General features: G+C 58.3%; 55 protein-coding genes and 1 pseudogene (2 of these 56 cut by a window edge). 43 read left to right on the top strand and 13 right to left on the bottom strand.

The genetic code is table 11. From position 1 onward, the window contains the following. Together purN and purM are read right to left on the bottom strand one after the other, a co-directional pair. Positions 1 to 456 carry the 5' portion of a phosphoribosylglycinamide formyltransferase gene (gene purN / locus KOSB73_RS22630; RefSeq protein ID WP_004136490.1) on the bottom strand. Its footprint begins 186 nt before the window's first position, so only the first 456 of its 642 coding nucleotides appear in the window; its start codon is at positions 454 to 456; its stop codon lies off the left edge, out of view. After that, on the bottom strand, positions 453 to 1490 hold the full coding sequence (gene purM, locus KOSB73_RS22625) for a phosphoribosylformylglycinamidine cyclo-ligase (protein ID WP_098141018.1): 1038 nt from the start codon (positions 1488 to 1490) through the stop codon (positions 453 to 455). The genes purN and purM overlap by 4 nt, the downstream gene beginning before the upstream one ends. 265 nt (positions 1491 to 1755) lie before the next feature. Between purM and bglK the strand changes: the two genes are divergently transcribed. The 5 genes from bglK (at position 1756) to KOSB73_RS22595 (ending at position 7081) form a co-directional block, all read left to right on the top strand. Then, positions 1756 to 2649 carry a beta-glucoside kinase BglK gene (gene bglK, locus KOSB73_RS22615; RefSeq protein WP_004136493.1) on the top strand — a complete coding sequence of 298 codons (894 nt, stop codon included), beginning with the start codon at positions 1756 to 1758 and terminating at the stop codon, positions 2647 to 2649. Positions 2650 to 2658: 9 nt separating this feature from the next. After that, the gene (locus KOSB73_RS22610; RefSeq protein WP_004136494.1) at positions 2659 to 4089 is read left to right on the top strand and encodes a 6-phospho-beta-glucosidase; all 1431 of its coding nucleotides are present in this window, start codon (positions 2659 to 2661) and stop codon (positions 4087 to 4089) included. A 183-nt stretch (positions 4090 to 4272) separates the two neighbouring features. After that, positions 4273 to 4899 carry a uracil phosphoribosyltransferase gene (gene upp, locus KOSB73_RS22605; RefSeq protein ID WP_004123492.1) on the top strand — a complete coding sequence of 209 codons (627 nt, stop codon included), beginning with the start codon at positions 4273 to 4275 and terminating at the stop codon, positions 4897 to 4899. Between the two features lie 95 nt (positions 4900 to 4994). Continuing rightward, positions 4995 to 6284 carry a uracil permease gene (gene uraA / locus KOSB73_RS22600; RefSeq protein WP_024359333.1) on the top strand — a complete coding sequence of 430 codons (1290 nt, stop codon included), beginning with the start codon at positions 4995 to 4997 and terminating at the stop codon, positions 6282 to 6284. 95 nt (positions 6285 to 6379) lie between these two features. Next, positions 6380 to 7081 carry a DnaA inactivator Hda gene (locus tag KOSB73_RS22595; RefSeq protein WP_212739160.1) on the top strand — a complete coding sequence of 234 codons (702 nt, stop codon included), beginning with the start codon at positions 6380 to 6382 and terminating at the stop codon, positions 7079 to 7081. A gap of 28 nt (positions 7082 to 7109) precedes the next feature. Here the strand turns inward: KOSB73_RS22595 and arsC are convergent, their stop codons facing one another. Continuing rightward, the gene (gene arsC, locus KOSB73_RS22590; RefSeq protein ID WP_004136504.1) at positions 7110 to 7469 is read right to left on the bottom strand and encodes an arsenate reductase (glutaredoxin); all 360 of its coding nucleotides are present in this window, start codon (positions 7467 to 7469) and stop codon (positions 7110 to 7112) included. A 9-nt stretch (positions 7470 to 7478) separates the two neighbouring features. Beyond that, positions 7479 to 8942 (bottom strand): beta-barrel assembly-enhancing protease, encoded by a 1464-nt coding sequence (gene bepA / locus KOSB73_RS22585; protein ID WP_004136506.1) that lies wholly within the window; start codon positions 8940 to 8942, stop codon positions 7479 to 7481. 229 nt (positions 8943 to 9171) lie between these two features. Between bepA and KOSB73_RS22580 the strand changes: the two genes are divergently transcribed. Beyond that, on the top strand, positions 9172 to 10239 hold the full coding sequence (locus KOSB73_RS22580) for an AI-2E family transporter (RefSeq protein ID WP_004123481.1): 1068 nt from the start codon (positions 9172 to 9174) through the stop codon (positions 10237 to 10239). Between the two features lie 78 nt (positions 10240 to 10317). On the opposite strand, the gene bcp is transcribed toward KOSB73_RS22580, so the two are convergent. Both bcp and KOSB73_RS22570 read right to left on the bottom strand, forming a co-directional pair. Next, on the bottom strand, positions 10318 to 10788 hold the full coding sequence (bcp, locus tag KOSB73_RS22575; RefSeq protein ID WP_004104423.1) for a thioredoxin-dependent thiol peroxidase: 471 nt from the start codon (positions 10786 to 10788) through the stop codon (positions 10318 to 10320). 3 nt (positions 10789 to 10791) lie between these two features. Further along, on the bottom strand, positions 10792 to 11361 hold the full coding sequence (locus KOSB73_RS22570) for a glycine cleavage system transcriptional repressor (protein WP_004123480.1): 570 nt from the start codon (positions 11359 to 11361) through the stop codon (positions 10792 to 10794). A 153-nt stretch (positions 11362 to 11514) separates the two neighbouring features. Between KOSB73_RS22570 and dapA the strand changes: the two genes are divergently transcribed. The 6 genes from dapA to ypfH all read left to right on the top strand — a co-directional run bounded on the left by dapA (position 11515) and on the right by ypfH (position 18045). Further along, positions 11515 to 12393: a 4-hydroxy-tetrahydrodipicolinate synthase gene (dapA, locus tag KOSB73_RS22565; protein ID WP_004136508.1), complete on the top strand. Its 879-nt coding sequence runs from the start codon at positions 11515 to 11517 to the stop codon at positions 12391 to 12393. Positions 12394 to 12409: 16 nt separating this feature from the next. Next, a complete protein-coding gene (bamC, locus tag KOSB73_RS22560) occupies positions 12410 to 13444 on the top strand; it encodes an outer membrane protein assembly factor BamC (RefSeq protein ID WP_004104418.1) in 1035 nt (344 codons plus the stop codon). Positions 13445 to 13552: 108 nt separating this feature from the next. Then, entirely contained in the window at positions 13553 to 14266 is a 714-nt protein-coding gene (gene purC, locus KOSB73_RS22555) for a phosphoribosylaminoimidazolesuccinocarboxamide synthase (protein ID WP_024359332.1), read from the top strand. Between the two features lie 120 nt (positions 14267 to 14386). Beyond that, positions 14387 to 15256, top strand: a complete 870-nt coding sequence (ypfJ, locus tag KOSB73_RS22550; RefSeq protein WP_024359331.1) for a KPN_02809 family neutral zinc metallopeptidase — start codon at positions 14387 to 14389, stop codon at positions 15254 to 15256. Positions 15257 to 15268: 12 nt separating this feature from the next. Continuing rightward, positions 15269 to 17269 carry a tRNA(Met) cytidine acetyltransferase TmcA gene (locus KOSB73_RS22545; RefSeq protein ID WP_098141016.1) on the top strand — a complete coding sequence of 667 codons (2001 nt, stop codon included), beginning with the start codon at positions 15269 to 15271 and terminating at the stop codon, positions 17267 to 17269. A 77-nt stretch (positions 17270 to 17346) separates the two neighbouring features. Then, on the top strand, positions 17347 to 18045 hold the full coding sequence (ypfH, locus tag KOSB73_RS22540) for an esterase (RefSeq protein WP_004136522.1): 699 nt from the start codon (positions 17347 to 17349) through the stop codon (positions 18043 to 18045). Positions 18046 to 18153: 108 nt separating this feature from the next. Here the strand turns inward: ypfH and KOSB73_RS22535 are convergent, their stop codons facing one another. From KOSB73_RS22535 to KOSB73_RS22525, 3 genes are read right to left on the bottom strand one after another with little or no spacing between them, the layout of a single operon-like run. Continuing rightward, positions 18154 to 18357, bottom strand: a complete 204-nt coding sequence (locus tag KOSB73_RS22535; RefSeq protein ID WP_004123464.1) for a YpfN family protein — start codon at positions 18355 to 18357, stop codon at positions 18154 to 18156. Positions 18358 to 18384: 27 nt separating this feature from the next. Next, positions 18385 to 19512: a succinyl-diaminopimelate desuccinylase gene (dapE, locus tag KOSB73_RS22530; RefSeq protein WP_004136523.1), complete on the bottom strand. Its 1128-nt coding sequence runs from the start codon at positions 19510 to 19512 to the stop codon at positions 18385 to 18387. A gap of 3 nt (positions 19513 to 19515) precedes the next feature. Beyond that, the gene (locus KOSB73_RS22525) at positions 19516 to 19869 is read right to left on the bottom strand and encodes an ArsC family reductase (protein WP_004136525.1); all 354 of its coding nucleotides are present in this window, start codon (positions 19867 to 19869) and stop codon (positions 19516 to 19518) included. A 385-nt stretch (positions 19870 to 20254) separates the two neighbouring features. Here KOSB73_RS22525 and ypfM point away from each other — a divergent pair, with 385 nt between their 5' ends. Next, positions 20255 to 20314 carry a protein YpfM gene (ypfM, locus tag KOSB73_RS30500; protein WP_100181659.1) on the top strand — a complete coding sequence of 20 codons (60 nt, stop codon included), beginning with the start codon at positions 20255 to 20257 and terminating at the stop codon, positions 20312 to 20314. Between the two features lie 137 nt (positions 20315 to 20451). On the opposite strand, the gene acrD is transcribed toward ypfM, so the two are convergent. Continuing rightward, complete coding sequence (gene acrD / locus KOSB73_RS22520) at positions 20452 to 23565, bottom strand: multidrug efflux RND transporter permease AcrD (RefSeq protein WP_024359328.1); 3114 nt, start codon at positions 23563 to 23565, stop codon at positions 20452 to 20454. A 372-nt stretch (positions 23566 to 23937) separates the two neighbouring features. Here acrD and aegA point away from each other — a divergent pair, with 372 nt between their 5' ends. The 3 genes and pseudogenes from aegA to KOSB73_RS22505 all read left to right on the top strand — a co-directional run bounded on the left by aegA (position 23938) and on the right by KOSB73_RS22505 (position 27691). Then, a complete protein-coding gene (gene aegA / locus KOSB73_RS22515) occupies positions 23938 to 25902 on the top strand; it encodes a formate-dependent uric acid utilization protein AegA (protein WP_098141014.1) in 1965 nt (654 codons plus the stop codon). Between the two features lie 58 nt (positions 25903 to 25960). Then, positions 25961 to 26558: pseudogene (gene nudK / locus KOSB73_RS22510) on the top strand (GDP-mannose pyrophosphatase NudK). Positions 26559 to 26623: 65 nt separating this feature from the next. Next, entirely contained in the window at positions 26624 to 27691 is a 1068-nt protein-coding gene (locus KOSB73_RS22505; RefSeq protein ID WP_098067330.1) for a DUF1176 domain-containing protein, read from the top strand. On the opposite strand, the gene tkt is transcribed toward KOSB73_RS22505, so the two are convergent. Continuing rightward, on the bottom strand, positions 27660 to 29654 hold the full coding sequence (tkt, locus tag KOSB73_RS22500; protein ID WP_004136533.1) for a transketolase: 1995 nt from the start codon (positions 29652 to 29654) through the stop codon (positions 27660 to 27662). The two genes, KOSB73_RS22505 and tkt, sit on opposite strands and share 32 nt — an antisense overlap. A gap of 289 nt (positions 29655 to 29943) precedes the next feature. On the opposite strand from tkt, the gene maeB reads away from it, so the two are divergent. The 18 genes from maeB (at position 29944) to eutR (ending at position 47226) form a co-directional block, all read left to right on the top strand. Further along, positions 29944 to 32223 carry an NADP-dependent oxaloacetate-decarboxylating malate dehydrogenase gene (gene maeB / locus KOSB73_RS22495; protein ID WP_004136534.1) on the top strand — a complete coding sequence of 760 codons (2280 nt, stop codon included), beginning with the start codon at positions 29944 to 29946 and terminating at the stop codon, positions 32221 to 32223. A gap of 159 nt (positions 32224 to 32382) precedes the next feature. Continuing rightward, complete coding sequence (gene eutS, locus KOSB73_RS22490; protein ID WP_004123425.1) at positions 32383 to 32718, top strand: ethanolamine utilization microcompartment protein EutS; 336 nt, start codon at positions 32383 to 32385, stop codon at positions 32716 to 32718. 12 nt (positions 32719 to 32730) lie between these two features. Continuing rightward, positions 32731 to 33210, top strand: coding sequence for an ethanolamine utilization acetate kinase EutP (gene eutP, locus KOSB73_RS22485; RefSeq protein WP_024359325.1), 480 nt, complete (start codon positions 32731 to 32733; stop codon positions 33208 to 33210). Then, the gene (gene eutQ, locus KOSB73_RS22480) at positions 33188 to 33880 is read left to right on the top strand and encodes an ethanolamine utilization acetate kinase EutQ (RefSeq protein ID WP_024359324.1); all 693 of its coding nucleotides are present in this window, start codon (positions 33188 to 33190) and stop codon (positions 33878 to 33880) included. Before eutP ends, eutQ begins: the two co-directional genes overlap by 23 nt. After that, positions 33877 to 34680 carry an ethanolamine utilization cob(I)yrinic acid a,c-diamide adenosyltransferase EutT gene (eutT, locus tag KOSB73_RS22475; RefSeq protein WP_004136537.1) on the top strand — a complete coding sequence of 268 codons (804 nt, stop codon included), beginning with the start codon at positions 33877 to 33879 and terminating at the stop codon, positions 34678 to 34680. Before eutQ ends, eutT begins: the two co-directional genes overlap by 4 nt. After that, positions 34677 to 35693 (top strand): phosphate acetyltransferase, encoded by a 1017-nt coding sequence (gene pta, locus KOSB73_RS22470; protein WP_024359322.1) that lies wholly within the window; start codon positions 34677 to 34679, stop codon positions 35691 to 35693. The genes eutT and pta overlap by 4 nt, the downstream gene beginning before the upstream one ends. 36 nt (positions 35694 to 35729) lie before the next feature. After that, positions 35730 to 36020: an ethanolamine utilization microcompartment protein EutM gene (gene eutM, locus KOSB73_RS22465; protein WP_000387720.1), complete on the top strand. Its 291-nt coding sequence runs from the start codon at positions 35730 to 35732 to the stop codon at positions 36018 to 36020. Positions 36021 to 36134: 114 nt separating this feature from the next. Next, positions 36135 to 36422 carry an ethanolamine utilization microcompartment protein EutN gene (gene eutN / locus KOSB73_RS22460; protein WP_004123418.1) on the top strand — a complete coding sequence of 96 codons (288 nt, stop codon included), beginning with the start codon at positions 36135 to 36137 and terminating at the stop codon, positions 36420 to 36422. 11 nt (positions 36423 to 36433) lie between these two features. Then, positions 36434 to 37837 (top strand): aldehyde dehydrogenase family protein, encoded by a 1404-nt coding sequence (locus tag KOSB73_RS22455; RefSeq protein WP_098141012.1) that lies wholly within the window; start codon positions 36434 to 36436, stop codon positions 37835 to 37837. Between the two features lie 10 nt (positions 37838 to 37847). After that, entirely contained in the window at positions 37848 to 38687 is an 840-nt protein-coding gene (gene eutJ / locus KOSB73_RS22450) for an ethanolamine utilization protein EutJ (protein WP_098141010.1), read from the top strand. After that, complete coding sequence (gene eutG, locus KOSB73_RS22445) at positions 38677 to 39864, top strand: ethanolamine utilization ethanol dehydrogenase EutG (protein ID WP_064343086.1); 1188 nt, start codon at positions 38677 to 38679, stop codon at positions 39862 to 39864. Before eutJ ends, eutG begins: the two co-directional genes overlap by 11 nt. 170 nt (positions 39865 to 40034) lie before the next feature. Continuing rightward, positions 40035 to 41267: an ethanolamine utilization protein EutH gene (eutH, locus tag KOSB73_RS22440; RefSeq protein WP_004123412.1), complete on the top strand. Its 1233-nt coding sequence runs from the start codon at positions 40035 to 40037 to the stop codon at positions 41265 to 41267. Next, on the top strand, positions 41264 to 42667 hold the full coding sequence (eutA, locus tag KOSB73_RS22435) for an ethanolamine ammonia-lyase reactivating factor EutA (RefSeq protein ID WP_049085972.1): 1404 nt from the start codon (positions 41264 to 41266) through the stop codon (positions 42665 to 42667). The genes eutH and eutA overlap by 4 nt, the downstream gene beginning before the upstream one ends. Positions 42668 to 42678: 11 nt before the next feature. Next, entirely contained in the window at positions 42679 to 44040 is a 1362-nt protein-coding gene (eutB, locus tag KOSB73_RS22430; protein WP_004870740.1) for an ethanolamine ammonia-lyase subunit alpha, read from the top strand. 20 nt (positions 44041 to 44060) lie between these two features. Then, entirely contained in the window at positions 44061 to 44954 is an 894-nt protein-coding gene (gene eutC, locus KOSB73_RS22425) for an ethanolamine ammonia-lyase subunit EutC (RefSeq protein ID WP_098141044.1), read from the top strand. A gap of 9 nt (positions 44955 to 44963) precedes the next feature. Next, the gene (gene eutL / locus KOSB73_RS22420) at positions 44964 to 45623 is read left to right on the top strand and encodes an ethanolamine utilization microcompartment protein EutL (protein WP_004123400.1); all 660 of its coding nucleotides are present in this window, start codon (positions 44964 to 44966) and stop codon (positions 45621 to 45623) included. 10 nt (positions 45624 to 45633) lie between these two features. Beyond that, a complete protein-coding gene (eutK, locus tag KOSB73_RS22415; RefSeq protein ID WP_064343083.1) occupies positions 45634 to 46125 on the top strand; it encodes an ethanolamine utilization microcompartment protein EutK in 492 nt (163 codons plus the stop codon). A gap of 48 nt (positions 46126 to 46173) precedes the next feature. Beyond that, positions 46174 to 47226 (top strand): HTH-type transcriptional regulator EutR, encoded by a 1053-nt coding sequence (gene eutR / locus KOSB73_RS22410; RefSeq protein WP_004870747.1) that lies wholly within the window; start codon positions 46174 to 46176, stop codon positions 47224 to 47226. Positions 47227 to 47359: 133 nt separating this feature from the next. Here the strand turns inward: eutR and hemF are convergent, their stop codons facing one another. Both hemF and amiA read right to left on the bottom strand, forming a co-directional pair. After that, positions 47360 to 48259, bottom strand: a complete 900-nt coding sequence (hemF, locus tag KOSB73_RS22405) for an oxygen-dependent coproporphyrinogen oxidase (protein ID WP_098141008.1) — start codon at positions 48257 to 48259, stop codon at positions 47360 to 47362. After that, entirely contained in the window at positions 48259 to 49134 is an 876-nt protein-coding gene (amiA, locus tag KOSB73_RS22400) for an N-acetylmuramoyl-L-alanine amidase AmiA (protein ID WP_004870750.1), read from the bottom strand. The genes hemF and amiA overlap by 1 nt, the downstream gene beginning before the upstream one ends. A gap of 211 nt (positions 49135 to 49345) precedes the next feature. On the opposite strand from amiA, the gene KOSB73_RS22390 reads away from it, so the two are divergent. The 9 genes from KOSB73_RS22390 to cysM all read left to right on the top strand — a co-directional run. After that, on the top strand, positions 49346 to 49771 hold the full coding sequence (locus KOSB73_RS22390; RefSeq protein WP_004853033.1) for a GNAT family acetyltransferase: 426 nt from the start codon (positions 49346 to 49348) through the stop codon (positions 49769 to 49771). Next, the gene (locus tag KOSB73_RS22385; RefSeq protein WP_004870752.1) at positions 49758 to 50207 is read left to right on the top strand and encodes a DUF2919 domain-containing protein; all 450 of its coding nucleotides are present in this window, start codon (positions 49758 to 49760) and stop codon (positions 50205 to 50207) included. The genes KOSB73_RS22390 and KOSB73_RS22385 overlap by 14 nt, the downstream gene beginning before the upstream one ends. A 63-nt stretch (positions 50208 to 50270) precedes the next feature. Next, complete coding sequence (locus KOSB73_RS22380) at positions 50271 to 50846, top strand: RpoE-regulated lipoprotein (protein ID WP_098141007.1); 576 nt, start codon at positions 50271 to 50273, stop codon at positions 50844 to 50846. Positions 50847 to 50942: 96 nt separating this feature from the next. After that, positions 50943 to 51842, top strand: a complete 900-nt coding sequence (locus KOSB73_RS22375; RefSeq protein WP_049088209.1) for a Dyp-type peroxidase — start codon at positions 50943 to 50945, stop codon at positions 51840 to 51842. Positions 51843 to 52061: 219 nt separating this feature from the next. Continuing rightward, on the top strand, positions 52062 to 53078 hold the full coding sequence (gene cysP, locus KOSB73_RS22370; protein ID WP_004870758.1) for a thiosulfate/sulfate ABC transporter substrate-binding protein CysP: 1017 nt from the start codon (positions 52062 to 52064) through the stop codon (positions 53076 to 53078). Then, complete coding sequence (cysT, locus tag KOSB73_RS22365) at positions 53078 to 53911, top strand: sulfate/thiosulfate ABC transporter permease CysT (RefSeq protein WP_004123378.1); 834 nt, start codon at positions 53078 to 53080, stop codon at positions 53909 to 53911. Before cysP ends, cysT begins: the two co-directional genes overlap by 1 nt. Further along, a complete protein-coding gene (cysW, locus tag KOSB73_RS22360) occupies positions 53911 to 54786 on the top strand; it encodes a sulfate/thiosulfate ABC transporter permease CysW (protein ID WP_004870763.1) in 876 nt (291 codons plus the stop codon). Before cysT ends, cysW begins: the two co-directional genes overlap by 1 nt. Beyond that, a complete protein-coding gene (gene cysA, locus KOSB73_RS22355; protein WP_004123374.1) occupies positions 54776 to 55870 on the top strand; it encodes a sulfate/thiosulfate ABC transporter ATP-binding protein CysA in 1095 nt (364 codons plus the stop codon). Before cysW ends, cysA begins: the two co-directional genes overlap by 11 nt. Positions 55871 to 55988: 118 nt before the next feature. After that, positions 55989 to 56883, top strand: partial view of a cysteine synthase CysM gene (gene cysM, locus KOSB73_RS22350; protein ID WP_098141006.1) — the 5' portion only. It continues 17 nt past the right edge of the window; 895 of the gene's 912 nt are visible here — the first part of the coding sequence; its start codon is at positions 55989 to 55991; its stop codon lies beyond the right edge, outside the window.

Below are 56883 nucleotides of genomic sequence, written 5' to 3'. Positions count from 1 at the left end.
CTGCAGAACCACCGGGCCTCCGTCCAGTTCGTCAGTGACGAAATGCACCGATGTTCCGTGCTCTTCATCACCATTTTCCAGCGCCTGGCGATGGGTGTGCAGCCCCGGATACTTTGGCAGCAGGGAAGGGTGGATATTCAGCATACGCCCCTGATAGTGGGCGACAAAAGCCGGGCTAAGAATCCGCATGTAGCCGGCCAGCACCACCAGATCCGGCGCGTAAGCATCGATCTCGTGCATCAGCTCGCGGTCAAAGGCTTCCCGGTTGGCAAACTGGCTGGCGGCGAGCGCGTGAGCCGGAATATTGGCCACGCGCGCGCGCTCAAGGCCGAACGCGTCGGCCTTGTTGCTGAAGACTGCACGCAGGGTGCCGTTGATTTTCTTCCGGGCGCAGGCGTCAATGATCGCCTGCAGGTTGCTACCGTTACCGGAAATCAGCACCACGATGTTTTTCATTCAATGACCACACGCTGTTCGGAATCAGAGGCTTTGATATACCCTATTTTCCACGCGCTTTCACCTTTGTCGTTCAGGAAGGCAACGGCTTTATCCGCCGCTTCCGCCGGCAGCGCGATAACCATGCCAACGCCGCAGTTAAAGGTGCGATACATTTCGTGGCTGCTGACGTTACCGGCGGTTTGCAGCCAGTTGAACACGTCCGGCCACTGCCAGGAGGATTCATCGATGACTGCCTGAGTGTTGTCCGGCAGGACGCGCGGGATGTTTTCCCAGAAGCCGCCGCCGGTCAGGTGGGCGATGGCGTGCACGTCGAGGTTGGCAATCAGGTCGAGTACGGATTTCACATAAATGCGGGTCGGCGCCAGCAGATGGTCGGCCAGCGGTTTACCGTTGAGATCGGTGGTTTGCGGGTCAACGCCGCTGACTTCGATAATTTTGCGCACCAGAGAGTAGCCGTTCGAGTGCGGGCCGCTGGAAGCCAGCGCCACCAGCACGTCGCCGTCGGCCACTTTGCTACCGTCGATAATTTCTGATTTTTCTACTACGCCGACGCAGAAACCAGCCACATCATAGTCTTCGCCGTGGTACATGCCCGGCATTTCCGCCGTCTCGCCGCCCACCAGCGCGCAGCCTGACTGCAGGCAGCCTTCAGCGATGCCGCTGATTACGCTCGCCGCGGTATCGACATCCAGTTTGCCGGTGGCGTAGTAATCCAGGAAGAACAGCGGCTCTGCGCCCTGAACCACAAGGTCGTTTACGCACATGGCGACCAGGTCGATACCGATAGTGTCGTGACGCTTCAGGTCCATCGCCAGACGCAGCTTGGTGCCGACGCCGTCGGTGCCGGAGACCAGAACCGGTTCGCGATACTTCTGCGGCAGCGCGCACAGCGCGCCGAATCCGCCCAGTCCACCCATCACTTCCGGGCGACGGGTTTTCTTCACCACGCCCTTAATACGGTCGACGAGAGCGTTGCCTGCATCAATATCCACGCCGGCATCTTTATAGCTGAGAGAGGTTTTATCGGTCACTGCGAAGTCTCCACGCGTTTGCGGTAGCAATAAAAAACGGCGCAATTCTAACAGGGATAGCAAACGTTTGCGAGCCTGCTTTGCAGTCGACGTAAAACGGCCGTTAAGTGCGCAAATTTGATACTGTTCACGAAAATGAAACCGGGTACAGTCTTCTGCTTGCCAGCGTTGCCGGGAATAATCATCATGCCACTGAAACCGGTTTCTTTTGTGCTGCAAGCAGAGAGAAACCGTGAATTTGATGGATTCTGGAGGAAAGCTGAGGATGAAAATTGCCGCATTTGATATCGGTGGCACGGCGTTAAAAATGGGGGTAATGACGCGCGAAGGCACGCTGCTGGAGAAAGGAAAGCAGACCATCATCGACAGCGACGGCGACCAGATCCTGCAGGCGATGCTGGTGTGGATCGCCGCGCACCCGGCGTGCGAAGGGGTGGCCATCAGCGCGCCCGGCTACGTTAACCCTCATACCGGCTTTATCGAAATGGGCGGCGCCATCCGTAAATTCGATAACTTCGCCATCAAGGACTGGCTTGAGCAGCAGGTGCGCCTGCCCGTGGCCATTGAGAACGATGCTAACTGCGTACTGCTGGCCGAGCGCTGGCGGGGTAAAGCCGCCGACATGAGCAACTTTCTGGTCCTGACCATCGGCACCGGCATCGGCGGGGCGATTTTCTGTAATAACCAGCTGGTCCACGGCGCGCGCTTCCGCGCCGGCGAGTTCGGCTATATGCAAACCGCGCGTCCGGGTACCCGCGATGTGCGGCGCTATTCGATGAATGAAAACTGCACGCTGCGCGTGCTGCGCCATCGCTACGCTGAGCATATCGGCAAGGCGCTGGATGACGTCACTGGCGAAGAGATTTTTGACCGCTACGATGCGGGCGACGCCATCTGTCGACGTCTGGTCGCGGAATTCTTTAACGGCCTGGGCACCGGACTATATAACCTCGTTAACTTATTCGACCCGCAAACGATTTTGATCGGCGGCGGGATTGTGGAACGGCCGGGCTTTCTGGCGCTGCTGCGCGAACATCTGGCCTGGTTTGGCATTGCGGAATATATCGACACCGTTAGCCACGGCAACGATGCCGGGCTGGTAGGCGCGGTTTACCATTTCAATCAGCAATACCGGTCGCATAGCGGCGACTGCGCATAGGGAGAGAACATGTCTGGATTTAAAGAAGGTTTTCTGTGGGGCGGCGCGGTGGCGGCGCATCAGTTGGAAGGCGGCTGGAAAGAGGGCGGTAAAGGGGTTAGCGTCGCCGACGTGATGACCGCAGGCGCGCACGGCGTACCGCGCGAAATCACCGATGGCGTGTTGCCGGGGAAAAACTACCCCAACCACGAGGCGATCGATTTTTATCATCGCTATAAAGACGACATTCAGCTGTTTGCCGAAATGGGCTTCAAGTGCTTCCGTACCTCCATTGCCTGGACGCGCATCTTTCCGCTGGGCGATGAGCAAGAGCCTAACGAAGCCGGGCTGCAGTTTTACGACGACCTGTTCGATGAGTGCCGCAAGCACGGCATCGAGCCGGTGATTACGCTCTCCCACTTCGAAATGCCGTACCATCTGGTGACGGAGTACGGCGGCTGGCGTAACCGTAAACTGATTGATTTCTTCGTCCGCTTTGCCCAGGTGGTGTTTACCCGCTACCAGCATAAAGTGAAGTACTGGATGACCTTCAATGAGATCAATAACCAGGCCAACTTCCACGAGGATTTTGCGCCGTTTACCAACTCCGGACTGAAATATCTGCCGGGAGAGGACCGCGAGCCGGTTATGTATCAGGCGGCGCACTATGAACTGGTCGCCAGCGCGCTGGCGGTTAAAGCCGCTCGCGAAATTAACCCGTCATTGTGGGTTGGCTGCATGATCGCCATGTGCCCGATTTACCCGCTGAGCTGCGCGCCCAACGACATGATGATGGCGATGAACGCCATGCACCGCCGCTACTGGTTTACCGATGTTCACGTCCGCGGCCGCTACCCGCAGCATCTGCTGAACTACTTCGAGCGCCGCGGATTTGCGCTGGATATCACCGAAGAAGACCGCGTGGCGCTGACCCAGGGCTGCGTCGACTATATCGGCTTTAGCTACTATATGTCGTTCGCCACGAAAGCAACGGATGACAACCCGCAGCTGGATTATGATGAAAGCAAGAGCCTGGTCTCTAACCCGTACGTGCAGAAGTCAGATTGGGGCTGGCAGATTGATCCGGTCGGGCTGCGCTACTCCCTGAACTGGTTCTGGGATCACTATCAGCTGCCGCTGTTTATCGTCGAGAACGGCTTCGGCGCCATTGATGTTCGCGAAGCGGACGGTTCGGTAGATGACCAGTATCGAATCGACTATCTCTCTGCCCATATCGCCGAGATGAAAAAAGCGGTCGTTGAGGATGGCGTGGACCTGATGGGCTACACCCCATGGGGCTGTATCGACCTGGTCTCCGCGGGAACCGGTGAGATGAAAAAACGCTACGGCTTTATCTATGTAGATAAGGACAATGAGGGCAACGGCACGCTGGCGCGTAGCCGCAAGAAATCTTTTGCCTGGTATCAGCAGGTTATCGGCAGCAACGGCGACAAGCTATAAAACTGCCGTAAAGCCCCATCCAGCCCCGCCTTCGCGGGGTTTTTTTATTTTGTCTTATACTGGCTCAGGCAGCGTAAAGCATTTTGGTTGATCCCGGTCAAACATATCGGCTATGGCGTAAAAGGTAAAAGGCGGTATAATCCGGCGATTTTTTTTGTGGCTGCCCCTCAGAGGAGAAAGAGAATGAAGATCGTGGAAGTGAAACACCCACTCGTCAAACACAAGCTGGGCCTGATGCGTGAGCACGACATCAGCACCAAACGCTTCCGTGAACTCGCCTCAGAAGTTGGCAGCTTACTGACTTATGAAGCAACTTCCGATCTGGCGACTGAAAAAGTCACCATCGAAGGCTGGAACGGCCCGGTAGAAATTGAGCAGATCAAAGGCAAGAAAATTACCGTTGTGCCGATTCTGCGCGCGGGTCTGGGAATGATGGAAGGCGTGCTTGAGCACGTACCCAGCGCGCGCATCAGCGTGGTGGGCATCTACCGTAACGAAGAGACCCTTGAGCCGGTTCCTTACTTCCAGAAGCTGGTATCTAATATCGACGAACGCATGGCGCTGGTGGTTGACCCGATGCTGGCAACCGGCGGTTCAATGATCGCCACCATCGACCTGCTGAAAAAAGCGGGCTGCAGCAGCATTAAGGTGCTGGTTCTGGTGGCGGCCCCGGAAGGCATCGCCGCGCTGGAAAAAGCGCATCCGGACGTTGAGCTGTACACCGCGTCCATTGACCAGGGCCTGAACGAGCACGGATACATTATTCCGGGGCTCGGCGACGCCGGCGATAAGATTTTTGGTACGAAATAATTGATGAAGTAGAAAAAGCCGACTTTGAGAGTCGGCTTTTTTTTGAATAAAACACACCAACAGCAATCAACAAACGACTCTCAGAGGAAAATGCCATGACGCGCCGTGCTATCGGGGTGAGTGAAAGACCGCCGCTTTTACAGACAATCCCGCTTAGTTTGCAACATCTGTTCGCCATGTTTGGCGCAACGGTACTGGTGCCCGTTCTGTTCCATATCAACCCGGCTACGGTACTGCTGTTTAACGGCATCGGAACGCTGTTATATCTTTTCATCTGCAAAGGCAAAATTCCGGCTTATCTTGGATCGAGCTTTGCGTTTATCTCTCCGGTGCTGCTTTTGCTGCCGCTAGGTTACGAAGTCGCTCTCGGCGGATTCATCATGTGCGGCGTGCTGTTTTGCATCGTCTCCTTTATCGTCAAAAAAGCTGGAACCGGCTGGCTGGACGTGATGTTCCCGCCGGCGGCGATGGGGGCGATTGTCGCGGTTATCGGCCTGGAGCTGGCGGGCGTCGCGGCGAACATGGCCGGTTTGCTGCCCGCTGACGGGCAATCGCCGGACAGCAAAACCATCATTATTTCGATGGTGACGCTGGCGGTGACGGTTTTCGGTTCGGTGCTGTTCCGCGGTTTCCTGGCGATTATCCCGATTTTAATCGGCGTGCTGGTCGGCTACGCGCTCTCCTTCGTGATGGGCGTCGTCGATACCACGCCCATCGCCGATGCCCACTGGTTCGCGCTGCCGACCTTCTACACCCCGCGCTTTGAATGGTTTGCGATTTTCACCATTCTGCCCGCCGCGCTGGTGGTGATCGCCGAACACGTTGGACATCTGGTGGTGACGGCCAATATCGTCAAAAAAGATCTGATCCGCGATCCGGGCCTGCATCGTTCAATGTTTGCCAACGGCCTGTCTACGGTGATCTCCGGCTTCTTTGGCTCAACGCCAAACACCACCTACGGTGAGAACATTGGCGTGATGGCGATCACCCGCGTCTACAGCACCTGGGTTATCGGCGGCGCGGCGATCATCGCGATTCTGCTCTCCTGCGTCGGCAAGCTGGCGGCGGCGATCCAGATTATCCCGCTGCCGGTAATGGGCGGCGTTTCGCTGCTGCTGTACGGGGTCATCGGCGCATCCGGGATTCGCGTGCTGATCGAATCTAAAGTCGATTACAACAAGGCGCAGAACCTGATTCTGACCTCCGTTATCCTGATCATCGGCGTCAGCGGCGCGAAAGTGCATATCGGCGCCGCTGAGCTGAAAGGCATGGCGCTGGCGACCATTGTCGGCATCGGCCTGAGCCTGATCTTCAAGCTGATAAGCGTGCTGCGTCCGGAAGAGGTGGTCCTCGACGCTGTGGATAGCGAAGAAGCAAAACATTGATCCCTATACCGGGCGGCGATCCCGCCCGGTTCTCTCCTTGCCTATTTCTGTGCTAAACTCTCCGCGTTTTTCTGCAAGCCTATGTTGAGGTCCATCTGAACGCACCGGCACAGCTCTCTTTGCCACTGTATCTTCCCGATGATGAAACTTTCGCGAGTTTCTGGCCGGGTGATAACCCTTCTCTTCTTGCTGCCCTTCAGAACGTGCTGCGGCAGGATCATAGCGGATACATCTATATCTGGTCACGGGAAGGGGCGGGGCGCAGCCATCTCCTGCACGCGGCCTGCGCGGAACTCTCCCAGCGCGGCGATGCGGTGGGCTACGTTCCGCTGGATAAACGGACGTGGTTCGTTCCTGAAGTGCTGGATGGAATGGAACAGCTGTCGCTGGTTTGCATCGATAATATTGAATGCGTGGCGGGCGATGAACTGTGGGAAATGGCGATTTTCGACCTCTACAACCGCATCCTCGAGTCTGGTAAAACCCGGCTGCTGATCACCGGCGATCGACCGCCGCGCCAGCTTAATCTCGGGTTGCCGGATCTGGCCTCGCGTCTCGACTGGGGGCAAATCTACAAGCTGCAGCCGCTGTCGGATGAAGATAAGCTCCAGGCGCTTCAGCTGCGCGCCAGGCTGCGCGGTTTCGAAATGCCGGAAGACGTCTGCCGCTTCCTGCTCAAGCGCCTGGATCGCGAAATGCGTTCGCTATTTATGACCCTCGATCAGCTCGATCGCGCTTCGATTACCGCCCAGCGCAAGCTGACCATTCCTTTTGTAAAAGAGATCCTCAAGCTTTAGCAGAGCTGCGGCTTGAGGCTCCTCCTGTTTAGTTGACGATCTCCAGTACCTGCTCCGGCGGACGACCGATACGGGCCTCGCCGTGGCTGACGACGATAGGCCGCTCAATCAGCTTTGGATTATCGATCATTGCCTGGATCAGCGCCTCTTCGCTGAGCTGCGGATTAGCGAGATCGAGGGATTTATAGAGATCTTCTTTCTGGCGCATTAAGTCGCGCGCGCTGGCCATTCCCAGCATCTTCAGCAGCTGGCGCAGCGTGGCGGCATCCGGCGGCGTCTCCAGATAGAGCACCACTTCAGGGTCGATGCCGTTAGCCTTCAGCAGGCTCAGGGTGTCGCGACTCTTGGAGCAGCGCGGATTGTGATAGATTTTGACCGTATCGGACATGAGATCTCCTTACATTTTCTGGTACGGTTTGAAGCGTTCCTGCAGCTGACGCAGCTGATCGATACGCGCATCGTAGCGGGCCTGCTGCAGGCTGCCTAATTTCACCTGTGAGCTGGCGCTGCTGAGCAGGGTAATGGCCTGATCGAGTCGGCCTACCAGCGCCATGCCTTCCGCGCGCGCTGCCAGCTCCTGATCGCGATTTCCCAGCTTAGCTTCCGCTTGCGCCAGCAAATCCCAACCATTGACGTCATCTTTATTGTTAAAGGTATAGCGGTTAAGGATCGTCGCCGCTTCCCCCGGCTGCCCGCCTTCCAGCAGGGCGTTGGCGAGGTTGAGCTGTAGTACCGGGTTAGTACGCAGTTCCCGGGCGCCCTTCAGGCGGTTAATCGCGTCTGTGGCTCGCTTTTGTCCGAGATCGATATCGGTCGCCAGGTCAAGGTACCAGGCATTTTGCGGTTCGGCGCTCAGCAGCGGCTGTAGCGTTTTGCGCGCCAGATCGTAATTGTTGCTGCCCATCGCCAGCAGCGCGCGGCCGTACTGGGCGGCGTGCTGTTCGCGAATATTGCCTTTTTCCCAGTTGCTCAGCAGGTCGTTGCCCAGCTTATTGTCGCCGGAGGTGTACATTCCGAGCGTTCTGGCTTTCGCCAGGTAGAAGTCAGGCGAGGATTGCACGACCACCGGGCGCATCTGGTTCGCACGGTTGCGGGCGTCGGCGAGACGGCTTTCCGGTAAGGGGTGGGTCAGCAGCATTTCCGGCGGCCGGGTCGAGTAACGCGACTCGTCAAGCAGCTTGCCCATAAACGCCGGCATCGCCTGCGGATCGAAACCTGAACGTTGAAGGACCTGAATACCAATGCGGTCGGCCTCTTCCTCGTTTTGGCGGGTAAAGCTGATCAGCCCCTGCTGGCTGCCCGCCAGGGTGCCGGTCAGCGCGGCCATGCCGGCCTGCGGGCTGGCCATCGCCAGCAGAATCGACCCCAGCGCGCCAACCCAGGTCAGCGGAGCGTTGCGCTTTTGGTCTTCCATCGCGCGGGCAAGGTGGCGCTGGGTGACGTGAGAAATTTCGTGCGCCATGACCGACGCCAGCTCGCTTTCATTATCCGAGTAGCGGAACAGCGCCGAGTGCAGTACGACGTTACCGCCGAAGAAAGCAAAGGCGTTTATTTGATCGTTATTAATCAGATAAAAGTGGAACGGAGTGCGCACCGAATTGGCGTGCGCCACCAGGCGCATGCCTAAACCGTTGATATATTGCACCAGCAGCGGATCGTTAATTAACGGCGCGCTGCCGCGCAGCTGGCGCACGTAATAATCTCCCATCTGCATTTCCTGGCCAATGGAGAGCGTGCTTCCTGCGGAGGTGCCCATGTCCGGCAGAGTGTCTGCGGTATCGGCAAAAGCAGGTAATATTGAACCCAGCGTCAGCGACGCTATGACGGTCGCCACCAGCGTTTTCTTCAACTGCCTGAACATAACCTCTGTCCTGTAATGTAGGTGTGCCAGTTTGACCGATTGTGCGGCGTAATGTTCCCTGACCGCAAGCAGGTTCAGCGAGTTTAGCCGTCGTTCGCGGCGTTGCAAATATGATATTCACCCGGTCATTAATGTTTGTGGTTTTACCCATAAAAAGCGAAGTCTTTTTTGTGACATTTCGATACAATTCCCGAGATTGTTACAGCTCCGCTCTTCAGGGAAGGGTTTTATGCTTCAGATGTTAATGCAGTGGTACCGTCGTCGGTTCAGCGATCCGGAGGCGATAGCGCTGCTGGTCATTTTGCTGGCTGGGTTCGGCATTATGTTTTTCTTCAGCGGCCTGCTGGCACCTCTACTGGTATCTATTGTTCTGGCCTATTTGCTGGAGTGGCCCACCGTCAGGCTGGAGCGTATCGGTTTTTCACGTACCTGGGCCACCTCGGTCGTTCTGATTTTGTTCGTTGGCATCCTGCTGTTGATGGCGTTTGTGGTGATGCCGGTTGCCTGGCAGCAGGGCATTTATCTGATCCGCGATATGCCGGGAATGCTGAATAAACTTTCCGATTTCGCCGCGACGGTGCCGCGCCGTTATCCGGCCTTAATGGATGCCGGCATTATCGACGCGATGGCGGAGAATATGCGCAGCCGCATGTTAACCGTAGGCGATTCGGTAGTGAAGTATTCGCTGGCCTCGCTGGTCGGGCTGCTGACCCTGGCGGTCTATCTGGTGCTGGTGCCGCTGATGGTTTTCTTTCTGCTGAAGGATAAAGAGCAGATGCTTAACGCCGTACGCCGGGTGCTGCCGCGCAACCGCGGGCTGGCCGGGCAGGTGTGGAAAGAGATGAACCAGCAAATTACCAACTATATCCGCGGCAAGGTGCTGGAGATGATCGTCGTCGGCGTGGCGACGTGGATTGGCTTTATCCTATTTGGCCTCAACTATTCGCTGCTGCTGGCGGTGCTGGTGGGGTTCTCGGTATTAATCCCCTATATCGGCGCGTTTGTGGTCACCATTCCGGTGGTGGGCGTGGCGCTGTTCCAGTTTGGCGCAGGAACCGAGTTCTGGAGCCTGTTTGCGGTGTACCTGATTATTCAGGCGCTGGATGGCAACCTGCTGGTGCCGGTACTGTTCTCGGAAGCCGTTAACCTGCATCCGCTGGTGATTATTCTGTCGGTGGTGATTTTCGGTGGTCTGTGGGGATTCTGGGGCGTATTCTTCGCGATTCCGCTGGCGACGCTCATCAAAGCGGTGGTGCACGCCTGGCCGGATGGCCTGATCGTGGAAGACGAGCATTAGCGCGAAGCCGCAAGGAATGCCCTAAAAAAAGACGCCGGGTGGTTGAGAACGACCCGGCGTCTTGCGTTTGTCTTAGCGTCAGGCGTTTTCTTTCAGCCAGTTCAGCACCACGTCGTGGTGATTGCTGGTTTTGAAATCATCAAACACATGTTCGATTTTGCCGTTGGCGTCGATGAGGAAGCTAATACGATGGATACCGTCGTAGGTTTTCCCCATAAAGGTTTTTTCACCCCAGATACCAAACTGCTCGCATACCTGATGATCTTCATCAGACAGGAGAGTGAAGTTCAGCAGCTCTTTTTCGGCGAAACGGGAGAGTTTTTCTGGTTTATCCGTACTGATACCCAGTACTTCAACGCCTGCTTTTTTCAGGTCGTCCATATTATCGCGTAAACCGCACGCCTGTACGGTGCAGCCCGGGGTCATGGCTTTCGGATAAAAATAAACCAGAACACGCTGTCCCTGGAAGTCGGTCAAATTTACTTCCTCGCCGTCCTGGTCCGGTAAGCTAAATTTCGGTGCAATATCACCGGCTTTCAGTGGGTTCATCACTCAAACTCCATCCTGTTCATCATGCTGTGAATAATTAACAATGTTAATACTGCCTTGTGCATTCAGTTCTGTACATAGGGCTTTGAACGCTTGTTCGATATTTGATGCATTTTGCGTAGTCGGGCTGTGGGCGGTGATCTGGATAAAAAGCTGTGCTGACTCGTCGTTTGCACCGGGCTGAGTGCGGGAAACCAGCTCGGCAATGTTCATTTTCCACGTATCGCACAGCGCCGTAAATCGCTCAATGATATGCGGCGAATCCGGCACCTCAACCTGAACCCAGACGGTGTTCTGCATCGCCTGAGGCGGCCTCGCGGTTGTACGCTTCATCACGATAAGCAGATCCAGCTCGGCGCCTTTCAGCGGCAGAGTTGACTCAATCAGGTTAATTGCATTCCACGAGCCGGAAAGCAGCATGATAAACGTAAACTCATCGCCAAGCATGGCCAGCCGACTGTCTTCGATATTACAGCCGCAGCTGCTGACGTGACGAGTGATCGTATTCACGATGCCTGGGCGGTCAGCACCCAACGCGGTAATAACCAGATAGTGTTGTAATGAGGCTGTCAAACCTGTTCTTCCTTTAAAAAGGTGAGGTAACGTTAGGAAAGCATAAAAAAAACCGGCATACAACATCCCTGATGGCATCGGGTCTCTTGCTTTTATTGCGACTCCAAACGTAACATTGAGAATCTTGTCCCACTTATGCTCTGAGGATGGCCCATGTTTACGGGAAGTATTGTAGCGCTTGTCACGCCGATGGATGAAAACGGCAACGTCTGCCGGTCAAGCCTGAAAAAACTGATTGATTATCATGTCGCCAGCGGCACCTCGGCGATCGTTTCGGTAGGAACTACCGGAGAGTCCGCAACATTGAGCCATGAAGAGCATGGTGACGTGGTCATGCAGACGCTGGAACTGGCCGACGGGCGTATTCCGGTTATTGCCGGCACCGGTGCCAATGCAACCGCAGAGGCGATTAGCCTGACCAAACGATTTAACGATAGCGGCGTGGTTGGCTGCCTGACGGTCACGCCGTATTACAACCGTCCGACCCAGGAAGGGCTGTTCCAACACTTTAAAGCTATCGCAGAGCATACTGACCTGCCGCAAATCCTGTATAATGTGCCGTCCCGTACCGGTTGCGATATGCTGCCTGAAACCGTTGGCCGTCTGGCGGAAATTAAAAATATTATCGGTATTAAGGAAGCGACGGGGAACTTAAGCCGCGTTCATCAGATCAAAGAGCTGGTTTCAGATGACTTTATTCTGCTGAGCGGCGATGACGCGACCGGAATGGACTTTATGCAGCTAGGCGGCCATGGCGTGATTTCCGTAACGACAAACGTTGCGGCGCGTGAAATGGCCGAGATGTGCCGACTGGCGCTAGCAGGTCAATTTGCCGAAGCTCGTGCGATTAACCAGCGTCTGATGCCATTGCATACCAAATTATTTGTCGAACCCAACCCTATCCCGGTCAAGTGGGCCTGTAAGGCGTTGGGTCTTGTGGCGACCGATACGTTACGCCTGCCGATGACCCCGATTACCGAAAACGGTACTAAGGTCGTTACCGCAGCGCTGAAGCATGCCGGTTTGCTGTAAAGTTTAGGGAGATTTGATGGCTTACTCAGTACAGAAGTCGCGCCTGGCGAAGGTTGCGGGTGTTTCGCTGGTTCTACTCCTCGCGGCCTGTAGTTCTGACTCGCGCTATAAGCGTCAGGTGAGCGGCGACGAGGCCTATTTGCAGGCAACGCCGCTTAGTGAACTTCACGCGCCAGCAGGGATGATCCTGCCGGTTCAGGTGGGTGATTATAATATTCCGGTTGCAACCAGCACCGGTAACACAGGCAAAGCCCTGGACATCCGTCCGCCGGCCCAGCCTCTGGCGCTGGTCAGCGGCGCGCGTACGCAGTTTAACGGCGATACCGCGACGCTGATGGTGGAAAACGGTCGCAGCGGTTCGCTGTGGGCGCAGGTGGCAAGCATCGTGCAGTCGAAAAACTACACTATCGCTAAACGCGACGATGCCAGCCAGACGCTGAATACCGACTGGGTCGAATGGAATCGCCTCGATGAAGACCAGCAGTACCGTGGTCGCTATCAAATCTCAGTTAAGCAGCAGGGCTATCAGCAGGCGGTGATCGTGAAGCTGGTGAATCTGGAGCAGGCGGGTAAACCTGTTGCCGATCCGGCTTCGCTGCAGCGCTACAGTACCGCCATGCTGAACGTCATTTCCGAAGGTCTGGATCTGAACGCCACCAGCGCGCAGAACGCCGCGCAGAAAAATGCCGGGGCGACCTTCGACGTGCAGAGCGGCGCTGATGATACCGGCCTGCCGATGCTGATCGTTCGCGCGCCGTTTAACCTGGTGTGGCAACGCCTGCCGGGCGCGCTGGAAAAAGTGGGTATGAAGGTCACCGATAGCTCTCGCTCTCAGGGTAACTTGTCCGTGACCTATAAACCGCTTTCCGACAGCGGCTGGACCGATCTGGGCGCTCGCGACCCGCAGCTGGTGTCCGGCGATTATAAACTGCAGGTCGGGGACCTCGATAACCGCAGCAGTCTGCAGTTCATCGACCCGAAAGGTCATACTCTGACGCAGTCGCAAAACGATGCCCTGGTTGCCGTATTCCAGGCCGCATTAAGTAAGTAATTAACAGGGCTGGAGCAATCCGGCCCTTTTTAATGTATAGTGACGCAAACGTGTGCGTCGGCAGAAAAGCACAAATTTTTATCGTTAATCATCACTGGAGTGACAAAGATGCAAAAGCAAGCTGAGTTGTATCGTGGTAAAGCGAAGACGGTATACAGCACCGAAAACCCGGATCTGTTGATACTCGAATTCCGTAACGATACGTCAGCAGGGGACGGCGCTCGCATTGAGCAGTTCGATCGTAAAGGCATGGTGAACAACAAGTTTAACCATTTCATTATGAGCAAGCTGGCGGAAGCGGGTATCCCGACCCAGATGGAAGCGCTGTTGTCCGATACCGAGTGTCTGGTTAAAAAGCTGGATATGGTGCCGGTGGAGTGCGTGGTGCGCAACCGCGCCGCCGGGTCGCTGGTGAAACGCTTAGGGATTGAAGAAGGCATTGAGCTGAATCCGCCGCTGTTCGATCTGTTCCTGAAGAACGACGCCATGCACGATCCGATGGTCAACGAATCCTATTGCGAAACCTTTGGCTGGGTGAGCAAAGAGAACCTGGCGCGGATGCAGGAGCTGACCTTCAAAGCTAACGATGTGCTGAAAAAGCTGTTTGACGACGCGGGCCTGATCCTTGTGGACTTCAAGCTGGAGTTTGGTCTGTTCAAAGGCGAAGTGGTGCTGGGAGACGAATTCTCTCCGGACGGCAGTCGTCTGTGGGATAAAAAAACCATGGATAAAATGGACAAAGACCGCTTCCGCCAGAGCCTCGGCGGCCTGATTGAAGCCTACGAAGAAGTCGCCCATCGCCTGGGCGTGAAGCTCGACTAATCCCCAGACGCCAGAAGAAGTTTTCTTCTTCTGGCGCTCTTCTTGCTGTTTCCTGTGGTAATCCTTCGCTGAACCGCCTACGATCTTATTCATTGGTTAATATGATGAATTGAGGTGCTTATGCGCTGGCAAGGACGTCGCGAAAGCGACAATGTGGAAGATCGTCGTGGTCAATCTGGTTCACCAATGGGCGGCGGAGGCGGTTTTCGTCTCCCCAGCGGCAAAGGCGGCATCGTGCTGCTGATTATTGTCCTGGTGGCGGGCTATTACGGCGTAGATTTAACCGGCATGCTGACCGGCGAACCGGTAACACAACAGCAAACCACCACTCAACGCTCCATCAGCCCGCAGGATGAAGAGGCCGCGAAATTCACGAAGGTGATTCTGGCGGACACGGAAGATACCTGGGGCGCGATTTTTAAAGATATGGGCCGCCAGTACGCGCAGCCGAAGCTGGTGATGTATCGCGGCGCGACGCGGACCGCCTGCGGCACCGGCCAATCGGTGATGGGGCCTTTTTACTGCCCTGCGGACAGCACGGTGTATATCGACCTGTCATTCTACGATGAGATGCAAAGCAAGCTCGGCGCCGGCGGCGACTTCGCGCAGGGCTACGTTATCGCCCACGAGGTTGGCCATCACGTTCAAAAGCTGCTGGGTATTGAATCGAAAGTGCGCCAGCTGCAGCAAAACGCTTCGCAGGCGGAAGCGAATCGCCTGTCGGTGAAAATGGAGCTACAGGCGGACTGCTTCGCGGGCGTCTGGGGCTACAATATGCAGAAGCAGGACTATATGGAGACCGGCGATCTGCAGGAGGCGCTGAACGCCGCAGAGGCGATTGGCGACGATCGCCTGCAGCAGCAGAGCCAGGGGCGCGTGGTGCCGGACAGCTTTACCCACGGGACGTCGCAGCAGCGCTATACCTGGTTTAAACGCGGCTTTGATAGCGGCGACCCGGCGCAGTGCAACACCTTCGGCAACGCGCTGTAATGCTCTCCGGCCATGGATGAACTGCGTCACCTGACGGCGCAGATGGCGCGCGAAGGTATTCGTCGTCTGCTGGTTCTCAGCGGCGACGATGCCTGGACCCTGCGTCAGGCGCAAACAGTACGTACGGAGCTGGCCGCAGACGGACTGTGGGTCGGTCCGCGGCCGATGCCTGAACCGTACGCCTCGCCTGCTGCCCTGAAATCGCTACTGGGCCGCGAATTTCAGCACGCCTTTTTCGATGCCCGCGAGGGTTTTGACGTCGCGGCGTTTGCCGCGTTAGCCGGTACGCTGCGCGCCGGGAGCTGGCTGGTATTACTCACGCCCGACTTCGCGCAATGGCCGGCTCGTCCTGATGCGGATTCTCTGCGCTGGAGCGACGCTCCCGACCCCATCTCCACGCCGAATTTTGTTTATCGTTTTTGCCAACAGAGTAGTGCGGATAACGCGTCCATTCTCTGGCGGCAGGGCGAGGAGTGCGTAGTGCCGGCGTTTGCCGCGCGTCCGCGATGGCGTCCCGCCGATGGTCATCCGCTGGCGGAGCAGGCCGCCGTGCTTGCCGAACTGTCCGGTTCCCCTCCTGGTATTGCGGCGCTGACCGCCGAACGCGGACGAGGAAAGTCCGCTCTCGCGGGAATGCTTATTCGCCAGCTGGCAGGCGATGCCATCGTCACGGCACCGGCGCGCGCGGCGACGGAGGTCATGGCGGCTTTCGCCGGTGAGGATTTCCGCTTTATGGCCCCCGACGCATTGCTGGCTTCCGGCTGTAGCGCCGGATGGCTGATTGTTGACGAGGCCGCCGCTATCCCCGGGCCGCTGCTGCGCCAGCTTGTCTCCCGCTTCCCGAGGACGCTATTGACCACCACCGTGCAGGGGTACGAAGGGACCGGGCGCGGCTTTTTGCTTAAGTTTTGCGCCAGCTTTGCGCATCTGCGGCAGTTTAGCCTGACGGCGCCCATCCGTTGGGCGAGCGGCTGTCCGCTGGAGGCGGCGATTGCGCGGCTGCTGCTGTTCAACGACGAGACCTTTCAGCACGCGCCAGGCGGCGATATCGCGCTGGAAAGCGTCAGCCAGCAGAGCTGGCGGCGACAGCCTGCGTTACCAGAAGCGATGTATCAGCTGCTCTCCGGCGCCCACTATCGCACGTCGCCGCTGGATCTGCGGCGCATGATGGATGCGCCGGGGCAGCATTTTACCTGCGCCCGCAGCGGCAACCGCATCGCCGGGGCGCTGTGGCTGGTGGAGGAGGGCGGTCTTGAGCCATCCCTTAGCCAGGCGGTGTGGGCCGGCTACCGCCGTCCGCGCGGTAATCTGGTGGCGCAGTCGCTGGCGGCGCACGGCGGCAGCCCGCTAGCGGCCACGCTGACAGGGCTGCGTATCAGCCGTATTGCCGTGCATCCGGCTCGCCAGCGCGAAGGGCTGGGGCAGCGGCTGGTGGCCCAGGCGGCGTCGCAGGCTGCGGAGCGGGATTATCTGTCGGTGAGTTTCGGCTACACGCCTGAGCTGTGGCGCTTCTGGCAACGCTGCGGTTTTACGCTGGTGCGGCTGGGCACCCATCGGGAAGCCAGCAGCGGCTGTTATACCGCGATGGCGCTCTATCCTCTCAGCGAAGCGGGCCAGCGGCTGGCAAGCGAAGAGTCCGCGCGTCTGCTGCGCGATGAGTTCTGGCTGCGCGACTGGCGAGATGAGCCTTCGCCGTTGCCGGAGCGGAAAGCGACTATTCTTAGTGAAGAGGACTGGCTGGAAGTGGCGGGTTTTGCTTTTGCCCATCGTCCGCTGCTGACCTCGGCGGGTAGCCTCAATCGCCTGCTTATACGGGTGGATCTGCCGCTTCCGGCGCTGCGGGCCCGCCTGCAGCAGCAGGATGAGACCACGGTTTGCCGAACGCTAGGTTTATCCGGACGGAAAGCGCTTCTGGTCAGGCTGCGCGAAGAAGCGGCGCAGGCGCTATCAGGCGTGAATGCGGATCGTGCCAACGACCTGCGCCAGCAGGTTCAAATGCTGCAATTTTTTTAACTAACTCCTTCAGCTAAATGGCATGGTCATATTTCGCCTGCGGCGTAAACTTCCTTGCAGACATTAAGGAGACAGCCATGAAACACGATCATTTTATTGTTCAAAGTCCCGCGACACCTGCACAGCAACTGCTGCTGCTGTTTCATGGCGTCGGCGATAACCCGGTGGCAATGGGGCAAATCGGCAGCTGGTTTGCGCCGCTCTTTCCCGAAGCGCTGATCGTCAGCATCGGCGGCGCGGAGCCGTGCGGCCCGCCTCCGGGGCGCCAGTGGTTCTCCGTGCAGGGCGTCAGCGAAGAAAACCGCCAGCAGCGCGTGGATGCGATCATGCCGACCTTCATTGAAACGGTTCGCTACTGGCAACAGAAGAGCGGCGTCAGCCCGCAGGCGACGGCGCTGATCGGCTTCTCGCAGGGGGCGATTATGTCGCTGGAGAGCATTAAAGCCGAGCCGGGTTTGGCATCGCGGGTGATCGCCTTTAACGGCCGCTATGCGACGCTGCCGGAGACGGCGACGACCGCGACCACCGTGCACCTGATCCACGGCGGCGAAGATCGGGTGATCGATCTGGCGTGGGCGGTGGCGGGGCAGGAGGCGCTGCAGCAGGCCGGCGGTGACGTGACGCTGGATATTGTTGAAGATTTGGGGCACGCGATTGACGATCGCAGTATGCAGTTTGCCCTCGATCATCTGCGCTTTACCGTACCGAAGCACTATTTCGACGAAGCGCTCAGCGGTAGCACGCCAAAAGACAGCGATATTATTGAACTGCTGTAAATAAAAATCCCGGAGGCGATGCTGCGCATCTGTCCTGGCTACCGGTCCCGCAGGCGGAAGCGTTGCGTGGACCGGGCGATGTCTTTGCTGCAATCTGAAATAAATTGCTTACTTCTTCTTCGACGGGTCGTTCTTCGGCCAGTCGTCGTCATCGTCCCACTTGTCGTTGAAGTCGCGATGCGGCGGCAGGTCCGGCTTATTGTTGAGGAATTTTTTGTGGTCAACGCGGGTCAGATCTTTAATCACGTTAATCATCACGCCCACCAAAAATACCAACACCAGAACCCACCAGTATTTCGTTAGCCAATCCATGCGCTTACCTCTTCTCTATTGATGCCGTCAGGCGACCAGCTGTTCCATGATGCGCTGGTACATCCGCGCTAGCAGCTGGAGGTCGGCGGCATTCACACACTCGTTTATTTTATGAATGGTGGCGTTCACTGGCCCCAGTTCAACCACCTGCGCCCCCATACGCGCGATAAAACGCCCATCGGAGGTGCCGCCGTTAGTCAGCAGCTGCGGTTTTATTTCATTATAGTGCTCAATGGCGTTAACCACCGCATCAACCAGCTTACCGCGGCTGGTCAGGAACGGCTGACCCGAGAGCCACCAGTCAACGCTGTAGCGCAGCGCGTATTTCTCCAGCAGCGCCACGACGCGCGCTTTAATCATTTCGTCGGTCAGCTCGGTACTAAAGCGGAAGTTGAACTGGACGAACATATCGCCGGGAATCACGTTGTTGCTGCCGGTCCCGGACTGCACGTTGGCGATTTGCATACTGGTCGGCGGAAAAAATTCGTTGCCCTTATCCCACTCGATAGTCACCAGCTCCGCCAGCATCGGCGCGGCGCGGTGAACCGGGTTATCGGCGAGGTGCGGATAGGCCACGTGCCCCTGCACGCCGTGAATGGTCAGGTTGCAGGTCAGCGAGCCGCGACGGCCGTTTTTCACCACATCGCCGACGACTTCGGTGCTTGAGGGTTCACCGACCAGGCAGTAGTCCAGACGCTCGTTGCGCGCCATCAGCGCTTCCACAACCTTAACGGTGCCGTTTTTGGCGCTGGCCTCTTCATCCGAGGTGATCAGAAAGGCCAGACGGCCTTTATGGTCCGGATACTGGGCGACAAAGCGCTCGGCGGCAACCACCATCGCCGCAAGCGAGCCTTTCATATCGGCCGCGCCGCGGCCAAACAGCATGCCGTCGCGAATAGTCGGCTCAAAAGGGGGGTTAATCCAGCGATCGGCATCGCCCGACGGGACGACATCGGTATGACCGGCGAACGCCAGCGTTTCCCCGCGCCCGCGCCAGGCCCAGAAGTTTTGGGTATCCCCGAAATCCATCGGTTCAACGGTAAAGCCAATCGCACGCAGACGTTCAATCATTAACGCCTGGCATCCCGCATCATCGGGGCTGAGGGAAGGGCGGCGAATAAGCTGCTGAGCCAGCTCAATGACCGGGCAAGACATAGACTACACCTCGTTAAACTGCTGATAACTTGATTCACTGAAACCCAGCAGCATAGGCTGACCGGGCGCGCAGAGCAATGGGCGTTTAATGATTGCCGGCATTTCCAGCATCAGTTTCGCCGCTGCGTCGGCGTTATTGATACCGGCGCGGACCGTTTCGTCCAGCTTGCGCCACGTTGTCCCTCGGGTGTTAAGCAGCGCTTCCCAGCCGAGTTCAGCGATAAAGGTATCTAATAAACTGCGATCCAGACCGTCGACACGATAATCATGAAAACGATATTCTATCTGCTGGGCTTCCAGCCAGCGGCGGGCCTTTTTTATGGTGTCGCAGTTTTTTATCCCGTACATGGTGAGCATGATTAAACCTTTCCCGTTGAATTAAATGATTAGCTAAGATTCTTCCGAATATATAAGCCTTCAATAAATAATACGTGAATTGTTTTAATAAATATCATTTTTTCCCCCTGATATATATCCAGGTTTACACTCTGAACATTTTTTGCGCGCTGAACGGCGGCTACTGCTAGCGGCAGGGCGATCCTGGCACGATAGGCTGATGTGCAAATGTTGCTAAATGTTGCTGTTGGTCACATTAAATTGCTCAAATTAGGCTCATAGTACTTACGAATGAAAGGGGTATTCAGCAGGGGGGTAATGATAGTCATCAGAGCGATAGCGCAAACCATCTTTTAACCATCAATGAATTTGCATAAAATCACCCATAATAATAAGAGAGGCTATTATGATTGAACACGAACTGGGGAACTGGAAAGACTTTATCGAAGGCATGCTTCGTAAATAGTTTTCCGCAATAAAAGCATGGCGATTTCACAGGCAGAATAATAATGCAGTTGAAGCGACCACATGAAAAAGGCGACCTGTCCGGTCGCCTTTTCTGTTATTTGGCCCCGGCGAAAATATCGTCAGGGCGCGTCCCGATTATTGCGGCCGCTCCTTGAGCGGGAAGCGGCGGCGCACCAGCACGAAGAACAGCGGCACGAAGAAGATAGCCAGCACCGTGGCGGAGATCATCCCGCCCATTACCCCGGTGCCGACGGCATGCTGGCTGCCGGAGCCCGCCCCGGTACTGGTGGCCATTGGCAGTACGCCGAAGATAAACGCCAGCGAGGTCATCAGGATTGGCCGCAGACGCTGGCGGCAGGCGGAGAGCGTGGCGGTAAGCAGATCTTCGCCTTTCTGATTCAGTTCATTGGCAAATTCGACGATCAGAATGGCGTTTTTCGCCGACAGGCCGATTACCGTCAGCAGGCCCACCTGGAAATAGACATCGTTTTCCAGACCGCGCATCCAGGTCGCCAGCAGCGCGCCGATAACCCCCAGCGGCACCACCAGCATCACCGAGAACGGCACCGACCAGCTTTCGTACAGCGCCGCCAGGCACAAGAACACCACCAGTAGCGAGATGGCGTAAAGCGCTGGCGCCTGCGCCCCGGAGAGGCGTTCCTGATAGGACATCGCCGTCCATTCGAGGCCAAAGCCGTTCGGCAGCTGCTGGGCCAGCTCCTCCATAAGCGTCATGGCGGTACCGGTACTGACGCCCGGCGCGGCTTCACCGACGATTTCTACCGCCGAGTAGCCGTTGTAGCGCTCCAGACGCGGTGAACCGGTCTCCCAGCGCGAGGTGGCGAAGGCGGAGAAGGGCACCATCGTGCCGCTGCTGTTGCGTACGTACCACAGATTGATATCGTCCGGCAGCATGCGATACGGCGCCGCCGCCTGAACGTAGACCTTCTTCACGCGGCCGCGGTCCATAAAATCGTTGACGTAGCTTGATCCCCACGCGGTCTGCAGCGTGTCGTTGATATCGTCAATAGAGACGCCCAGCGCCTGCGCTTTACGCTGATCGATATCCACCTGCAGCTGCGGGCTGTCGTCGAGGCCGTTGTGGCGCACGCGGGTGAGCTGGTTATTTTTAGCGGCCAGCTCCAGCAGGGTATCGCGGGCGGCCATCAGCGCTTCGTGCCCGTTGCCCGCGTGATCCTCCAGTTCCATATCGAAACCGGCGGAGCTGCCCAGACCGCTGATGGCCGGCGGGCTGCTGGCAAAGACGCGGGCTTCTTTAATTTTGTTAAACGCTTTGGTTGCGCGTTCGATGATGGCGAAAGAGGAGCCGGTGGTGGGATCGCGTTGGTCCCAGTCTTTCAGGCGTACGAACATACGCGCCACGTTCTGGCCGTTGCCGCCGGGGCCGGAACCGATGGTCGCGAACACCGATTCAACATTTTGCTTCTCATTGTTCAGGAAGTAGTCTTCCGCCTGCTGCACCACCTTCAGGGTTTGCTGCTGGGTCGAACCGCTTGGCAACTGCACCGAGGTGGTAAACATGCCGCGGTCTTCCAGCGGCAGGAACGACGTAGGCAGATGCAGAAACAGAAAGACCATTCCGCCCAGCAGCAGGACGTAGATCATTATCCAGCGTAGCGAACGATGAAGAATTTTGCCGACCGCGGTTTCGTAGCGGCTGGCGTTACGGTTAAAGGTGCGGTTAAACCAGCCGAAGAAGCCCCGCTGTCCGTGGGTTTCGCCTTTGTGAACCGGTTTTAACAGCGTGGCGCACAGCGCTGGCGTCAGGATCATCGCCACCAGAACCGACAGCACCATCGCCGAGACAATGGTAATCGAGAACTGGCGGTAGATCGCGCCGGTGGTGCCGCCGAAGAAGGCCATCGGCACAAATACCGCCGATAGCACCATGGCGATACCGACCAGCGCGCCCTGGATCTGACCCATGGATTTTCGCGTCGCTTCCCGCGGCGAGAGGCCCTCCTCGCTCATGATACGCTCGACGTTCTCCACCACTACGATGGCATCGTCCACCAGCAGGCCTATCGCCAGCACCACCGCGAACATGGTTAAAGTGTTAATGCTGTAGCCGCAGGCGTAGAGGACGGCAAAGGTCCCCATCAGCACTACCGGAACGGCGATGGTCGGGATCAGCGTGGCGCGGAAATTTTGCAGGAACAGATACATCACGAGGAACACCAGCGCGATGGCCTCAAGCAGCGTTTTCACCACGTCGGTAATCGATGCCTTCACAAATGAGGTAGTTTCGTAAGCGACTTTATATTCCAGGCCGTGCGGGAAGTACTGGGAGAGTTCGTTCAGGCGGTCGATCACGCGTTCGGCGGTCGCCATTTCGTTTGCGCCAGAGGCCAGCTTAACCCCCAGCCCGGACGCCGCCTGGCGGTTGTAGCGGCTGAGGTAATCGTATTTTTCCGCTCCCATCTCGACGGTGGCGACGTCACCGAGGGTGACCTCCGAACCGTCCTGATTAACCCGCAGGGTAATATCACGGAACTGTTCCGGCGTTTGTAACAGCGATTGTGAATTAATCGTCGCGTTGAGCGCCTGTTTGTCCACCGATGGCGTGCCGCCCAACTGGCCGACGGCGATCTGCGCGTTCTGCGAAGAGATGGCATCGGTGACGTCTTTTGCCGTCATTTGAAAGCTGTTGAGCTTGGCCGGATCGAGCCAGATGCGCATCGAATACTGGGAACCATAAGCGTCAATGTCGCCGACGCCATTCACCCGGCTGAGCGGGTCCTGAATATTACTGGCGACGTAGTCGGCGATATCCTGTTTATCCATGCTGCCGTCGGTGGAGACGAAGGCGATCGTCAGGATATTGGTATCCCCGGTTTTGCGTACCGTTACGCCCTGGTTCTGGACGGCCTGTGGGAGCTTACGCATCGCCGATTGCAGCTGGTTCTGCACCTGCTGGACGGCTTCATCCGGGTCGGTTCCGGCGGTAAAGCTCAGCGTCACGGTGGCCTGTCCGGTGCCGCTGCTCTGGGATGACATATACATCAGGTTGTCGAGGCCGGTCATATTCTGCTCGATAACCTGAGTGACGGTATTTTCCAGCGTCTGTGCCGAAGCGCCGGGATAGTTTGCTGTGATCCGCACGTTGGGTGGGGCAAGTTCAGGATATTGCTCAACGGGAAGCGACAAAATTGCGAGGGTACCGGTCAGGCATAAAAGGATTGCCAGAACCCACGCAAAAATGGGGCGATCGATAAAAAAATTCGCCATCAGAATTAGGACCTCATTTTGCACATTTTTTTGTTATTGCACAGCCTGTGACACTCTAGCGGCAAGCCCTCAGGCAATCGTGGAGAAAATAAGGAGATAGTGTAATTTATCGTGTGCCTTTTATGGCAGCGTAAAGAACTCTCCTTCTATCTCTATCAGCGCCTGCTTCTCTGCGCGCCGCCGCAAACGTGACCATTATTACTTAGCTAAATAAAACGTAATTTCATTTAAGTCAAAAAAATTGATCCACCTCGGGTTATTACCAAAAAATCGGCAACCTGTGCAAATGCACATTGTTCCGGCACCGTTTTGTCGGGTAATAGATAGTCATGCGAATTGAGGGGTTATTCACCACGAAGACTGAAGGATGTCATGAACCACTTTATTTTAAGCGATAGTCATAAATGCATCGGATGCAAGGCTTGTGAGGTTGCCTGCGTCATGGCGCATAACGATGAGCAGCATGTATTGACCCCGCAGCGTTTTCTGCCGCGTATTACGGTTATCAAGCGCGAGCAAAAACGTAACGCCGTAACCTGTCACCATTGTGAAGGGGCACCGTGCGCCCGCAGTTGTCCGAATGGCTCTATCAGCCAGTTTAACGACAGCGTCCTGGTGAATCAGGAGAAATGTATCGGCTGTAAATCCTGTATGGTTGCCTGCCCGTTTGGCGTGATGCAGATCGTCCTGACGCCGGTAGAGGAGGGCAGAGTCAAAGCGACGGCGCATAAATGCGATTTGTGCGATGGTCGCGAAGAGGGGCCCGCCTGCGTGCAAAACTGTCCGGCCGAGGCGCTGCAGCTGGCGACGGACAGCACGCTGCTGAATCTGGCGAAGCAGCGGCGTCAGCGCGCGGCGCGTCTGGGTCATCCCGGCGCGGCGGTATTGGCGTGTTCCGCCGGAAAAGTCGCGCAGATGGAGGCGACGCCGCCGCGCGGCGAGCCCGACAAGCTATCCGCCGAGACCCGTAAGGCGAACTTTGACGAAATTTATCTGCCATTCAGCGCTGGTCAGGCCAACCGCGAGGCGGAACGCTGCCTGAAGTGCGGCGAGCACAGCATTTGTGAATGGACCTGCCCGCTGCATAACCACATCCCCCAGTGGATCGAGCGCGTAAAAGAAGGGGATATCTCCGCCGCCGTTGAGCTCTCTCACCAGACTAACTGCCTGCCGGAAATTACCGGCCGCGTCTGCCCGCAGGATCGCCTGTGCGAAGGAGCCTGCACGCTGCGCGATGAGCATGGTTCGGTGACCATCGGCAATATTGAACGCTATATCTCCGACCAGGCGCTGGCCAACGGCTGGCGGCCGGATCTTTCTCAGGTCGTTGAAAGCGGCAAGCGGGTGGCGATTATCGGCGCGGGTCCTGCCGGGCTTGCCTGCGCCGACCGGCTGGTGCGCAATGGCGTGAGTCCGGTGGTCTTTGACCGCCATCCGGAAATCGGCGGCCTGCTGACCTTTGGTATTCCGGCCTTTAAGCTGGATAAATCTCTGCTGGCCCGGCGGCGGGAAATCTTTACCCAGATGGGCGTGCGCTTTGAGCTGAACTGTGAGATAGGCAAAGATATCCCGCTGACGACGCTGCTTGATGACTATGACGCGGTATTTATTGGCGCCGGAACCTATCGCTCGATGAAAGCGGATCTGCCGAATGAAGACGCGCCCGGCGTATATGACGCGCTGCCGTTCCTGATCGCTAACACCAAACAGGTGATGGGGCTGCTGGAGCTGCCGGAAGAGCCTTACGTCAACACCGAAGGGCTGAACGTCGTGGTGCTCGGCGGCGGCGATACGGCGATGGACTGCGTGCGCACCGCGCTGCGCCACGGCGCGAAGCAGGTGACCTGCGCCTATCGTCGCGATGAAGCCAACATGCCCGGTTCGAAGAAAGAGGTGAAAAACGCGCGCGAAGAGGGGGCGCAGTTTGAATTTAACGTCCAACCGGTGACCCTGGAGCTGAACGAAGAGGGGCACGTCAACGGCGTACGCTTTCTGCGCACCCGGCTGGGCACGCCTGATGCTCAGGGGCGCCGCAGCCCGTCGCCGATCCCCGGAAGCGAGTTTGTCATGCCCGCCGACGCGGTGATCATGGCCTTCGGTTTCCATCCGCACGGTATGCCGTGGCTGGAATCCGTCGGCGTTAAGCTCGACAGCCGCGGGCGGATTAAAGCCAATGTGGAAAGCCGCTATCGCTATCAGACCACCCATCGTAAAGTGTTTGCCGGCGGCGATGCGGTGCGCGGCGCCGATCTGGTGGTGACCGCCATGGCGGAAGGCCGCCACGCGGCGCAGGGGATCATGGATTTCCTCGGCGTTAAATCGATTCCGCTTCACTGACGACAAAGCGGGTTCCGCAGCGTAGTATGATATCGTTATTTCACGCTGTGGGGCCCGTATGTCACTCAATATCAACGTTATCAAAGATAAAATCCTCTCCGAAAACTGGTTCGTTCTGCGCAACATGACCTATGAACTGACGCGCAGCGACGGCAGCGTGGTTCGCCATAGACGCGAAGTCTACGATCGCGGCAACGGCGCTACCATCTTGCTGTATAACCGCCATAAGCAGACCGTCGTGCTGGTTCGCCAGTTCCGCATCGCGACCTGGATAAACGGCAACGAAGACGGGATGCTGATCGAAACCTGCGCCGGGCTGCTGGACAGCGACGAGCCGGAGGAGTGCGTGCGTAAAGAAGCCATTGAAGAGACCGGCTTCGAAGTCGGTGAAGTGCGCAAACTGTTTGAACTGTTTATGTCGCCCGGCGGCGTCACCGAGCTTATCTATTTCTTTATTGCCGAATATGACGATACTCAGCGGGCCAACGATGGCGGCGGCGTTGATGATGAAGATATTGAGGTGCTGGAGCTCCCTTATCATCGGGCGCTGGAGATGATGGCGAACGGGGAGATCCGCGATGGCAAAGCGGTGATCCTGCTGCAGTATTTGCAAACCTCCGGGCTGATGAACGGGGATCTCTGATAAATCCGATTGAGTAAAACCTCGCCGCTGGTGAACATAGCCGCTGTGTATGGCGTTTTTTCCGGGGTTGTGCCGCTCATGTTGCATCGGGTTATTTTATTTCTGCTTTTCGGTTTACTGCCGACGTCGCTGGTGCGGGCGGCGCCGGCGCAACAGCTCTTCAATGACTGGCAGGTAACCTGCAACAATCAGAACTTCTGCGTGGCCCGCAACGTCGGGCTGCATCACGGCCTGGTCATGACCCTCACCCGCAGCGCCGGGGCGGCCACCAGCGCCAGCCTGCGTATTGAGCTCGGCGGCGTGGGCAACCCGGTCGCGGCGCTGGCGCCCATTGCGCCGCGCCTTCGCCTCGATGGTAAACCCCTGTCCCTGGGCGATAAACATTGGCAGATCGCCGACAAACTGCTTAAAACCGACGATAGCGTCACCATTGATGCTTTCCTGCAGCAGGTGCAGGACGCGCAGACGATGACGCTTGAAAATGGCCTACAGAGTATCTCTCTACAGGGGCTGAAAGCCGCTCTGCTGTTTATCGATAACCGGCAGAAGCGCGTGGGGAGCGAAACCGCGTGGGTGGGGAAGGGGGAAGAGCCGCCGCTCAGCGTTCCGCCTGCGCCGGCGCTGCGGTCGGTAGCGAGAATCGACGTCGCGCAATCGCCCCTCAGCCGCGATGAACTTAACGATTTAATGGATTACGGCAACGAGCGCATGAACAGCAGCGCCTGTTCGCTGGATCCGTTTCGCCGCGAGGTGCGGGTTGCCGCGCTAACCGACGATAAGGTTTTGCTGATGACCAGCTGCGAAGCGGGCGCCTACAACACGATTTGGCTGGCCTGGCTGGTGTCGCGTCAGCAACCGTATATTGCTCATCCGCTACGGCTTACGCTGCCTTTCCAGCCGCCCGGCGATGTGCCGCGTGACGTCGAGCTGGTGAACGCCCGCTACGACGATCGACGCCAGGAGCTGGTGACGCTGGATAAAGGGCGCGCGCCCGGCGACTGCGGGACGCAAACGCGCTGGCGCTATGACGGCCAGCGCTTTAGCCTGGTACGCTACGCGCAGCAGCCGCAGTGTGATAACTGGCAGGGGCCAGACGCCTGGCCCACGCTATGGGTTACCCGTTCTGTACCTCGTCCCCTACGCTGACGATATGCTCAACGGTAAAGCCGAAGTAAGGGAAGAGCTTATCGGCCGGGGCCGATTCACCGTAGCCGGTCATGCCGACAATTTTTCCTTTTAGTCCCACATATTTATACCAGTAGTCGGCGATCCCGGCCTCCACGGCGACGCGGGCGCTGACGTCCGATGGCAGCACGGACTCCCGATAGGCTTCATCCTGGGCATCAAACACGTCGGTCGATGGCAGGGAGACTACGCGCACGTTCACCCCTTTGGCCAGCAGCTTCTCCGCGGCCAGAACGGTGATCTCGACCTCTGAACCGGTGGCTATCAGGATCAGGTCCGGCTTGCCGCCGGCGTCCTTCAGTACGTAGCCGCCGCGGGCGATATTCTGTACCTGCTCCGGCGTGCGAGCCATCTGGGTCAGATTTTGCCGGGAGAGGATCAGCGCCGTCGGCCCGCTATGACGCTCTACCGCCAGTTTCCACGCCACCGCGGCCTCGACCTGATCGCACGGTCGCCAGGTGCTGAAGTTTGGCGTCAGGCGCAGGCTGGCCAGCTGTTCTACCGCCTGGTGCGTCGGGCCGTCTTCGCCGAGACCGATGGAGTCGTGGGTATAGACCATTATTTGCCGCGCTTTCATCAGCGCCGCCATCCGCGCCGCGTTGCGGGCATATTCGACGAACATCAGGAAGGTGGCGGTATAAGGTACAAACCCGCCGTGGTGGGCGATGCCGTTGGCGATGGCCGTCATCCCGAATTCACGTACGCCGTAGTGAATATAGTTACCCGCCGGATCGTCTTTCAGCGAAGTCGAACCTTTCCAGATGGTCAGGTTACTCGGCGCGAGATCCGCGGAGCCGCCCAACAGTTCCGGTAGATGTGGGCCGTAGGCATCGAGGGCATTTTGCGAAGCCTTACGAGTGGCGATTTTCGCCGGATTGGCCTGCAGTTCAGCGATATATTTCCGCGTCGTTTCATCCCACGACTCAGGCAGTCCGCCGCTCATACGCCGCGTAAACTCCGCTGCCAGCTGAGGATGGGCCTGCTGATAGGCGGCAAACTTCTCCTCCCAGCTTTTCTGCGCTTTTTGTCCCTTTTCACGCGCGTCCCAGGCCCGGTAAATCTCTTTTGGGATCTCAAACGCCGGGTGATGCCAGCCCAGCTGCTGGCGCGCCAGCGCTACTTCCTGTTCTCCCAGCGCGGCGCCGTGAGCCTCTTCTTTGCCGGCTTTATTCGGTGAACCAAAGCCTATCACCGTACGGCAGATAATTAGCGAGGGTTTGTCCTTCACGCTCTGGGCTTCCAGAATCGCTTTCTTCACGGCTTCGGGATCGTGGCCGTCAATTTCATGCACCACATGCCAGTGATAGGCCTCAAAGCGTTTTGCCGTGTCATCGGTAAACCAGCCTTTGGTTTCGCCATCAATGGAAATGCCGTTGTGGTCGTAGAAGCCGATCAGCTTGCCCAGTCCTAGCGTACCCGCCAGAGAGCAGACTTCGTGAGAAATCCCCTCCATCAGACAACCATCGCCCATAAACACGTAGGTAAAGTGGTCGACGATCTCATGGTCTGGCTGATTAAACTGCGCCGCCAGCGTGCGCTCGGCGATAGCCAGCCCCACCGCGTTCGCCAGCCCTTGCCCCAGCGGCCCGGTGGTGGTTTCAACCCCCGGGGTATAGCCGATTTCCGGGTGGCCCGGCGTTTTGGAATGCAGCTGACGGAAGTTTTTTATCTCTTCGATGGGCAAATCATAGCCCGTCAGATGCAGCAGGCTGTAGAGCAGCATCGACGCGTGGCCGTTGGAGAGAATAAAGCGGTCGCGATCGTACCATTGCGGGTTTTCAGGATTGTGCTTAAGGAAATCGTTCCACAGCACCTCTGCGATATCGGCCATGCCCATCGGCGCGCCGGGGTGGCCGGAGTTGGCTTTCTGGACTGCATCCATACTCAGGGCGCGGATGGCGTTAGCGAGTTCTCTACGGGACATAATGTGCTCCTGAAACAATAGGTTGTATGAGTTTTTATTGGTTTAGGATAGAGAGGATGATGAGTTGCATAACTAAAAAGCATAGCAGACGGGGCTATCATTGCTTCTGAAACTAAGTTACATAAACATTATAAATCGATAACAAATATAACTTTGTTATGGCGAGAGTTTGGCGGTGTTCAAAGTTTACGAAGCCGTCAGGCGAGATACTAGGTGACCCTTTAGGGTGAACACCAGGTAGGCCATTACGCTTCACCCCCTACGATCGATACGTGAAAGGAACGATAAAATGGATGAGCAGTTAAAACAAAGCGCCCTTGATTTCCACGAATTCCCGGTCCCCGGAAAAATCCAGGTCTCCCCGACAAAACCGCTGGCTACCCAACGCGATCTGGCCCTGGCCTACTCGCCGGGCGTCGCCGCGCCCTGTCTGGAAATCGAGAAGGACCCGCTGGCAGCCTATAAATATACCGCGCGCGGCAACCTCGTCGCGGTGGTCTCCAACGGCACGGCCGTACTGGGGCTGGGCAATATCGGCGCGCTGGCCGGTAAGCCGGTGATGGAAGGCAAAGGTGTTCTGTTTAAAAAGTTCGCCGGCATCGATGTGTTCGATATTGAAGTCGATGAGCTGGACCCGGACAAATTTATCAACGTCGTTGCGGCGCTGGAGCCGACCTTCGGCGGTATCAACCTCGAAGATATCAAAGCGCCGGAGTGCTTCTACATCGAGCAAAAGCTGCGCGAGCGCATGAATATTCCGGTCTTCCATGACGATCAGCACGGGACGGCGATTATCAGTACCGCGGCGATTCTCAACGGGCTGCGGGTGGTGGAGAAAAACATTTCCGACGTGCGGATGGTGGTCTCCGGCGCGGGCGCGGCGGCGATCGCCTGTATGAACCTGCTGGTGGCGCTGGGAATGCAGAAACACAACATCGTGGTCTGCGACTCGAAAGGCGTTATCTATAAGGGCCGTGAGCCGAATATGGCGGAGACGAAGGCGGCCTATGCGGTAGAAGACAGCGGCAAACGCACGCTGGATGACGTGATTGACGGGGCGGACATTTTCCTTGGCTGCTCAGGCCCAAAAGTGCTGACTCCGGAGATGGTGAAAAAAATGGCCCGCGCGCCGATGATTCTGGCGCTGGCCAACCCGGAGCCGGAGATTCTGCCGCCGCTGGCGAAAGAGGTACGCTCCGACGCCATTATCTGTACCGGACGTTCTGACTATCCGAACCAGGTAAACAACGTTCTGTGCTTCCCGTTCATCTTCCGCGGGGCGCTGGACGTCGGCGCAACGGCGATTAACGAAGAGATGAAGCTGGCGGCAGTACACGCGATTGCCGAGCTGGCGCACGCCGAACAGAGCGAAGTGGTGGCCTCCGCCTACGGCGATCAGGACCTGAGCTTCGGCGCGGAATATATCATTCCGAAACCGTTCGACCCGCGGCTGATCGTTAAGATCGCCCCGGCAGTGGCGAAAGCGGCGATGGACTCCGGCGTGGCGACCCGCCCGATCGCCGATTTTGACGCCTACATCGAGAAGCTCAGCGAGTTCGTCTACAAAACGAACCTGTTTATGAAGCCGATTTTCTCCCAGGCGCGTAAAGAGCCGAAGCGGGTAGTGCTGGCGGAAGGGGAAGATTCCCGCGTCCTGCACGCGACCCAGGAACTGGTCTCTCTTGGGCTGGCGAAACCGATTTTAATCGGTCGCCCGGGCGTCATTGAGATGCGAATCCAGAAGCTAGGGCTGCAGATTAAAGCCGGAGTTGACTTTGAGATCGTGAATAACGAATCCGATCCGCGCTTTAAAGAGTACTGGAACGAATATTACAGCCTGATGAAGCGCCGCGGGATCACTCAGGAGCAGGCGCAGCGGGCGGTGATCAGCAATACCACGGTGATCGGCGCGATCATGGTGCAGCGCGGCGAAGCCGATGCGATGATCTGCGGCACCATCGGTGACTATCACGAGCATTACAGCGTCATACAGCCGCTGTTCGGCTACCGCGAAGGGGTTCATGCGGCCGGGGCGATGAACGCGCTGCTGCTGCCGAGCGGCAACACCTTTATCGCCGACACCTATGTCAATCACGATCCGTCGCCGGAGCAAATTGCCGAAATCACCCTGATGGCGGCGGAAACCGTTCGTCGTTTCGGTATTGAACCGCGGGTGGCGCTGCTGTCGCACTCGAACTTTGGCTCCTCGGACTGCCCGTCCGCCAGCAAAATGCGCCAGGCGCTGGAGCTGGTGAAGGCGCAGGCGCCGGAGCTGATGATCGATGGCGAAATGCACGGTGATGCCGCGCTGGTGGAAAGCATTCGTAATGAGCGGATGCCGGATAGCCCGCTGAAAGGCTCGGCTAATATTCTGGTGATGCCGAATATGGAAGCGGCGCGTATTAGTTACAACTTACTTCGCGTCTCCAGCTCCGAAGGCGTCACCGTCGGACCGGTGCTGATGGGCGTCGCGAAGCCGGTGCATATTCTGACGCCAATTGCTTCGGTACGGCGTATCGTAAATATGGTCGCGCTGGCCGTTGTCGAAGCGCAAACTCAGCCACTGTAATTTTCATTTAATTATTTCAGGCGCGGGAATTCTCCCGCGCTTTTTTATTTCTGTTTATAAGTGATCTATCTCACCTTTCAAATCAACTTGCCGAATTTTGTTATTTACTCCCGCGGAAACTTGTCACGATAAGCGCAAGTTTTAGCGGAGCGGTGAGCCATGGATAAAGAACGCATCATTCAGGAATTTGTACCCGGTAAGCAGGTGACGCTGGCGCATCTGATCGCGCATCCGGGGGCAGAACTGGCGAAAAAGATCGGCGTTCCCGAATCTGGCGCTATCGGCATTATGACCTTAACCCCTGGAGAAACCGCGATGATCGCCGGTGATTTAGCGATGAAGGCCGCCGATGTGCATATCGGTTTTCTCGACCGGTTTAGCGGCGCGCTGGTGATCTACGGCTCGGTCGGCGCGGTAGAAGAGGCGCTGCTACAGACGGTAAGCGGGCTCGGTCGATTATTAAATTATACCCTCTGCGAGTTAACCAAAAGCTAATTAGGTGCGGCGATGAAACGTATTGCATTTGTCGGTACGGTGGGCGCGGGAAAAACAACGCTATTTAATGCGCTGCAGGGAAATTATTCCCTCGCGAGAAAAACGCAGGCCGTGGAATTTAATGAAGAAGGCGATATCGACACCCCGGGAGAATATTTCAGCCATCCGCGCTGGTACCACGCATTAATTACCACGTTGCAGGATGTCGATACGCTGATTTATGTCCACGCGGCCAACGATACCGAAAGTCGCTTACCCGCTGGGCTACTGGATATTGGCGCGAATAAACGACACATCGCCGCGATTAGCAAAACGGACGTGCCGGACGCCGACGTCGCCGCGGTGCGGCAACTGCTCTACGAGATGGGGTTTCAGGAACCGATTTTCGAACTCAACGGTCACGATCCGCAAAGCGTAAAGCATCTGGTGAATTACCTGAGTGAGCTCAGCCAAAAGGAGGAAGGGGCAGGTGAAGAAACTTATCACAGCTAACGATATTCGTGCGGCCCACGCACGAGGCGAAGCGGAAATATCGGTTGTGCTGCGCGCCAGCATCATCACCCCGGAAGCCCGCGAAGTCGCGGAGCTGCTGGGCGTCGCCATCCGGGAGTGCGATGAATCTGCGCCAGAGCCGGCGGCACCGGCGGCAGAGGATAAAACCGAAAGCCAGCGCATTCGCGAAACCATTATCGCGCAGCTGCCGGAAGGGCAGTTTACCGAAAGCCTGGTGGCGCAGCTAATGGAAAAAGTGATGAAGGAGAAGCAGTCGCTGGGGATGGACGCGATGCAGCCCAGCTTTAAGGCGGTTACCGGTAAAGGCGGCGTGAAGGTTATTGACGGCGGCAGCGTGAAGTTCGGCCGCTTCGACGGCGCGGAGCCGCACCGGGTCGGCCTGACGGATTTAATTACCGAGCAGGACGGCAGCAGCATGGCCGCCGGGTTTATGCAGTGGGAAAACGCCTTTTTCCCGTGGACGCTGAACTATGACGAGGTCGATATGGTGCTGGAGGGCGAACTCCACGTGCGCCATGAAGGCGAAACCATGGTGGCCAAAGCCGGGGACGTGATGTTTATCCCGAAAGGCTCCAGCATTGAATTCGGCACGCCGTCGACGGTGCGCTTCCTGTACGTCGCCTGGCCTGCGAACTGGCAATCGCTATGAAAGATTTCATCACCGAAGCCTGGCTCAGAGCGAATCATACGCTCAGCGAAGGGGCAGAAATTCATCTGCCCGCCGACGCCCGCCTGACGCCATCGGCCCGGGAGCTGCTGGAAAGCCGCCGTCTGCGCATCAAGTTTATCGACGAGCAGGGCAGCCTGTTCGTTGATGACGACGCGCAGCAGCCGCAGCCGGTACACGGTTTGACCAGCAGCGACACGCACCCGCAGGCCTGTTGCGAACTGTGCCGCCAGGCGGTGAAGAAAAAGCCGGACACCCTGACCCACCTGACGGCGGAAAAAATGGTCGCCAAAAGCGACCCGCGGCTGGGCTTTCGCGCCGCCCTCGACGCCACTATCGCCCTGGCAGTCTGGCTGCAAATCGAACTGGCGGAGCCCTGGCAGCCGTGGCTGGCGGATATCCGCTCGCGCCTCGGCAACATTATGCGCGCCGACGCCCTGGATGAACCGCTGGCGGCGCAGTCCATCGTCGGGCTGAACGAGGATGCGCTGCACCGGCTTTCCCACCAGCCGCTGCGCTATCTCGACCACGATCATCTGGTGCCGGAAGCCAGCCACGGCCGCGATGCCGCGCTGCTCAATCTGCTGCGCTGTAAAATTCGTGAAACGGAAACGGTCGCCGCGCAGGTCTTTATTACCCGCAGTTTTGAGGTATTGCGCCCGGACCTTCTGCAGGCGCTGAACCGCCTCTCCAGCACCGTCTACGTGATGATGATTTTAAGCGTGGCGAAACATCCGCTGACCGTCAGCCAAATCCAACAGCGTCTGGGAGGGGAGCAATGATTATTGAACGCGCCCGTCAGCTCGCTTTGCGTTCACCCGCCCGGGTGGTGTTTGCGGACGCGCTGGATATTCGCGTCCTCAAAGCGGCGCACTATCTCCAGCAGCAGGGGCTGGCAAAGCCGATTTTGATCGCCAGCCCTTTTGCCCTGCGCCAGTTCGCCCTCAACCATCGCCTGCCGATGGACGGTATGCAGATCGTCGACCCGCTCAGCAACCGGCAAATACGCGCAGCGTTTGCCCGGCGCTGGCTGGACCGCGCCGGGGAAAAAACGCCGCCGGACGCCGAGGAAAAACTCAACGACCCGCTGATGTTCGCCGCCGCCATGGTCGGCGCCGGTCAGGCCGACGTGTGTATTGCCGGCAATCTCTCCTCGACGGCGAACGTGCTGCGTGCCGGATTACGCATTATTGGCCTTCAGCCTGGCTGCAAAACGCTGTCGTCGATTTTTCTGATGCTTCCGCAGTACGCCGGACCGGCATTAGGGTTCGCCGACTGCAGCGTGGTGCCGCAGCCGACGGCGGCGCAGCTGGCGGATATCGCCATCGCCAGCGCGGAAACATGGCAGGCCATCACCGGCGAAGAGCCGCGCGTGGCGATGCTGTCGTTTTCCAGCAACGGCAGCGCCCGTCATCCCAACGTCGCCAACGTACAGCAGGCCACCGGGATCGTACGCCAGCGCGCCCCGCAGCTGATGGTTGATGGCGAACTGCAGTTTGACGCCGCCTTCGTTCCGGAGGTCGCCGCGCAAAAAGCGCCCGCCAGTCCGCTACAGGGCCGGGCCAACGTGATGGTTTTTCCCTCGCTGGAGGCGGGCAACATTGGCTACAAAATCGCCCAGCGCCTGGGCGGCTACCGCGCGGTCGGGCCGCTGATTCAGGGACTTGCCGCGCCGCTTCACGACCTCTCCCGAGGCTGTAGCGTGCAGGAAATTATCGAACTGGCGTTGGTGGCAGCAGTGCCGCGCCAGACTGACGCGAGCCGGGTAAACCGCTCGCAAACACGGGTTGTATAAACGGTCCCGTTCTGGACCCCATGAGAGGAAAACACAATGGAAGCATTAGGAATGATTGAAACCCGGGGCCTGGTTGCGCTGATTGAGGCCTCTGACGCGATGGTAAAAGCCGCGCGCGTGAAGCTGGTTGGCGTCAAGCAGATTGGCGGCGGTCTGGTGACCGCGATGGTGCGCGGCGATGTGGCGGCGTGCAAAGCGGCGACGGATGCGGGTGCCGCGGCGGCGCAGCGCATTGGCGAGCTGGTCTCAGTGCACGTTATTCCGCGCCCGCATGGCGATCTGGAAGAGGTGTTCCCCATCAGTTTCAAAGGCGACAGCAACATTTGACTCACGGCCGGATAAGCCGCGCAAGCGCCGCTATCCGGCATTAACGCGCGCTATTGCCTGATGGCGCTGCGCTTATCAGGCCTACGACTCACCACGTAATCCAGGGAGGCGGGTATGAAACTGGCAGTCGTCACGGGACACATTGTCTGCACCGTCCGCCATCAGGGGCTGGCGCACGACAAGCTGCTGATGGTGGAGATGATTGATGCCGCAGGGAAGCCTGACGGGCAGTGCGCCGTCGCCACCGATAGCATCGGCGCGGGGGCCGGGGAATGGGTACTGCTGGTGAGCGGCAGCTCGGCGCGACAGGCGCACCGCAGCGAGGCGTCTCCTGTCGATTTGTGCGTCATCGGTATCGTCGATGAAGCGGTGGCCGGCGGTCAGGTGATTTTCCATAAATAGGACTGAACATCATGAATCAACAGGATATTGAACAGGTGGTGAAAGCGGTACTGCTGAAAATGACGGACAGCAGCAAGCCGGACAGCACCGTTCATGAAATGGGCGTCTTCGCCTCCCTTGATGACGCCGTCGCGGCAGCAAAAGTGGCTCAGCAGGGGCTGAAAAGCGTGGCGATGCGTCAGCTGGCGATTCACGCCATTCGCGAGGCGGGCGAAAAATACGCCAGGGAATTAGCGGAGCTGGCGGTGAGCGAAACCGGCATGGGCCGGGTGGAGGATAAATTTGCCAAAAACGTGGCGCAGGCGCGTGGTACGCCGGGCGTGGAGTGCCTCTCTCCGCAGGTGCTGACCGGCGATAACGGCCTGACGCTGATTGAAAACGCGCCGTGGGGCGTGGTGGCCTCGGTCACCCCATCCACCAACCCGGTGGCGACGGTGATTAATAACGCCATCAGCCTGATTGCCGCGGGCAACAGCGTGGTGTTCGCCCCGCATCCGGCGGCGAAAAAGGTCTCTCAGCGGGCGATTATGCTGCTCAACCAGGCGGTGATTGCCGCGGGCGGCCCGGCCAATCTGCTGGTCACCGTGGCGAACCCGGATATTGAAACGGCCCAGCGGCTGTTTAAGTACCCCGGCATTGGTCTGCTGGTGGTCACCGGCGGCGAAGCGGTGGTGGAGTCCGCGCGAAAACATACCAATAAACGTCTGATCGCCGCCGGGGCCGGTAACCCGCCGGTGGTGGTCGACGAAACCGCCGACCTGGCGCGCGCCGCGCAGTCCATCGTCAAAGGCGCCTCGTTTGATAACAACATCATCTGCGCCGACGAAAAGGTGCTGATTGTGGTCGATAGCGTTGCCGACGAATTGATGCGCCTGATGGAAGGCCAGCAGGCGGTGAAGCTCACCGCCGCTCAGGCCGAGCAGCTTCAGCCGGTGCTGCTCAAAAATATCGACGAGCGCGGCAAAGGCACCGTCAGCCGCGACTGGGTTGGCCGCGACGCCGGCAAGATTGCCGCAGCCATCGGCCTGAACGTTCCGCCGCAGACGCGTCTGCTGTTCGTTGAAACCCCGGCCAGCCATCCGTTTGCCGTCACTGAACTGATGATGCCGGTGCTCCCGGTGGTACGGGTGGCCAACGTCGACGAAGCCATCGCGCTGGCGGTTCAGCTGGAAGGCGGCTGCCACCATACGGCGGCGATGCACTCGCGCAATATCGACAACATGAACCAGATGGCGAACGCCATTGATACCAGCATTTTCGTCAAAAACGGGCCGTGCATCGCCGGACTCGGCCTGGGCGGGGAGGGCTGGACCACCATGACCATCACCACGCCAACCGGGGAGGGGGTGACCAGCGCGCGCACCTTTGTCCGCCTGCGCCGCTGCGTGCTGGTAGACGCCTTCCGAATTGTATAAGGGATGACCGATGGCACACGACGAACAACGTTGGCTCACGCCCCGGCTGCAAAAAGCGGCGGCCCTGTGTAACCAGACGCCTGCGCTCAGCGGTTCGCCGCTGTGGCTGGGCGTGGATTTAGGCACCTGCGATGTGGTGTCGATGGTGGTCGACGGCGACAGGCTGCCGGTTGCGGTGTGCCTCGACTGGGCGGACGTGGTGCGCGACGGCATCGTCTGGGATTTCTTCGGCGCCGTCACCATCGTGCGCCGCCATCTCGACGCGCTGGAACGGCAGCTTGGCTGCCGCTTCACTCATGCGGCGACCTCATTTCCGCCGGGCACCGACCCGCGTATTTCGATCAACGTGCTGGAGTCCGCAGGGTTAGAGGTGAGTCACGTACTCGATGAACCGACCGCGGTGGCGGACCTGCTGCAGCTCGATAACGCCGGCGTGGTGGATATCGGCGGCGGCACCACCGGGATCGCCATCGTGAAGCGCGGCAAGGTGACCTACTCCGCCGATGAAGCGACCGGCGGCCACCATATCTCCCTGACCCTTGCCGGTAACCGCCGCATCCCGCTGGAAGAGGCGGAGCAGTACAAGCGCAGCAACGCGCAGGAGATTTGGCCGGTGGTGAAGCCGGTGTACGAAAAGATGGCGGAGATCGTCGCTCGTCATATTGACGGTCAGGGAATAGCCGATTTGTGGCTGGCGGGCGGCTCCTGCATGCAGCCGGGCGTGGATGCGCTGTTTCGTAAGCGCTTCCCGGAATTACAGGTGCATTTACCGCAGCACAGCCTGTTTATGACCCCGCTGGCGATAGCCAGCAGCGGGAGAGAGAAAGCGGAGGGAATCAATGCAAGCTGAACTGCAGACGGCGCTCTTTCAGGCATTCGACACCCTGAATTTGCAGCGGGTGAAAACCTTCAGCGTGCCGCCGGTGACGCTGTGCGGCCTCGGCGCGCTCAGCGCCTGTGGCCAGGAAGCGCAAGCGCGAGGCGTAAACCATCTGTTTGTGATGGTCGACAGCTTCCTGCATCAGGCGGGACTGACCGCGGGGCTTGCGCGCAGCCTGGCGGTGAAAGGCGTGGCCATGACCGTCTGGCCCTGTCCGCCAGGGGAGCCGTGCGTTACCGACGTCTGCGCGGCAGTGGCGCAGCTGCGCGAAGCGAAGTGCGACGGCGTGGTGGCCTTTGGCGGCGGTTCGGTGCTGGACGCGGCGAAAGCGGTGGCGCTGTTGGTCACCAACCCAGAGCAGACGCTAAGTGAGATGACGGAAAGCAGCGTACTGCGCCCGCGTCTGCCGCTGATTGCGGTGCCGACCACCGCCGGAACCGGCTCAGAAACCACCAACGTGACGGTGATCATCGATGCGGTCAGCGGGCGCAAGCAGGTGCTGGCCCACGCCTCGCTCATGCCGGACGTGGCGATTCTCGACGCCGCCCTGACCGAAGGCGTTCCGCCCCAGGTGACGGCGATGACCGGGATAGACGCGCTGACCCACGCCGTTGAGGCGTACAGCGCGCTCAACGCGACGCCCTTCACCGATAGTCTGGCGCTTGGCGCGATAGCGATGATCGGCCAGGCGCTGCCGAAATCCGTGGGCTACGGCCACGACCTCGCCGCCCGCGAAAGTATGCTGCTGGCTTCCTGCATGGCGGGAATGGCTTTTTCCAGCGCCGGTCTGGGCTTATGCCATGCGATGGCGCATCAGCCCGGCGCGGCGCTGCATATTCCACACGGGCAGGCTAACGCCATGCTGCTGCCAACGGTGATGGCGTTTAACCGCATGGTATGCCGCGAGCGGTTCAGGCAAATCGGCCGGGCGCTCATCGCTAAAAAAACCGATGACCACGAGGCAATCGCCGCCGTTGAGGCGCTGATCGCTGAAGTCGGCCTGAGCAAACGACTCTCTGATGCCGGGGCGAAGCCCGAACATTTCAGCGCATGGGCGCAGGCGGCGCAGGAAGACATTTGTCTGCGCGCCAATCCACGCACCGCCACCCGGGAGCAGATTATCGATCTGTACGCGGCGGCGCACTAATGCGGCCTTAACACCGGCGAATTTTCCCGGAGGCGATGCTGCGCATCTGTCCGGGCTACAAGCCTGGCAAGCCGCGCTGAACCGGTAGCCCGGGCAAGGCGCTTTGCGCCGCCCCCGGGGGAAGACCGCAGAGTGTTAATACAAATCTTAAATGACAGGGAGTAAAGGCTATGGGAATTAACGAAATCATCATGTACATCATGATGTTCTTTATGCTGATTGCCGCCGTGGACAGGATCCTGTCGCAGTTTGGCGGTTCGGCGCGCTTTCTCGGCAAGTTTGGCAAAAGCATCGAGGGATCCGGCGGCCAGTTCGAAGAGGGCTTTATGGCGATGGGCGCGCTGGGCCTGGCGATGGTCGGGATGACCGCGCTGGCGCCGGTACTGGCGCACCTGCTCGGTCCGGTGATTATTCCGCTGTATGAAATGCTCGGCGCCAACCCGTCGATGTTCGCCGGAACGCTGCTGGCCTGCGATATGGGCGGCTTCTTCCTCGCCAAAGAGCTGGCGGGCGGTGACGTGGCGGCGTGGCTCTATTCCGGCCTGATCCTCGGGGCGATGATGGGGCCGACGCTGGTGTTCTCCATTCCGGTCGCGCTCGGCATCATCGAACCCTCCGATCGCCGCTACCTGGCGCTGGGCGTGCTGGCCGGGATCGTCACGATTCCGATCGGCTGTATCGCCGGCGGTCTGGTGGCCATGTACTCCGGCGTGGAGATTAACGGACAGCCGGTAGAGTTCACCTTCGCGCTGATCCTGATGAATATGATCCCGGTGCTTATCGTCGCGGTGCTGGTCGCGCTGGGGCTGAAGTTTATTCCGGAAAAAATGATCAACGGCTTCCAGATCTTCGCCAAATTTCTGGTGGCGCTGATCACCATCGGCCTGGCGGCGGCGGTCATCAAGTTCCTGCTTGGCTGGGATCTGATCCCAGGGCTTGACCCGATCTTTATGGCTCCCGGCGACCAGCCCGGCGAGGTGATGCGCGCTATCGAAGTTATTGGTTCGATCTCTTGCGTGCTGCTCGGCGCTTACCCGATGGTGTTGTTGCTGACCCGCTGGTTTGAAAAGCCGCTGATGCGCGTCGGTAATCTGCTGAAAATCAATAATATGGCCGCTGGCGGGATGGTGGCGACGCTGGCTAACAACATCCCGATGTTCGGCATGATGAAGCAGATGGATACCCGCGGCAAAGTGATCAACTGCGCGTTCTCCGTCTCCGCCGCATTCGCGCTGGGCGACCACCTGGGCTTCGCCGCCGCTAACATGAACGCCATGATCTTCCCGATGATCGTCGGCAAGCTGATCGGCGGCGTCACCGCTATCGGCGTGGCGATGCTGCTGGTGCCAAAAGATGAAAACGTACCCGCGGCAGCGAAAACCGAAGCGGAGGCGCAATCGTGAAAACTCGCCAGCTGCTGAGCGTAGGTATCGATATCGGCACCACCACCACTCAGGTGATCTTCTCCCGCCTTGAGCTGGTTAACCGTGCTGCGGTGTCGCAGGTGCCGCGCTACGAATTCATCAAACGCGAAATTAGCTGGCAAAGCCCGGTCTTCTTCACGCCTGTCGATAAGCAGGGCGGTCTGAAGGAGGCCGAACTCAAGACGCTGATTCTGGCGCAGTATCAGGCCGCCGGCATTGCCCCCGAATCGGTGGATTCCGGGGCGATCATTATTACCGGCGAAAGCGCGAAAACCCGTAACGCCAGGCCGGCGGTGATGGCGCTCTCGCAGTCGCTGGGCGATTTCGTGGTGGCCAGCGCCGGGCCGCACCTGGAGTCGGTGATTGCCGGTCACGGCGCCGGGGCGCAAGCCCTGTCGGCACAGCGCCTGTGCCGGGTTCTCAACATCGATATCGGCGGCGGCACGTCAAACTATGCCCTGTTTGACGCCGGCAAAGTCAGCGGCACCGCCTGCCTCAACGTCGGCGGTCGCCTGCTGGAGACCGACGGCCAGGGGCGCGTGGTCCACGCGCATCAGCCTGGACAGATGATTGCCGATGCGGTTTTCGGCCCCGGAACCTGCGCCCGCTCGCTGAGCGCCGGGCAGCTTACCCAGGTGGCGCGGCGGATGGCGGAGCTGATCGTCGAAGTCATCGACGGCGCGCTCTCCCCGCTGGCGCAACGGCTGATGCAAACCGGCCTGCTGCCCGCAGGCGTTAAGCCTGAGGTGATTACCCTTTCCGGTGGAGTGGGCGAGTGCTATCGCCACCAGCCCGCCGACCCGTTCTGTTTTTCTGACATTGGACCGCTGCTGGCCACGGCGCTGCACGAGCATCCGCGCCTGCGTGAGATGAACGTGCAGTTCCCGGCGCAAACCGTGCGCGCCACGGTGATTGGCGCCGGCGCGCACACGCTTTCGCTCTCTGGTAGCACCATCTGGCTGGAGGGGGTTCAGCTACCGCTGCGCAACCTGCCGGTGGCGATCCCGCTTGATGACGCCGATCTGCTGAGCGCCTGGCAGCAGGCGCTGATGCAGCTCGATCTGGATCCTAAAACGGATGCTTACGTGCTGGCGCTTCCCGCATCGCTACCGGTGCGCTACGCCACCCTGCTGGTGGTGATTGACGCGCTACTGGCTTTTGTCGCGCGCTTTCCCAACCCGCATCCACTGCTGGTGGTGGCGGAACAGGACTTTGGCAAAGCGCTGGGCATGCTGCTGCGCCCGCAATTACAACAACTCCCGCTGGCGGTCATCGATGAGGTGAGCGTCCGGGCGGGGGACTATATCGACATTGGTACGCCTCTTTTTGGCGGATCGGTTGTGCCGGTGACGGTGAAATCACTCGCATTTCCTTCCTGAGGGAACGACTTATGAAACTAAAGACCACATTGTTCGGCAATGTTTATCAGTTTAAGGATGTAAAAGAGGTGCTGGCTAAAGCCAACGAATTGCGTTCGGGGGATGTGCTGGCGGGCGTGGCGGCGGAAAGTTCGCAGCAGCGCGTGGCGGCGAAGCAGGTGCTCTCCGATATGACGGTCGCCGATATTCGTAACAACCCGGTGATTCCGTATGAAGAGGATTGCGTGACGCGCCTGATCCAGGACGACGTCAACGAAACCGCCTATCAGCGGATTAAAAACTGGACCATCAGCGACCTGCGCGAATACGTACTCAACGATGAAGTCACCAGCGACGATATTGCGTTTGTGCGCAAAGGGCTGACCTCAGAAGTGGTGGCGGCGGTGGCGAAGGTCTGTTCCAACGCCGACCTGATCTACGGCGCGAAGAAAATGCCGGTGATTAAAAAAGCCAACACCACCATCGGCCTGCCGGGCACCTTTAGCTGCCGCCTGCAGCCGAACGATACCCGCGATGACGTGCAGAGCATTGCCGCGCAAATCTACGAAGGGCTCTCTTTCGGTGCGGGCGATGCGGTGATCGGCGTCAACCCGGTGACCGATGACGTGGAGAACCTGACCCGCGTCCTCGATACCGTCTATGGCGTTATCGATAAATTCAATATCCCCACCCAGGGCTGCGTGCTGGCGCACGTCACCACCCAGATTGAAGCGATCCGCCGCGGCGCCCCGGGCGGCCTGATCTTCCAGAGCATCTGCGGCAGCGAAAAGGGGCTAAAAGAGTTTGGCGTGGAGCTGGCGATGCTCGATGAGGCGCGGGCGGTCGGCGCCGAGTTCAACCGTATCGCCGGGGAGAACTGCCTGTACTTTGAAACCGGGCAGGGCTCGGCGCTGTCGGCTGGTGCCAACTTCGGCGCCGATCAGGTGACGATGGAGGCGCGTAACTACGGCCTGGCGCGGCACTACGATCCGTTCCTCGTCAATACCGTGGTGGGCTTTATCGGGCCGGAATATCTCTATAACGATCGGCAGATTATTCGCGCCGGTCTGGAAGACCACTTTATGGGCAAGCTGAGCGGCATCTCGATGGGCTGCGACTGCTGCTACACCAACCATGCCGACGCCGACCAGAACCTCAATGAAAACCTGATGATTCTGCTCGCCACCGCCGGCTGCAACTACATCATGGGCATGCCGCTCGGCGACGACATCATGCTCAACTATCAGACCACCGCGTTTCACGATACCGCCACCGTCCGTCAGCTGCTGAATTTACGGCCGTCGCCGGAGTTCGAACGCTGGCTGGAAACCATGGGCATTATGGCAAACGGTCGTCTGACCAAACGGGCGGGCGATCCGTCACTGTTCTTTTGATGACGCGGGGATGACATATGATGGATCAAAAGCAGATTGAAGAAATTGTACGTAGCGTGATGGCGTCAATGGGACAACCGCAAACGACTACGCAAGCGCCTGAGGCGACGGTGGCGAAATGCGCCAGCCAGTGTGAGGTGGCGGCGGAGAGCTGCACGCTGGATTTAGGTTCGCCAGAGGCGAAAGGCTGGATTGGCGTGCAGCAGCCGCATCGCGCGGAAGTGCTGGCCGAACTGAAGCGCAGCACCGCGGCGCGCGTGTGTACCGGCCGCGCCGGCCCGCGTCCGCGCACCCTCGCGCTGCTGCGCTTTCTCGCCGACCACTCGCGCTCCAAGGATACGGTGCTGAAAGAGGTTCCGGAAGAGTGGGTGAAAACCCAGGGATTGCTGGAGGTACGCTCCGAAATTAGCGACAAAAACCTCTACCTGACGCGCCCGGATATGGGCCGTCGGCTGAGTCCGGAGGCGATTGAGGCGCTGAAGGCGCAGTGTGTGGCGAATCCTGACGTTCAGGTGGTGGTGTCCGATGGCCTCTCTACCGACGCGATCACCGTCAACTATGAAGAGATCCTGCCGCCGCTGCTGTCGGGGCTGAAGCAGGCCGGGCTGAAGGTCGGTACGCCGTTCTTCGTCCGCTACGGGCGGGTCAAAATTGAAGATCAGATTGGCGAAATCCTCGGCGCGAAAGTGGTGATCCTGCTGGTGGGCGAACGTCCGGGGCTGGGGCAGTCGGAAAGCCTCTCCTGTTACGCCGTTTATTCGCCGCGCGTGGCCACCACCGTCGAAGCGGACCGGACCTGTATTTCAAATATCCACCAGGGCGGCACGCCGCCGGTAGAAGCCGCCGCGGTGATCGTCGATTTGGCCAAACGCATGCTGGAGCAGAAGGCTTCCGGCATCAACATGACTCGGTAAGGAGGCATCATGCCTGCATTAGATTTAATTCGCCCTTCGGTGACGGCCATGCGCGTGATTGCTTCAGTGAATGACGGCTTTGCCCGCGAGCTAAAATTACCGCCGCATATACGTAGCCTCGGACTCATCACGGCGGATTCAGATGATGTGACTTATATTGCCGCTGACGAAGCGACAAAACAGGCGATGGTCGAAGTGGTATATGGCCGCTCGCTCTACGCCGGCGCGGCTCACGGTCCTTCGCCAACCGCAGGTGAAGTGCTGATTATGCTGGGCGGCCCGAACCCGGCGGAAGTTCGCGCCGGTCTGGATGCGATGGTGGCGCATATCGAAAATGGGGCCGCGTTCCAGTGGGCCAACGATGCCGAAGATACGGCGTTTCTGGCGCACGTGGTGTCGCGAACCGGCTCTTATCTCTCGTCTACCTCCGGTATCGCGCTGGGCGATCCGATCGCTTACCTGGTGGCGCCGCCGCTGGAGGCGACCTTCGGCATCGATGCGGCAATGAAATCGGCCGACGTTCAACTGGTGACCTACGTGCCGCCGCCGTCGGAAACCAACTATTCCGCCGCGTTTTTGACGGGTAGCCAGGCCGCCTGTAAAGCCGCCTGCAATGCCTTTACCGATGCCGTTCTGGATATTGCCCGTCATCCAATCCAGCGCGCGTAAGGGGGAAGCGATGATCAACGCCCTGGGATTACTGGAAGTGGACGGTATGGTCGCCGCCGTTGACGCGGCGGATGCGATGCTGAAGGCGGCCAACGTGCGGCTGCTCAGCCATGAGGTTCTCGACCCCGGCAGGCTGACGCTGGTGGTGGAAGGCGACCTGGCGGCATGCCGGGCGGCGTTGGATGCCGGCAGCGCTGCGGCGCAGCGTACGGGGCGCGTTATTAGCCGTCGGGAGCTCGGTCGCCCGGAAGAGGATACCCAGTGGCTGATCGGCGGCTTTCAACGGCCGCCGAAAGCGCCCGAGCCGCCTGAGCGGTCCGAGGAAGCGGAATCCTCCGCGCCCTTACTGACGCTGCTGGCGTCGGCGCGTCAGGGAATGACGGCCGGGGAAGTGGCCGCGCATTTCGACTGGTCGCTTGAGGAAGCCAGGAAGGCGCTGGAGCAGCTGTTTTCTACCGGAGCGTTGCGTAAACGCAGTAGCCGCTATCGCTTAAAAAATTAACCTGTCGGAGGTGCCGGGAGCGTGAAAACGCTCCCGGTTTAAAAGATCATGAAAAAGAAAACACCGGTCAACCTGCACCATCTTTATCATGAAGCATTACCCGAAGACGTTAAGCTAACGCCGATGGTCGAGGTGGACAACGTTCACCAGCGGCGAACCACCGATGTCTATGAACATGCCCTGACGATTACCGCCTGGCAGCAGATTTACGATCAGCTTCATCCCGGGAAATTCCACGGTGAATTTACTGAAATCCTGCTCGATGATATTCAGGTCTTTCGTGAATATACCGGTCTGGCGCTGCGCCAGTCCTGCCTGGTGTGGCCTAACTCGTTCTGGTTCGGTATTCCGGCCACCCGCGGCGAGCAGGGATTTATTGGCTCGCAGTGCCTCGGCAGCGCCGAAATCGCTACCCGGCCCGGCGGCACGGAGTTCGAACTCAGTACGCCGGACGATTACACCATTCTTGGGGTGGTCATTTCAGAGGACGTGATTACCCGCCACGCGGGCTTCCTGCATCACCCGGAAAGAGTGCTGCATATGCTGCGTAATCAGTCGGCGTTGGAAGTTAAAGAGCAGCATAAAGCGGCGCTGTGGGGCTTCGTGCAGCAGGCGCTGGCGACGTTCAGCGAGAATCCGGAAAACCTGCATCAGCCCGCGGTGCGCAAAGTGTTGGGCGATAATCTGCTGCTGGCGATGGGGGCGATGCTGGAGGAGGCCCAACCGATCGTCACCGCCGAGAGCATCAGCCATCAGAGCTACCGGCGGCTGCTGTCCCGGGCGCGGGAGTATGTACTGGAGAATATGTCGGAGCCGCTGACCGTTCTCGACCTGTGTAATCAGCTGTACGTTAGCCGCCGCACGCTGCAAAACGCGTTTCACGCGATTCTCGGAATAGGGCCGAACGCGTGGCTGAAGCGTATACGGTTAAACGCGGTGCGCCGGGAGCTGATCAGCCCGTGGTCGCAGAGCGCCACGGTTAAGGATGCCGCAATGCAGTGGGGATTCTGGCATTTGGGCCAGTTCGCCACCGATTATCAGCAGCTGTTCGCCGAGAAACCGTCGCTGACGCTGCATCAGCGGATGCGGCAGTGGGCGTGATGGCGATTGATTTACCGGATGGCGTTTCGTGCCGTTATCGTAGGCCTGATAAGCGTAGCGCCATCGGGAAAAACAGCGCCGGATGGCGGCGTAAACCCCTTATCCGGCCTATGAACCGCGCCATCAGGCAATTTTATACCCAGTCGCGCACCTGAATGAACTCGCCTAGCGCCGCTTCCGGGCTATCCGCTGCCGGCTGGTAGTTATATTCCCAGCGTACCAGCGGCGGCATCGACATCAGGATGGATTCGGTGCGGCCGCCGGTTTGCAGGCCGAACAGGGTGCCGCGATCCCATACCAGGTTAAACTCCACGTAGCGCCCGCGACGGTAGAGCTGAAAATCCCGCTCGCGTTCACCCCAGGCTATTTCCCTGCGTCGCTCGACAATCGGCAAATACGCCTCGGTATAGCCGTTACCCACCGCCTGCATAAAGTTGAAGCAATGGTCGAAGCTGGGGGCATTCAAATCATCGAAAAACAGTCCGCCGATGCCGCGCTGCTCGTTACGGTGTTTGAGAAAGAAGTAGTCATCGCACCACTTTTTATAACGCGGATAAACGTCTTCGCCAAAGGGCTGGCACAGATCGCGGGCGGTACGATGCCAGTGAACGGCATCTTCTTCAAAGCCGTAGTAGGGGGTTAAATCGAAGCCGCCGCCGAACCACCATACTGGATCGGCGCCCGGTTTTTCCGCGATAAAGAAACGCACGTTGGCATGGCTGGTGGGGATATAGGGGCTGCGCGGATGCACGACCAGCGATACGCCCATCGCTTCAAAGCTGCGGCCAGCCAGCTCAGGACGGTGAGCGGTAGCGGAAGCCGGCATCGCATCGCCGTGCACGTGCGAAAAATTCACGCCAGCCTGCTCAAAGATCCCGCCATCGCGCAGCACCCGGCTGCGCCCGCCGCCGCCGCCTTCCCGCTGCCAGCTATCTTCGATGAATTCGTCGCCGTCAACAGCGCTGAGCTGTTGGCAGATAGCATCCTGGAGCTGAAGAAGGAAGGCTTTTACCTGGTGCGCATCGGGTCTCATTAACGTCTCTTCGAGTGGGCTTTCTGGTTATCGAACCAGTGGAAATAGCTGATAATGCCGTTGGCAATCGCCGTGGCGATTTTTTGCCGGAACGCGGTGGTGCCGAGCAGTTTTTCTTCGTTCGGATTGGTAATAAACGATGTCTCCACCAGCACCGACGGAATCGACGGCGATTTCAGCACCACGAACGCCGCCTGCTCGGTATTGCGGCTGTGCAGCTTATGCACCGGCTTAATCTTTTTCAGGATATGCGAGCCGAGCGTCAGGCTGTTTTTGATGGTATCAGTTTGTACCAGGTCGAACAGCACTTGCTGCAATAGATGGTCTTTATCCGTCGTTTTCTTGCCGGCCACTTCATCCGCCCGGTTTTCTCGATCCGAGAGATATTTTGCCATGGCGCTACTGGCGCCGCGGTTGGAAAGGGCGAAAACGGAGGCGCCGGCCGCGCTCGGGTTGGTGAAGCCGTCAGCGTGAATTGACATAAAGAGATCGGCGCCGTGCTGGTGGGCGATCTCCACGCGGTCATAGAGCGGAATAAAGGTGTCGCCGCTGCGCGTCAGGCGCGCATCGATACCGTTGCTGCGCAGGATGCTGCGTACGTTTTTGGCGATCGCCAGCACCACGTGCTTCTCTTTTGAACCGTTATGGCCGATAGCACCGGTGTCAATACCGCCATGGCCCGGGTCGAGCATCACGACGCGTTTGGCGCCTTTTTTCTTCGCTGCGGGTTTGCTGTGCCCATTGGATGTCTTCAATGGCTGTTGTTCTTTCGCGCTGGCCTGTGAGGCGATCCCTGAAAGCGTGATTGCTGCCAGCCCGGCTTTCAGCACCTGGCGGCGCGAAGCAAGTATTTTTAAAGGTTTAAAAGTGCTCATTCGGCCTGAATTGCAAACAAGTGGTAACCAATGTTATATCGTATCGTGTTTTCTGATACGACCATTCAAAATAAGAATTGTTTTACTTTTCATTTCAATACATGACAAAGTCATATTATGCCATTTTTTGCGGCTCATTGCGCCTGATATTGGCTATCGGGCACAATCGCGCCATAATCTCTGTTTTTAACCGTCAATGGTGGGGAATACCATGGAGATACGCGTTTTTCGCCAGCAAGATTTCGAAGAGGTCATTACCCTGTGGGAGCGTTGCGATCTCCTGCGCCCATGGAACGATCCGGAAATGGATATTGAACGTAAGCTGAATCACGATGCCAGCCTGTTCCTGGTCGCCGAGGTTAACGGGGAAGTGGTCGGCACGGTGATGGGCGGTTATGACGGTCATCGCGGGTCTGCTTATTATCTGGGGGTGCATCCTGAATATCGCGGACGCGGTATTGCTAACGCGCTGCTTAATCGGCTGGAGAAAAAGCTGATTGCCCGCGGCTGCCCGAAAATAAACATTATGGTACGCGAAGATAATGATGTGGTGCAGGGAATGTACGAACGCCTTGGCTATGAGCATTCAGACGTGCTGTGCCTCGGCAAGCGCCTAATTGAAGATGAAGAATACTGAGTTTATCCCCGCCGATTTTGATACCCACGGCCGCCTGCGTTTACCGTTTCTTTTTTGGTGCGTGCTGCTGCTTCAGGCGCGGACGTGGGTGCTATTTCTGATGGCCGGCGCGTCGCGCCAGCAGGGCGACGCGCTGCTGAATCTGTTTTATCCGGACCACGATAATTTTTGGCTGGGGTTGCTTCCCGGCATCCCGGCGGTGCTGGCGTTTATCATTAGCGGGCATCGTCAGCGCTTTCCCCGGCTCTGGCCCCTGATGCGCTGGCTGCTGGCGCTTTCCCAGCTATTGCTGTTGGTCTGGCAACCGCTGCTGTGGATGAGCGGCGAATCGCCCTCGGCGGTGACCATCGGCCTGCTGGCGGCGGATCTTTACGCGCTCTGGTGGCTGTTGAGCAGCCGTCGGCTGAAGGCCTGTTTTCGCGAAGAACAGGTTTAACGGCACTTTTTGCCGATCGCGCACTCCAACATGCGTTGAATAAATCAGAAAGGACACTCAGTCATGAAATCGCTACGTTTACTTCTCTGCGCACTACCGCTGGCTTTAACCGGCTGCTCGACGATGAGCTCGGTGAACTGGTCGGCGGCCTATCCGTGGAACTGGTTTGGCTCCTCCACGGAAGTGACCGAACAGGGCGTAGGCAACCTGACGGCGTCAACGCCGCTGAGCGAACAGGCGCTCGGCGATGCGCTCGGCAGCAGCTACCGCCTGCGCAGCGGCATGAAAACGGCTAACGGTAATATTGTGCGCTATTTCGAAGCGTTAAAAGATGACAAGGTCGCGCTGACCATCAACGGCGAGAGCGGGACTATCAGCCGCATCGACGTGCGCGATAGCAATATCAAAGCCGCCAGCGGCGTGAAAATCGGTACCCCGTTCAGCGATATCTACAGCAAGGCGTTTGGCAACTGCCAAAAAGGCAGCAACGACAACGGTGCCGTGGTGGAATGCAAGGCCGAGGGCAGCCAGCATATTAGCTATGCTTTTACCGGCAACTGGAACGGTCCTGAAGAGTTAATGCCTTCCGACGACACGCTGAAGAACTGGAAAGTGAGTAAGATTATCTGGCGCCGCTAATTTGATCTGAAGTGATTCGAGGTCCTGAAAAAGCGGGTACAATAGCGCCTTAAAAAAGCCACAGCGTTGTGGCTGTCCTATTTTTCAGGAGGAGCGATGTCTCAGGTTCAGAGCGGCATTTTGCCGGAACATTGCCGTGCGGCGATTTGGATTGAAGCAAATGTCAAAGGCGATGTTGACGCCCTGCGTGAAGCCAGCAAAGTGTTTGCCGATAAGTTAGCCACCTTTCAGGCGAAATACCCGCAAGCGAAGCTGGGGGCGGTGGTGGCTTTTGGCCATAACGTCTGGCGTCAGCTGAGCGGCGGCGTTGGGGCCGAAGAGCTAAAAGACTTTCCGGCCTACGGCAAAGGTCTGGCGCCGTCGACCCAGTACGATGTGCTGATCCACATTCTCTCCGCGCAGCATGAACTGAACTTCTCTGTGGCGCAGGCGGCTATGTCCGCTTTTGGCGCAGTAGTTGATGTTAAAGAAGAGATTCATGGTTTTCGCTGGATTGAAGAGCGCGATCTGAGCGGCTTTGTCGACGGTACTGAAAACCCGGCCGGCGAAGAGACGCGCCGTGAAGTGGCGGTGATTCAGGATGGCGTCGATGCGGGCGGCAGCTACGTATTCGTGCAGCGCTGGGAGCACAACCTCAAGCAGCTTAATCGCATGAGCGTTCCTGACCAGGAGATGATGATTGGCCGCACCAAAGAAGCCAACGAAGAGATTGACGGCGACGATCGTCCGGACACCTCTCACCTGAGCCGCGTGGATCTGAAAGAAGAGGGAAAAGGGCTGAAGATTGTCCGTCAGAGCCTGCCGTACGGCACCGCCAGCGGTACCCACGGCCTCTACTTTTGCGCCTACTGCGCCCGTCTGTACAACATTGAGCAGCAGCTGCTGAGCATGTTCGGCGATACCGACGGTAAGCGCGATGCGATGCTGCGTTTTACCAAACCGGTGACCGGCGGATACTACTTCGCGCCTTCGCTGGATAGACTGCTGGCGCTGTAAGATTTCCCCTCTCCCCACAAGGGGAGGAAACCGTTCGGCGCGGCAGGCAAGCGTCGAACGGTTTCCGGTTCTGGATGAGTGATTCAGATAAGCTTTGCCATTTCCTTATTCTCTTTTCGACTTCCAAATCGCCAAACGGTATATAAAACCGTTACTCCTTTCATAGCCGTTATAAATATGATGATCAGCAGAAAATCATCATATTGATAAGGGTGCGCAATGGCCGTTAAATCATTAACAAAAGGATATCTGGCGCTGGCTGCTTCTGTGCTGCTGGTCGCGCAGGCGCAGGCGACGGAACTGCTGAACAGTTCTTACGATGTTTCCCGCGAGCTGTTTGCCGCCCTTAACCCGCAGTTTGAACAGCAGTGGGCGAAAGATAACGGCGGCGATAAGCTGACGATTAAACAATCTCATGCCGGGTCATCAAAACAGGCGCTGGCGATTCTGCAGGGGCTTAAGGCCGACGTGGTGACCTACAATCAGGTGACCGACGTCCAGATTCTGCACGACAAAGGCAAACTGATCCCGGCGGACTGGCAAAGCCGTCTGCCGAATAACAGCTCGCCGTTTTACTCGACGATGGGATTCCTGGTGCGTAAAGGTAACCCGAAAAATATCCACGACTGGAATGATTTAGTGCGTTCCGATGTGAAGCTCATTTTCCCGAACCCGAAAACCTCCGGCAATGCCCGTTACACCTACCTGGCGGCGTGGGGCGCGGCGGACAAAGCTGACGGCGGTGATAAAGCGAAAACCGAGCAGTTTATGACCCAGTTTCTGAAAAACGTCGAAGTGTTTGATACCGGCGGGCGCGGCGCAACCACCACCTTTGCCGAGCGTGGGCTTGGCGATGTGCTGATTAGCTTTGAATCTGAAGTAAATAACATTCGGAAACAGTACGAAGATCAGGGCTTTGAGGTAGTCATTCCTAAAACCAATATCCTCGCGGAATTCCCGGTCGCCTGGGTGGATAAAAACGTGCAGGCCAACGGAACAGAGAAAGCGGCGAAAGCCTACCTGAACTGGCTCTATAGCCCGCAGGCGCAGACCATCATCACCGATTACTCCTATCGCGTGAATAACCCGGACGTGATGAACAAACTGAAAGATAAATTCCCGCAGACCGATCTGTTCCGCGTGGAAGATAAATTTGGTTCCTGGCCGGAAGTGATGAAAACCCACTTTACCAGCGGCGGCGAGCTGGACAAACTGCTGGCGGCGGGGCGTAAGTAATGTTTGCAGTATCGACTAAACGCGTGCTGCCGGGCTTTACCTTAAGCCTCGGGACCAGCCTGCTGTTCGTCTGCCTGATCCTGTTGTTGCCGCTCAGCGCGCTGGTGATGCAGCTTGCCCAGATGAGCTGGGCGCAGTACTGGGATGTGGTCACCAACCCGCAGGTGGTGGCGGCCTATAAAGTGACGCTACTCTCGGCGTTTGTGGCGTCGATTTTTAACGGCGTCTTCGGCCTGCTGATGGCGTGGATCTTAACCCGCTACCGCTTCCCGGGCCGCACGCTGCTGGATGCTCTGATGGATTTGCCGTTTGCGCTGCCGACGGCCGTTGCCGGCTTAACCCTCGCGTCGCTCTTCTCCGTGAACGGGCTGTACGGCGAGTGGCTGGCGAAATTTGATATTAAAGTCACCTATACGTGGCTCGGTATCGCGGTGGCGATGGCCTTTACCAGCATCCCGTTTGTGGTGCGTACCGTGCAGCCGGTGCTGGAAGAGTTGGGCCCGGAATATGAAGAAGCGGCGGAAACCCTGGGCGCCACGCGCTGGCAGAGCTTTCGCAAGGTGGTGCTGCCGGAGCTCTCCCCGGCGCTGATGGCGGGCGTTGCGCTGTCCTTTACCCGCAGCCTCGGTGAGTTTGGCGCGGTGATTTTTATCGCCGGCAACATTGCGTGGAAAACGGAAGTGACCTCGCTGATGATTTTTATCCGTTTGCAGGAGTTTGATTACCCGGCGGCGAGCGCGATTGCTTCGGTGATCCTCGCGGCCTCGCTGCTGCTGCTGTACTCGATTAACACTCTGCAAAGTCGCTTTGGTCGACGCGTGGTAGGTCATTAATGGCGATCGTTGCTCAATTGAAGCGTTATGACGCTCCCCGCATTAACTGGGGAAAATGGTTTCTGATAGGTGTTGGGGTGCTGGTTTCTGCCTTCATCCTGATTGTGCCGATGGTCTATATCTTCGTGCAGGCCTTTAGCAAAGGCCTGATGCCGGTACTGCAAAACCTTGCAGACCCGGACATGCTGCACGCCATTTGGCTAACGGTCATGATTGCCTTGATTACCGTACCGGTAAACCTGGTTTTCGGTACGCTGCTGGCGTGGCTGGTGACGCGCTTTACCTTTCCAGGCCGTCAGCTGCTGCTGACGCTGTTGGATATACCGTTTGCCGTCTCGCCGGTGGTGGCGGGCCTGGTTTATTTGCTGTTTTACGGTTCTAACGGTCCGCTGGGCGGCTGGCTCGATGAGCATAACCTGCAGATTATGTTTGCCTGGCCGGGCATGGTCCTGGCGACCATTTTTGTGACCTGTCCGTTTGTGGTCCGCGAACTGGTGCCGGTGATGATGAGCCAGGGCAGCAATGAAGATGAGGCGGCGATTCTGCTCGGCGCGTCGGGCTGGCAGATGTTCCGCCGGGTTACGCTGCCCAATATTCGCTGGGCGCTGCTCTACGGCGTGGTGCTGACTAACGCCCGCGCGATCGGTGAATTCGGCGCCGTGTCGGTGGTTTCCGGCTCAATCCGCGGCGAAACCTTATCGCTGCCGCTACAAATTGAACTACTGGAGCAGGATTACAATTCCGTCGGTTCGTTTACCGCCGCCGCACTGCTGACGTTAATGGCTATTTTGACCCTGTTTTTGAAGAGTATGGTGCAATGGCGTTTGGCCAATCAGGAAAAACGCGCGCAACTGGAGGGAAATCATGAGCATTGAGATTGCCAATATTAAGAAGTCTTTTGGTCGCACGCAGGTGCTGAATGATATCTCGCTGGATATCCCCTCCGGACAGATGGTCGCGCTGCTGGGGCCGTCAGGCTCCGGGAAAACCACGCTGCTGCGTATCATCGCCGGGCTGGAAAATCAGTCCAGCGGCCATATCCGTTTTCACGGTACCGACGTCAGCCGCGTGCATGCGCGTGACCGTAAAGTCGGCTTCGTGTTCCAGCACTACGCGCTGTTTCGCCATATGACGGTGTTCGACAATATCGCCTTCGGCCTGACGGTACTGCCGCGTCGTGAACGACCGAATGCTGCCGGCATCAAGGCAAAAGTCACCAAGCTGCTGGAGATGGTCCAGCTGGCGCATCTGGCGGATCGCTATCCGGCCCAGCTTTCCGGCGGGCAGAAGCAGCGCGTCGCGTTAGCGCGCGCGCTGGCGGTTGAACCGCAGATTCTGCTGCTGGATGAACCTTTTGGCGCGCTGGACGCCCAGGTCCGTAAAGAACTGAGACGCTGGCTGCGTCAGCTGCACGAAGAGCTGAAGTTTACCAGCGTATTTGTTACGCACGATCAGGAAGAGGCGACCGAAGTGGCCGATCGCGTGGTGGTCATGAGCCAGGGCAATATCGAACAGGCCGATGCGCCCGATCGGGTATGGCGCGAGCCGGCCACGCGTTTTGTGCTGGAGTTCATGGGCGAAGTTAACCGCCTGAAGGGAACCCTTCGCGGCGGTCAGTTCCACGTCGGCGCGCATCGCTGGCCGTTGGGCTATACCCCGGCGTACCAGGGGCCGGTCGATTTGTTCCTGCGTCCGTGGGAAGTGGACATCAGCCGTCGCACCAGCCTGGATTCGCCGCTGCCGGTACAGGTGCTGGAAGCGAGCCCGAAAGGCCACTACACCCAATTAGTTGTGCAGCCTCTCGGGTGGTATGACGAACCGCTAACCGTGGTGCATCAGGGTGAAGACGCGCCGCATCGCGGGGAACGCCTGTTTGTTGGCCTGCAGAACGCGCGTCTGTACAACGGCAATGAACGTATTGAGCCGCGCGAGGAGCTTGCTCTGGCTGAATCGGCCTGATAGCTTATTGCGTAGTTTATCGCCCGGTGGCGCTTCGCCTATCGGGCCTACAGTAATCACTGCGTCTTGTAGGCCGGGTAAGCGAAGCGCCACCCGGCTTTTTTATTGAGTAGAAATCGTGAATACACTCGAATACACCATCGGCAATACTCCTCTGGTCAAACTGCAGCGCATGGGGCCGGACAACGGCAGCGAAATATGGGTCAAACTCGAAGGCAACAATCCCGCGGGCTCGGTGAAAGACAGAGCGGCGCTGTCGATGATTGTCGAGGCTGAAAAGCGCGGAGAGATTAAGCCCGGTGATGTGCTGATTGAAGCGACCAGCGGCAACACCGGCATTGCGCTGGCGATGATCGCCGCGCTTAAAGGCTATCAGATGAAGCTGCTGATGCCGGACAACATGAGCCAGGAGCGCCGTGCCGCCATGCGCGCCTACGGCGCGGAGCTGATTCTGGTGACGAAAGAGCAGGGAATGGAAGGCGCGCGTGACTTAGCGTTAGCAATGGCCCAGCGCGGCGAAGGCAAGCTATTGGATCAGTTCAACAATCCTGATAACCCGTACGCGCACTACACCACCACCGGGCCGGAAATCTGGCGGCAGACTGACGGGCGGATCACCCATTTTGTCTCCAGCATGGGCACCACCGGCACCATTACCGGCGTATCGCGTTTTCTGCGCGAGCAGGATAAAGCGGTGAGCATCGTCGGACTGCAGCCGGAAGAGGGGAGCAGTATTCCCGGCATTCGCCGCTGGCCTGCCGAATATATGCCGGGCATTTTTAACGCGCAGCTGGTGGACGTGGTGCTCGATATCCATCAACAGGATGCCGAAAACATCATGCGGATGCTGGCGGTGAAGGAAGGGATTTTCTGCGGCGTCAGTTCCGGCGGCGCGGTGGTGGGCGCATTGCGCGTTGCCCGCGAAAATCCCGGCGCGGTAGTGGTGGCGATCGTTTGCGATCGCGGCGATCGCTACCTTTCTACCGGTGTATTTGGCGAAGAGCATTTTACCC

It is taken from the genome of Klebsiella grimontii (genome assembly GCF_900200035.1).
In the GTDB taxonomy this organism is placed as follows: Bacteria; Pseudomonadota; Gammaproteobacteria; order Enterobacterales; family Enterobacteriaceae; genus Klebsiella; species Klebsiella grimontii.
Note: the sequence above shows the minus strand (reverse complement) of the source record. Positions and strands in the feature narration are given on the sequence as shown.

Excerpts from the sequence above, each read along its gene's own strand:
- tkt (WP_004136533.1), bottom strand. The coding sequence starts at position 29,654 with ATGTCCCGTAGAGAACTCGCTAACGCCATCCGCGCCCTGAGTATGGAT.
- eutG (WP_064343086.1), top strand. The coding sequence starts at position 38,677 with ATGCAAGCTGAACTGCAGACGGCGCTCTTTCAGGCATTCGACACCCTG.
- eutN (WP_004123418.1), top strand. The coding sequence starts at position 36,135 with ATGAAACTGGCAGTCGTCACGGGACACATTGTCTGCACCGTCCGCCAT.
- cysA (WP_004123374.1), top strand. The coding sequence starts at position 54,776 with ATGAGCATTGAGATTGCCAATATTAAGAAGTCTTTTGGTCGCACGCAG.
- hemF (WP_098141008.1), bottom strand. The coding sequence starts at position 48,259 with ATGAGACCCGATGCGCACCAGGTAAAAGCCTTCCTTCTTCAGCTCCAG.
- eutL (WP_004123400.1), top strand. The coding sequence starts at position 44,964 with ATGCCTGCATTAGATTTAATTCGCCCTTCGGTGACGGCCATGCGCGTG.
- KOSB73_RS22535 (WP_004123464.1), bottom strand. The coding sequence starts at position 18,357 with ATGGATTGGCTAACGAAATACTGGTGGGTTCTGGTGTTGGTATTTTTG.
- pta (WP_024359322.1), top strand. The coding sequence starts at position 34,677 with ATGATTATTGAACGCGCCCGTCAGCTCGCTTTGCGTTCACCCGCCCGG.
- bamC (WP_004104418.1), top strand. The coding sequence starts at position 12,410 with ATGGCTTACTCAGTACAGAAGTCGCGCCTGGCGAAGGTTGCGGGTGTT.
- aegA (WP_098141014.1), top strand. The coding sequence starts at position 23,938 with ATGAACCACTTTATTTTAAGCGATAGTCATAAATGCATCGGATGCAAG.
- bepA (WP_004136506.1), bottom strand. The coding sequence starts at position 8,942 with ATGTTCAGGCAGTTGAAGAAAACGCTGGTGGCGACCGTCATAGCGTCG.
- KOSB73_RS22505 (WP_098067330.1), top strand. The coding sequence starts at position 26,624 with ATGTTGCATCGGGTTATTTTATTTCTGCTTTTCGGTTTACTGCCGACG.
- KOSB73_RS22610 (WP_004136494.1), top strand. The coding sequence starts at position 2,659 with ATGTCTGGATTTAAAGAAGGTTTTCTGTGGGGCGGCGCGGTGGCGGCG.
- upp (WP_004123492.1), top strand. The coding sequence starts at position 4,273 with ATGAAGATCGTGGAAGTGAAACACCCACTCGTCAAACACAAGCTGGGC.
- bglK (WP_004136493.1), top strand. The coding sequence starts at position 1,756 with ATGAAAATTGCCGCATTTGATATCGGTGGCACGGCGTTAAAAATGGGG.
- acrD (WP_024359328.1), bottom strand. The coding sequence starts at position 23,565 with ATGGCGAATTTTTTTATCGATCGCCCCATTTTTGCGTGGGTTCTGGCA.
- eutS (WP_004123425.1), top strand. The coding sequence starts at position 32,383 with ATGGATAAAGAACGCATCATTCAGGAATTTGTACCCGGTAAGCAGGTG.
- KOSB73_RS22380 (WP_098141007.1), top strand. The coding sequence starts at position 50,271 with ATGAAATCGCTACGTTTACTTCTCTGCGCACTACCGCTGGCTTTAACC.
- amiA (WP_004870750.1), bottom strand. The coding sequence starts at position 49,134 with ATGAGCACTTTTAAACCTTTAAAAATACTTGCTTCGCGCCGCCAGGTG.
- KOSB73_RS22525 (WP_004136525.1), bottom strand. The coding sequence starts at position 19,869 with ATGCTCACCATGTACGGGATAAAAAACTGCGACACCATAAAAAAGGCC.
- eutH (WP_004123412.1), top strand. The coding sequence starts at position 40,035 with ATGGGAATTAACGAAATCATCATGTACATCATGATGTTCTTTATGCTG.
- purC (WP_024359332.1), top strand. The coding sequence starts at position 13,553 with ATGCAAAAGCAAGCTGAGTTGTATCGTGGTAAAGCGAAGACGGTATAC.
- cysT (WP_004123378.1), top strand. The coding sequence starts at position 53,078 with ATGTTTGCAGTATCGACTAAACGCGTGCTGCCGGGCTTTACCTTAAGC.
- ypfJ (WP_024359331.1), top strand. The coding sequence starts at position 14,387 with ATGCGCTGGCAAGGACGTCGCGAAAGCGACAATGTGGAAGATCGTCGT.
- KOSB73_RS22390 (WP_004853033.1), top strand. The coding sequence starts at position 49,346 with ATGGAGATACGCGTTTTTCGCCAGCAAGATTTCGAAGAGGTCATTACC.
- eutM (WP_000387720.1), top strand. The coding sequence starts at position 35,730 with ATGGAAGCATTAGGAATGATTGAAACCCGGGGCCTGGTTGCGCTGATT.
- cysW (WP_004870763.1), top strand. The coding sequence starts at position 53,911 with ATGGCGATCGTTGCTCAATTGAAGCGTTATGACGCTCCCCGCATTAAC.
- cysP (WP_004870758.1), top strand. The coding sequence starts at position 52,062 with ATGGCCGTTAAATCATTAACAAAAGGATATCTGGCGCTGGCTGCTTCT.
- dapE (WP_004136523.1), bottom strand. The coding sequence starts at position 19,512 with ATGTCTTGCCCGGTCATTGAGCTGGCTCAGCAGCTTATTCGCCGCCCT.
- uraA (WP_024359333.1), top strand. The coding sequence starts at position 4,995 with ATGACGCGCCGTGCTATCGGGGTGAGTGAAAGACCGCCGCTTTTACAG.
- arsC (WP_004136504.1), bottom strand. The coding sequence starts at position 7,469 with ATGTCCGATACGGTCAAAATCTATCACAATCCGCGCTGCTCCAAGAGT.
- eutJ (WP_098141010.1), top strand. The coding sequence starts at position 37,848 with ATGGCACACGACGAACAACGTTGGCTCACGCCCCGGCTGCAAAAAGCG.
- ypfH (WP_004136522.1), top strand. The coding sequence starts at position 17,347 with ATGAAACACGATCATTTTATTGTTCAAAGTCCCGCGACACCTGCACAG.
- KOSB73_RS22455 (WP_098141012.1), top strand. The coding sequence starts at position 36,434 with ATGAATCAACAGGATATTGAACAGGTGGTGAAAGCGGTACTGCTGAAA.
- eutT (WP_004136537.1), top strand. The coding sequence starts at position 33,877 with ATGAAAGATTTCATCACCGAAGCCTGGCTCAGAGCGAATCATACGCTC.
- eutP (WP_024359325.1), top strand. The coding sequence starts at position 32,731 with ATGAAACGTATTGCATTTGTCGGTACGGTGGGCGCGGGAAAAACAACG.
- dapA (WP_004136508.1), top strand. The coding sequence starts at position 11,515 with ATGTTTACGGGAAGTATTGTAGCGCTTGTCACGCCGATGGATGAAAAC.
- maeB (WP_004136534.1), top strand. The coding sequence starts at position 29,944 with ATGGATGAGCAGTTAAAACAAAGCGCCCTTGATTTCCACGAATTCCCG.
- KOSB73_RS22580 (WP_004123481.1), top strand. The coding sequence starts at position 9,172 with ATGCTTCAGATGTTAATGCAGTGGTACCGTCGTCGGTTCAGCGATCCG.
- KOSB73_RS22385 (WP_004870752.1), top strand. The coding sequence starts at position 49,758 with ATGAAGAATACTGAGTTTATCCCCGCCGATTTTGATACCCACGGCCGC.
- eutC (WP_098141044.1), top strand. The coding sequence starts at position 44,061 with ATGGATCAAAAGCAGATTGAAGAAATTGTACGTAGCGTGATGGCGTCA.
- eutK (WP_064343083.1), top strand. The coding sequence starts at position 45,634 with ATGATCAACGCCCTGGGATTACTGGAAGTGGACGGTATGGTCGCCGCC.
- KOSB73_RS22375 (WP_049088209.1), top strand. The coding sequence starts at position 50,943 with ATGTCTCAGGTTCAGAGCGGCATTTTGCCGGAACATTGCCGTGCGGCG.
- bcp (WP_004104423.1), bottom strand. The coding sequence starts at position 10,788 with ATGAACCCACTGAAAGCCGGTGATATTGCACCGAAATTTAGCTTACCG.
- KOSB73_RS22545 (WP_098141016.1), top strand. The coding sequence starts at position 15,269 with ATGGATGAACTGCGTCACCTGACGGCGCAGATGGCGCGCGAAGGTATT.
- eutR (WP_004870747.1), top strand. The coding sequence starts at position 46,174 with ATGAAAAAGAAAACACCGGTCAACCTGCACCATCTTTATCATGAAGCA.
- eutB (WP_004870740.1), top strand. The coding sequence starts at position 42,679 with ATGAAACTAAAGACCACATTGTTCGGCAATGTTTATCAGTTTAAGGAT.